This window comes from Arthrobacter sp. SAFR-044 (assembly GCF_059414985.1).
In genome coordinates this window covers 1-57,671 of record NZ_JBPFDN010000009.1, presented here as the reverse complement: position 1 = coordinate 57,671, position 57,671 = coordinate 1, and the positions used below count along the sequence as shown (strand labels likewise).

General features: G+C 62.2%; 50 protein-coding genes (1 of these 50 running past the window's edge). 16 read left to right on the top strand and 34 right to left on the bottom strand.

The window, feature by feature from the left end; genetic code table 11:
* On the top strand, positions 1–258 hold the 3' end of the coding sequence (locus tag ACR65J_RS14615; protein ID WP_440170255.1) for a cytochrome P450. Its footprint begins 933 nt before the window's first position; 258 of the gene's 1,191 nt are visible here — the last part of the coding sequence; the start codon falls outside the window, past its left edge; it ends in the stop codon at positions 256–258.
* A gap of 62 nt (positions 259–320) precedes the next feature.
* On the opposite strand, the gene ACR65J_RS14610 is transcribed toward ACR65J_RS14615, so the two are convergent.
* Genes ACR65J_RS14610 through ACR65J_RS14600 form a run of 3 tightly spaced genes read right to left on the bottom strand, consistent with a single transcriptional unit; the run spans position 321 to position 3,839 of the window.
* Complete coding sequence (locus ACR65J_RS14610) at positions 321–1,739, bottom strand: MmgE/PrpD family protein (protein WP_440170252.1); 1,419 nt, start codon at positions 1,737–1,739, stop codon at positions 321–323.
* Positions 1,739–2,896 carry a CapA family protein gene (locus ACR65J_RS14605; RefSeq protein WP_440170250.1) on the bottom strand — a complete coding sequence of 386 codons (1,158 nt, stop codon included), beginning with the start codon at positions 2,894–2,896 and terminating at the stop codon, positions 1,739–1,741. The genes ACR65J_RS14610 and ACR65J_RS14605 overlap by 1 nt, the downstream gene beginning before the upstream one ends.
* Before the next feature lie 28 nt (positions 2,897–2,924).
* Positions 2,925–3,839 (bottom strand): PaaX family transcriptional regulator, encoded by a 915-nt coding sequence (locus tag ACR65J_RS14600; protein WP_440170248.1) that lies wholly within the window; start codon positions 3,837–3,839, stop codon positions 2,925–2,927.
* 292 nt (positions 3,840–4,131) lie between these two features.
* On the opposite strand from ACR65J_RS14600, the gene ACR65J_RS14595 reads away from it, so the two are divergent.
* The 5 genes from ACR65J_RS14595 (at position 4,132) to ACR65J_RS14575 (ending at position 10,808) form a co-directional block, all read left to right on the top strand.
* The gene (locus tag ACR65J_RS14595) at positions 4,132–5,211 is read left to right on the top strand and encodes an ABC transporter substrate-binding protein (protein WP_440170246.1); all 1,080 of its coding nucleotides are present in this window, start codon (positions 4,132–4,134) and stop codon (positions 5,209–5,211) included.
* Between the two features lie 25 nt (positions 5,212–5,236).
* A complete protein-coding gene (locus tag ACR65J_RS14590; protein ID WP_440170243.1) occupies positions 5,237–6,085 on the top strand; it encodes an ABC transporter ATP-binding protein in 849 nt (282 codons plus the stop codon).
* Positions 6,082–6,897 (top strand): ABC transporter permease, encoded by an 816-nt coding sequence (locus ACR65J_RS14585; RefSeq protein WP_440170240.1) that lies wholly within the window; start codon positions 6,082–6,084, stop codon positions 6,895–6,897. Before ACR65J_RS14590 ends, ACR65J_RS14585 begins: the two co-directional genes overlap by 4 nt.
* Complete coding sequence (locus tag ACR65J_RS14580; RefSeq protein WP_440170238.1) at positions 6,882–7,670, top strand: ABC transporter permease; 789 nt, start codon at positions 6,882–6,884, stop codon at positions 7,668–7,670. The genes ACR65J_RS14585 and ACR65J_RS14580 overlap by 16 nt, the downstream gene beginning before the upstream one ends.
* A 276-nt stretch (positions 7,671–7,946) precedes the next feature.
* Positions 7,947–10,808 carry a beta-glucosidase family protein gene (locus ACR65J_RS14575; RefSeq protein WP_440170236.1) on the top strand — a complete coding sequence of 954 codons (2,862 nt, stop codon included), beginning with the start codon at positions 7,947–7,949 and terminating at the stop codon, positions 10,806–10,808.
* A 71-nt stretch (positions 10,809–10,879) separates the two neighbouring features.
* Here ACR65J_RS14575 and ACR65J_RS14570 read toward each other — a convergent pair whose 3' ends face one another.
* The 15 genes from ACR65J_RS14570 to ACR65J_RS14500 all read right to left on the bottom strand — a co-directional run bounded on the left by ACR65J_RS14570 (position 10,880) and on the right by ACR65J_RS14500 (position 28,220).
* Positions 10,880–12,109: a TetR/AcrR family transcriptional regulator gene (locus tag ACR65J_RS14570; protein WP_440170234.1), complete on the bottom strand. Its 1,230-nt coding sequence runs from the start codon at positions 12,107–12,109 to the stop codon at positions 10,880–10,882.
* A gap of 135 nt (positions 12,110–12,244) precedes the next feature.
* Entirely contained in the window at positions 12,245–13,072 is an 828-nt protein-coding gene (locus tag ACR65J_RS14565; protein WP_440170232.1) for a fumarylacetoacetate hydrolase family protein, read from the bottom strand.
* A 137-nt stretch (positions 13,073–13,209) separates the two neighbouring features.
* Positions 13,210–14,712 (bottom strand): NAD-dependent succinate-semialdehyde dehydrogenase, encoded by a 1,503-nt coding sequence (locus ACR65J_RS14560; RefSeq protein ID WP_440170229.1) that lies wholly within the window; start codon positions 14,710–14,712, stop codon positions 13,210–13,212.
* 55 nt (positions 14,713–14,767) lie between these two features.
* Positions 14,768–16,456 carry a thiamine pyrophosphate-dependent enzyme gene (locus ACR65J_RS14555; RefSeq protein WP_440170226.1) on the bottom strand — a complete coding sequence of 563 codons (1,689 nt, stop codon included), beginning with the start codon at positions 16,454–16,456 and terminating at the stop codon, positions 14,768–14,770.
* A 160-nt stretch (positions 16,457–16,616) separates the two neighbouring features.
* Entirely contained in the window at positions 16,617–17,657 is a 1,041-nt protein-coding gene (gene dmpG, locus ACR65J_RS14550; protein WP_440170224.1) for a 4-hydroxy-2-oxovalerate aldolase, read from the bottom strand.
* Positions 17,654–18,598, bottom strand: a complete 945-nt coding sequence (locus tag ACR65J_RS14545) for an acetaldehyde dehydrogenase (acetylating) (RefSeq protein ID WP_284980071.1) — start codon at positions 18,596–18,598, stop codon at positions 17,654–17,656. The genes dmpG and ACR65J_RS14545 overlap by 4 nt, the downstream gene beginning before the upstream one ends.
* Complete coding sequence (locus tag ACR65J_RS14540) at positions 18,595–19,386, bottom strand: 2-keto-4-pentenoate hydratase (protein ID WP_440170221.1); 792 nt, start codon at positions 19,384–19,386, stop codon at positions 18,595–18,597. The genes ACR65J_RS14545 and ACR65J_RS14540 overlap by 4 nt, the downstream gene beginning before the upstream one ends.
* A gap of 30 nt (positions 19,387–19,416) precedes the next feature.
* Entirely contained in the window at positions 19,417–20,364 is a 948-nt protein-coding gene (locus ACR65J_RS14535) for a 3-carboxyethylcatechol 2,3-dioxygenase (protein WP_440170218.1), read from the bottom strand.
* A gap of 26 nt (positions 20,365–20,390) precedes the next feature.
* Positions 20,391–21,254, bottom strand: coding sequence for an alpha/beta fold hydrolase (locus tag ACR65J_RS14530; protein WP_440170215.1), 864 nt, complete (start codon positions 21,252–21,254; stop codon positions 20,391–20,393).
* Positions 21,255–21,286: 32 nt separating this feature from the next.
* Positions 21,287–23,122 carry an FAD-dependent monooxygenase gene (locus ACR65J_RS14525; RefSeq protein ID WP_440170213.1) on the bottom strand — a complete coding sequence of 612 codons (1,836 nt, stop codon included), beginning with the start codon at positions 23,120–23,122 and terminating at the stop codon, positions 21,287–21,289.
* A 153-nt stretch (positions 23,123–23,275) separates the two neighbouring features.
* Positions 23,276–23,899: a cysteine hydrolase family protein gene (locus tag ACR65J_RS14520; RefSeq protein ID WP_440170211.1), complete on the bottom strand. Its 624-nt coding sequence runs from the start codon at positions 23,897–23,899 to the stop codon at positions 23,276–23,278.
* Positions 23,900–23,914: 15 nt separating this feature from the next.
* On the bottom strand, positions 23,915–25,030 hold the full coding sequence (locus ACR65J_RS14515; protein WP_440170208.1) for an alcohol dehydrogenase catalytic domain-containing protein: 1,116 nt from the start codon (positions 25,028–25,030) through the stop codon (positions 23,915–23,917).
* A 130-nt stretch (positions 25,031–25,160) separates the two neighbouring features.
* Positions 25,161–25,934, bottom strand: a complete 774-nt coding sequence (locus ACR65J_RS14510) for an IclR family transcriptional regulator (RefSeq protein ID WP_440170206.1) — start codon at positions 25,932–25,934, stop codon at positions 25,161–25,163.
* 162 nt (positions 25,935–26,096) lie between these two features.
* Positions 26,097–26,738, bottom strand: coding sequence for a GntR family transcriptional regulator (locus ACR65J_RS14505; RefSeq protein ID WP_440170612.1), 642 nt, complete (start codon positions 26,736–26,738; stop codon positions 26,097–26,099).
* Between the two features lie 126 nt (positions 26,739–26,864).
* Entirely contained in the window at positions 26,865–28,220 is a 1,356-nt protein-coding gene (locus ACR65J_RS14500; RefSeq protein WP_440170205.1) for an MFS transporter, read from the bottom strand.
* 194 nt (positions 28,221–28,414) lie between these two features.
* On the opposite strand from ACR65J_RS14500, the gene ACR65J_RS14495 reads away from it, so the two are divergent.
* From ACR65J_RS14495 to ACR65J_RS14485, 3 genes are all read left to right on the top strand, one after another.
* On the top strand, positions 28,415–29,527 hold the full coding sequence (locus ACR65J_RS14495) for an alcohol dehydrogenase catalytic domain-containing protein (protein ID WP_440170204.1): 1,113 nt from the start codon (positions 28,415–28,417) through the stop codon (positions 29,525–29,527).
* 11 nt (positions 29,528–29,538) lie between these two features.
* Positions 29,539–30,147, top strand: a complete 609-nt coding sequence (locus ACR65J_RS14490) for a cysteine hydrolase family protein (RefSeq protein ID WP_440170203.1) — start codon at positions 29,539–29,541, stop codon at positions 30,145–30,147.
* 418 nt (positions 30,148–30,565) lie between these two features.
* Positions 30,566–31,009: a PaaI family thioesterase gene (locus ACR65J_RS14485; RefSeq protein WP_440170201.1), complete on the top strand. Its 444-nt coding sequence runs from the start codon at positions 30,566–30,568 to the stop codon at positions 31,007–31,009.
* 220 nt (positions 31,010–31,229) lie between these two features.
* Here ACR65J_RS14485 and ACR65J_RS14480 read toward each other — a convergent pair whose 3' ends face one another.
* The gene (locus tag ACR65J_RS14480; protein ID WP_440170199.1) at positions 31,230–31,796 is read right to left on the bottom strand and encodes a recombinase family protein; all 567 of its coding nucleotides are present in this window, start codon (positions 31,794–31,796) and stop codon (positions 31,230–31,232) included.
* 193 nt (positions 31,797–31,989) lie between these two features.
* A complete protein-coding gene (locus tag ACR65J_RS14475; protein ID WP_440170196.1) occupies positions 31,990–33,018 on the bottom strand; it encodes a LacI family DNA-binding transcriptional regulator in 1,029 nt (342 codons plus the stop codon).
* 167 nt (positions 33,019–33,185) lie between these two features.
* Between ACR65J_RS14475 and ACR65J_RS14470 the strand changes: the two genes are divergently transcribed.
* Positions 33,186–34,121, top strand: a complete 936-nt coding sequence (locus tag ACR65J_RS14470; RefSeq protein WP_440170193.1) for a dihydrodipicolinate synthase family protein — start codon at positions 33,186–33,188, stop codon at positions 34,119–34,121.
* Positions 34,122–34,240: 119 nt separating this feature from the next.
* Positions 34,241–35,638, top strand: a complete 1,398-nt coding sequence (locus tag ACR65J_RS14465) for an MFS transporter (RefSeq protein WP_440170191.1) — start codon at positions 34,241–34,243, stop codon at positions 35,636–35,638.
* Positions 35,639–35,878: 240 nt separating this feature from the next.
* Here ACR65J_RS14465 and ACR65J_RS14460 read toward each other — a convergent pair whose 3' ends face one another.
* The 7 genes from ACR65J_RS14460 to ACR65J_RS14430 form a co-directional block, all read right to left on the bottom strand.
* Positions 35,879–36,169, bottom strand: coding sequence for a hypothetical protein (locus ACR65J_RS14460; protein WP_440170188.1), 291 nt, complete (start codon positions 36,167–36,169; stop codon positions 35,879–35,881).
* Between the two features lie 224 nt (positions 36,170–36,393).
* Positions 36,394–37,776, bottom strand: a complete 1,383-nt coding sequence (locus ACR65J_RS14455) for an MFS transporter (RefSeq protein WP_440170185.1) — start codon at positions 37,774–37,776, stop codon at positions 36,394–36,396.
* Between the two features lie 163 nt (positions 37,777–37,939).
* Positions 37,940–38,074: a hypothetical protein gene (locus tag ACR65J_RS14450; RefSeq protein WP_440170183.1), complete on the bottom strand. Its 135-nt coding sequence runs from the start codon at positions 38,072–38,074 to the stop codon at positions 37,940–37,942.
* Positions 38,075–38,463: 389 nt separating this feature from the next.
* Positions 38,464–39,417 carry a TAXI family TRAP transporter solute-binding subunit gene (locus ACR65J_RS14445; protein WP_440170180.1) on the bottom strand — a complete coding sequence of 318 codons (954 nt, stop codon included), beginning with the start codon at positions 39,415–39,417 and terminating at the stop codon, positions 38,464–38,466.
* Positions 39,414–40,883, bottom strand: coding sequence for a sensor histidine kinase (locus ACR65J_RS14440; protein ID WP_440170178.1), 1,470 nt, complete (start codon positions 40,881–40,883; stop codon positions 39,414–39,416). Before ACR65J_RS14440 ends, ACR65J_RS14445 begins: the two co-directional genes overlap by 4 nt.
* Before the next feature lie 3 nt (positions 40,884–40,886).
* Entirely contained in the window at positions 40,887–41,546 is a 660-nt protein-coding gene (locus ACR65J_RS14435) for a response regulator transcription factor (RefSeq protein WP_440170175.1), read from the bottom strand.
* An 83-nt stretch (positions 41,547–41,629) separates the two neighbouring features.
* Positions 41,630–44,890, bottom strand: a complete 3,261-nt coding sequence (locus ACR65J_RS14430) for a 2-oxoglutarate dehydrogenase E1 component (protein WP_440170173.1) — start codon at positions 44,888–44,890, stop codon at positions 41,630–41,632.
* 217 nt (positions 44,891–45,107) lie between these two features.
* On the opposite strand from ACR65J_RS14430, the gene ACR65J_RS14425 reads away from it, so the two are divergent.
* Positions 45,108–46,031 (top strand): LysR family transcriptional regulator, encoded by a 924-nt coding sequence (locus tag ACR65J_RS14425; protein ID WP_440170171.1) that lies wholly within the window; start codon positions 45,108–45,110, stop codon positions 46,029–46,031.
* 53 nt (positions 46,032–46,084) lie between these two features.
* On the opposite strand, the gene ACR65J_RS14420 is transcribed toward ACR65J_RS14425, so the two are convergent.
* The 4 genes from ACR65J_RS14420 to ACR65J_RS14405 form a co-directional block, all read right to left on the bottom strand.
* Positions 46,085–46,783: a GntR family transcriptional regulator gene (locus ACR65J_RS14420; protein WP_440170169.1), complete on the bottom strand. Its 699-nt coding sequence runs from the start codon at positions 46,781–46,783 to the stop codon at positions 46,085–46,087.
* 141 nt (positions 46,784–46,924) lie between these two features.
* A complete protein-coding gene (locus tag ACR65J_RS14415) occupies positions 46,925–48,061 on the bottom strand; it encodes a CaiB/BaiF CoA transferase family protein (protein WP_440170167.1) in 1,137 nt (378 codons plus the stop codon).
* On the bottom strand, positions 48,062–48,937 hold the full coding sequence (locus ACR65J_RS14410) for an HpcH/HpaI aldolase/citrate lyase family protein (RefSeq protein WP_440170165.1): 876 nt from the start codon (positions 48,935–48,937) through the stop codon (positions 48,062–48,064).
* Positions 48,934–49,500: a MaoC family dehydratase gene (locus ACR65J_RS14405; protein WP_440170163.1), complete on the bottom strand. Its 567-nt coding sequence runs from the start codon at positions 49,498–49,500 to the stop codon at positions 48,934–48,936. The genes ACR65J_RS14410 and ACR65J_RS14405 overlap by 4 nt, the downstream gene beginning before the upstream one ends.
* Positions 49,501–49,685: 185 nt before the next feature.
* Between ACR65J_RS14405 and ACR65J_RS14400 the strand changes: the two genes are divergently transcribed.
* On the top strand, positions 49,686–50,861 hold the full coding sequence (locus ACR65J_RS14400; protein ID WP_440170160.1) for an acyl-CoA dehydrogenase family protein: 1,176 nt from the start codon (positions 49,686–49,688) through the stop codon (positions 50,859–50,861).
* Between the two features lie 473 nt (positions 50,862–51,334).
* On the opposite strand, the gene ACR65J_RS14395 is transcribed toward ACR65J_RS14400, so the two are convergent.
* Positions 51,335–51,850: an Lrp/AsnC family transcriptional regulator gene (locus tag ACR65J_RS14395; RefSeq protein WP_440170158.1), complete on the bottom strand. Its 516-nt coding sequence runs from the start codon at positions 51,848–51,850 to the stop codon at positions 51,335–51,337.
* A gap of 30 nt (positions 51,851–51,880) precedes the next feature.
* Between ACR65J_RS14395 and ACR65J_RS14390 the strand changes: the two genes are divergently transcribed.
* The 3 genes from ACR65J_RS14390 to ACR65J_RS14380 all read left to right on the top strand — a co-directional run bounded on the left by ACR65J_RS14390 (position 51,881) and on the right by ACR65J_RS14380 (position 55,002).
* Entirely contained in the window at positions 51,881–52,219 is a 339-nt protein-coding gene (locus ACR65J_RS14390; RefSeq protein ID WP_440170155.1) for an EamA family transporter, read from the top strand.
* On the top strand, positions 52,216–53,145 hold the full coding sequence (locus ACR65J_RS14385) for a DMT family transporter (protein WP_440170153.1): 930 nt from the start codon (positions 52,216–52,218) through the stop codon (positions 53,143–53,145). Before ACR65J_RS14390 ends, ACR65J_RS14385 begins: the two co-directional genes overlap by 4 nt.
* A 1,209-nt stretch (positions 53,146–54,354) precedes the next feature.
* Positions 54,355–55,002, top strand: coding sequence for a hypothetical protein (locus ACR65J_RS14380; RefSeq protein WP_440170150.1), 648 nt, complete (start codon positions 54,355–54,357; stop codon positions 55,000–55,002).
* Between the two features lie 1,413 nt (positions 55,003–56,415).
* Here ACR65J_RS14380 and ACR65J_RS14375 read toward each other — a convergent pair.
* Positions 56,416–56,886, bottom strand: a complete 471-nt coding sequence (locus ACR65J_RS14375) for an IS3 family transposase (RefSeq protein WP_440170609.1) — start codon at positions 56,884–56,886, stop codon at positions 56,416–56,418.
* Between the two features lie 50 nt (positions 56,887–56,936).
* Entirely contained in the window at positions 56,937–57,257 is a 321-nt protein-coding gene (locus tag ACR65J_RS14370; RefSeq protein WP_440170607.1) for a helix-turn-helix domain-containing protein, read from the bottom strand.
* Positions 57,258–57,671 lie beyond the last annotated feature (414 nt).

The window sequence follows — 57,671 nt, the reverse complement described above, 5'->3', positions numbered from 1 at the left end:
CCCTCGGCGAACCGGGATGAAGATGTCTTTGAGAACCCCCACGAGTTCAGCATGGACCGCAAGCCCAACAAGCACATTGCCTTCGGCAGGGGTCCCCACCGCTGCCCCGCTTCATCGCTGGCGAGACTCGAACTGTGCGTTGCGACTGAGGCACTGTTATCGAAGACTGCCTCTTTCGAGTTGGATGGGGAGATTAAGATGACGGATTGGCTGGAGTTCGGCCCTTCATCGACGCCGTTGAAGGTCGTCGCCGCCTGACCGTTCCTGCGCTCGGACCTGTCCGTGCCCCGCTGTCTTTGGGCGGGGCACGGACACATCTTTTAGGCGTGGGTTGAGGCGTTGCCCGTGGTGCGGGAAGTGCCCTGGTCCAGCAGGCCTGTGACGGGAATATCGTCGTGGAGCCAGGACCGGATTTGGCGGCCAACGCTGTCCACTTCTTCGGGTCCGACAGTTGCATCCGCGCATGCATGGACCTTCTGCTGCAGGTCATGCCACGTGAAGGGCTGTGACGGCCCTCCGGGCGCAATGGCGTGTGCCTCCATGTACTGGCCCTGTTTCCTTTGGACAACGACCCTGGCTGACGGAGCAATGGTGAAGGATCTCTCTTCTTCTTCCCCGACAGCTATCTTTATGAGCGAGGCGAGTCGAACCACCTCGGGAATGGCAAAATTTGCCGCTTCGAGTGCTGCATAATGGCTGGGATCGTTGCCCCCCAGGACAAGTCGCATGGCAAGGCTGATGTGGAGACTGAATTGCGCTCCGGTCATGTCTGTGACGTGGGCTCCCAGCTGGCCGCAGTGGTCAGCTGTGGTTTTGTCCGTATAGACGGTGATGCTGGCTACGTCGTCGGGTTCAAGTCCCTGTCGGCGGAGTTTTTCGAGTGCCGCAATAGGTGCGTGGTTACCCGTGCAGGTGCTCCATGATTTCACTCCGAGTCCGTCAAGATGCCAGTCGTCCCCAAGCCTGCGGCTCACCCTGTCCAAGGACACCCTCCTGCCGCCGAAGGCTTGAGCGAATCCCCTTCGTCCTTCAAGCGATTCAAGGGGGGCCGTGAGACCAAGCTGTGCCAGGTTGGCCGCCCTGATTCCATTTGAGGCGGCGAGTCCTGCATGTATGCGTTTGATTTCACCACCTGTGCGCGTGAACTCAGTGGTGCCTCCTGCTTGGGCGGCGGCAATGCCAAGTGCGTGCTGGGCTGCACGTTCCTCCAAGCCAAGGAGGCTAATGGCCGCAGCCGCCGCTCCGATGACCCCGAACACACTTGTGACGTGAAAGCCCCGGTCCTGTGTCATTTCCGGAGACATCGCGAGGCCCAGCCGGATTATCGTCTCTGTTCCAGCAGAGATGGCAGTCAGCGCTGCACGACTTCCGACGTTCAGTTCATCTCCCAGGGCAAGGACGGTGGGAACGACGGCACACCCAGCGTGGACGGCCGCGGATACATGGTAGTCATCGAGCTCAAGTCCATGCATGGCTGTTGCGTTGACAAACGCAGCCTGGGCAGCCCGGAGCCTGTGCCTTATGCCGATGACAGAGCTCCGGCCGGGAACTCCTTCTTTGAGGGCGTAGTCCCGTGCGGCTTTGGTCCAGGACCGGTCGCTGCCTGCATGCATTGCCCCGTAACCGTCCAACACCTGACGGGCTGCCTGCTCGCATACCTCGCCGGGAACGTCTTCCCAGCGAAGGCCGGCAGCAAAGGCTGCAAGTTCTTCAGTCAAGCCTCTGTGTGTGCCCTCCATCAGAGGTTGACCTGTGACAGGTCCACCGGGCGTACCTCATCACCTTCGCGTCTGTAGTCCGTTTCGAGTCCAGCCTCTTTGCTGATGGTGCGCATGTAGTCCACAACCTGCTCGAACCGCTCGTCCTTGCCGCTCAGAAGCTCCGTCTGCGAGTTGTCATTGATCCATCCAGGTAAGAAACCAAACCCCGCAAGCTTTCCGTCCTCGACCACGAGTTTGGCAACGATCGTCTTCCGGGAGTCAGGGGGGAAGTTGAAGGTGGAATGGAAGTTGGGAATCCAGCCAGGGTTAAGTGCCAGAATCTCCTGGAAGGCCGGTGTGGCAACTTGTTCCGGCGTCACCCGGGTGTCCATCGCAAAATTGGCGAGACTGTAGAAGATGGGCACACCGCGGAATATCTCAATCCCTTTGAGGATGTGGGCGTGGTGCCCGATGATCGCATCGGCACCGGCCTCGATGGCCGCGTGCGCTACGTCCCGCTGGTAGTCGGCGATCTGTGCCGGGATGAAATGAATTCCCCAATGAACCGACACGACGACAAAGCGTCCCAGCAGCTTTTCGCGCTTGATGTCCTGCACCAGGTTGGCCAGGTCTTCCCGATGCGGAAACGTGTGAATACGCGCTGGCGTACCTGGCTGATCGTGCTCCACCTGTTCATAGACGGTAAAAGCCCGCATTGGGGCGCATCCGGGCCGATTATCAGTTGCCCAGAAGCTGTGGGGCAACACCGAGCTGTAGGAAAGAAAAGAAATTTCGGTTGTTCCGTGTTGCACTACTGCGGGACGCCGTGCTGCTCTGATGTCCGCGCCGACGCCCACTACTTTGGCTCCGGCTGCGGCAAGGTGGCGTGCAGTGTCGAGCATGGCCTCAGCCCCGAAGTCCATGCAGTGGTTTCCTGCGAAGGAAATGACATCGAGGCCTGCCTCCACCAATGCTTTCGCGTCACTGGGTTTTGCCTTTACCGTATGCCGCACCTGCGGCAGCCTCGAACCTTGGTCCGAGAGGACGAACTCGAGTTGGCCGAAGGTCACGTCTGCTGACTGTAGAACCTCCCGGTTCAGTTCAAAGAGTTCTGACGCGTCCTCCCGGTCCGGGCCTATGTCCCCCACCGCCAAAACAGTCAGCGGTTCATTTTCGGTGTGGGTAGTGGTTGTCATGTGTCCCTTTCTTGATCAAAGACGTACATCAGGTCCTGCCGGTCAAAGGGCCCAGGCCCCGAGCCGGCAGGTGCAAATCGAGCAGTTCAACGCTCGTCATGGAGCGAACCTCTCCGGCCAGATCCGCGGAGAACTCCGTAAGGAGGGTGCGAAACCGGTGATCAGCGAGTTCGGAAAGGCCGTCATATATTTCTAGGAAAGCCTCGCGCGCTCTCTGTACCGGCCAGTCGTGGGGGAGCAGCCCGGCTGGGAGCAATGGATCGTGGTCGGGGAAGAAACGCCACTGATGCATCACGCGCGCCCGCTGCCGGAGCGCCTCGGCGGAACCGACCCTGCCAGCACGGATGTCCGCCCTCAGGGTCCGCGAGGCCTCGATGAATTGGTCATACTTGTCTCGAAGGGCCTCCAAGGAGAAGACGCTCACGGGATCAATGCCACCGAACGCCGCGTCCACTACTGCCCCGGAGAGCAGTGTGAGCTTCGGGACGTCGAAATCTCCGAGAGCTTTGCGTGCCTGTTCACGCAGCGTGCCTGGTCGCACCCACACGCCGTCATAAAGTACGGCGAACCTCATGGCCGATAAGCGGGAACGTACAACGTGGCGATGTGCCCGAAGATTCTCCGGCACAGAGAACAAGACAACTGTCCAGGTACCGTCCCACGGTTCAGGGTTGTCCCCGAAATTGACGATCTCACTGAGGCGCTCCGCATGGTGGACGTGAGCCTCAGGGCTCAGGTGATAGTAGGTGTTCCTTCCTGGCCTATGCACTTCCAAAAAGCCCCGTCCGGCCAGACGGCTCAGTCCGTTTCTGGCACCCACCGCTGTTACATCGAACTCCTGCAGCAGCTTCACCAGGAAGCCGGACGGTATGGGCCGCTTTTGACCAAGGAAATAGGTTCCAATGAGGGTCAGCAGCAGGTCCTGGGAGCCCCGAGCAGCCATTTAGATGCTGCTCACGTAAGTCACCCCAGCGAACACAGCAAGGTCGTCGGGGAGCAATCGGACCGGTCTTAGCGCATACATACTTCACACTCCTCACTTAGAACAGCTAAAAGGCTCGCACTCCTTGTTACGAACGTCAACCAGTCTGATGAATATTGCTACATTCGGTATGTCCGGAACGTGTCGGGTGGAAGCGTAATTCTCGTCAGAGTTGTTGACGATCGTTATGAGGTTTGCGATAGTTACTGGACACTCATGGTGTCGTGCACATCACATTGATCTAGGAGTAGTTGTGAAAAAACGGTCAACGTTGCCCGCTTTCCTCGGAGCAATCGCCGCGTCAGCCCTTGTCCTTACTGGGTGTGCTGGTGGATCCGCGAGCGAAAAAAGCGCAGATCCGCAGCAGTTGAAAGTGGGATTGTTCTCACCGGACGTGACCTTCGGGGCCTTCTACGCGGCTATCGGCCCCGACGGTGAACTCACCAAGGTCCTCAAGGATCGGAACGTTGAATTGAAAATCGAAACGATTCCTTCAGGTTCAAATCTCGTCGCTGCTCTTGCCAGCGGGTCAGTTGATGCCGCTATCGTTCCTGGCACCTCTGTCCTGGGCGTTGCTTCGCAGGGCGGACAGATGGTCCCGCTGATGAACATGTTCGATGGTCCTTCCCAGCAGATCATCGGCAATTCTTCGTCCAAGCTTGGCGGCCCTGGCGACATCAAGGTTTTCGACAAGAAACGCTGGGCCTTCACCCGCGTCGGTTCGATCTCTGAGATAAGTGCCAAACTTACGGCAGAAAGTGCCGGCCTAAGCTGGACGAACCAGGAGCGCCTGCCCTTGGGCAGCGGATCGGAAACCCAGGCAGTGCTTGAATCAGGCAGGGCTGACGTCCTGTCTACCTCTCCAAACAATGCCGCGACCGCCGTCGAGTCGGGCGCCGCTTATCTCGTGGCCAATCCCCAGGAAGATGAAACACTTCCCATCGCGAAACAGCTGAACGCAGTCTTTGCCTCATCTCCCACTTTCACTAAGGCGCATCCAGAGCTGACCCAGGACATCGTCACCGCCCTGGTCAAGGAACTCAACGTGCTCGCAGCGGCAAAGTCGCCGGCCGATTCCCTGGCTCCAATGAGCGGCGACTTCAAGAACGCCGTCGGTAAGTCCTGGGACCTTCAGTGGCAGTACTCGAAGTCGGGCTTCAGCAGGGCAACCGGCGGATTCTCACAGAAGGAAGTCGACCAGACGTTGGCGGGTGCCAAACTCGTAAATGTCGTCAAGGAAGATTTCAATCCGGCTCCCGGGCTCTTTGACAACTCCTACGTTCGCACGGCCTATGACAAGTTATCCCTTAAGACGCCGTCGGACCTCTCCTAACCCGCAGCGAAACGAAAGCAGTCCCATGGCATGGAATCAGGCAATGCACGCTCCGGCGCAAACCGCCGCAACCAAGTCCCCAGCAATCGACATTGCAGGTCTTACACAGACGTACGCGTCCAAGATGGGCACCCACACCGCCATCCGGGGCGTCAACCTCTCAATAGGCGAGGGTGAGTTTGTCTCAATCGTCGGCCCTTCGGGATGTGGAAAGTCCACCATCCTGTACCTGGTCGCAGGGCTAAGGGAACCCTCCGAGGGCCGCATCAACGTCCTGGGGCGTGCGGTCGATGCGCGAAAAGGACCCCACCCGGATGTTGGCTTTGTCTTCCAACGCGACGCGCTCCTGCCGTGGAAGACGTCGCTCCAGAATGTCGCCCTCGGGCTGCGCTACCGCGGGATGGCAAAAAAGGAAGCCAACGTGCAAGCCCGCGAGTGGCTGGAGCGGGTTGGTCTCCACGGGCGTGGAGACTCCTATCCGCACCAACTTTCCGGAGGCATGCGGAAGAGGGTCTCGATCGCAGCCAGTCTGGCACTGAAGCCCAAAATCCTGCTCATGGACGAGCCTTTCAGTGCCCTAGACGCCCAAACTCGCAACCTGATGGAGAACGACCTCCTGAAACTGTGGGAGGAAGACCGGCAGACCGTTGTGTTCGTAACCCATGACCTGGAGGAAGCGGTGGGTCTGTCCGATCGCGTGGTTACCATGACGCGGGGACCGGGCTCCGTACTCACCGACCGGAAGGTGGCCATATCCCGCCCCCGGAACCTCCTGGAGCTGCGCTTCGATCCCGAGTTCACGCACATGCACGAGGAACTCTGGAGCGACCTGCGGGAACAGGTCATGGGGTCCGGACTGAGGAGCGGCGCATGACTGCCGCCCCCCTCGATGGCCAGAGGACTGCGGCAGCGAGGATCAAAAGGCGCGCTAACCCGGCGGTGCAAGTCGTAACCGCCCAGGTTCTCATTTGGGGTGCGCTTATCCTGGTTTGGCATTTGACCGCCGTCACCGTCCCCGGCATGGCGTCCCTGATCGGATCGCCCCAACTGGTCGTCGAAAGACTCGGCAAATGGGCTGCAGACCCTGCATTTTGGTCCAATGCAGGAACAACAGTCACCAGTGCCCTGACGGGCTTTGTGGCAGGCGCTGCAGCCGCGTGCCTTTTGGTGGCGATTACCTGGCCATTCCCCCTGATGCGCCGGTTTCTGGCTCCGTTCCTCATCATCGCGAACGCAGTGCCCCGTGTAGCGCTGGCACCTTTGTTCATCTTGTGGTTCGGCATTGGAACAACGTCAGCGGCAATGTTCGTGACGTCCATCATCTTTCTTATCGTCTACCTCAACGTCTTCAACGGTTTGTCCTCAATCGACACGATCTATGACCAGAATGCCCGCGTCCTTGGTGCCGGCAGGATGTGGCGCGCAACCTCCGTGTATGTCCCCGCCGTCATGGGATGGCTGATGAGCAGCCTCCGCCTCGCCCTCATATGGGCCATCCTCGGAGCCGCTCTGGCCGAGTACCTGGCCGGCTCAAGAGGCCTTGGCTCCTATCTCGCGCGCGGCAACATCCTTGGTCAGCCGGACCTCCTGCTTGGCGCCGCAATTGTTATAGCCATGTTGTCGCTGTTAGCAGACCGCGCCTTGGCAATCATCGAAAGGAGATTTACCCAGTGGCGGCTATTTTAGGTGCGCGCAGGAGTTCGAAGGCACTCATGGTCCTGGCCCAACTCCTCTTCGTTGTCGGCTTGCTGGCAGGCTGGCAGGTTCTCGCAACCAATGGAGCCCTCAATGCCTTCGTAGTGGGAACGCCGATGAAGATTGGCGCCAACATATGGCAATGGCTGCAGGACGGAAGCCTCGTCGCTCAAACAGCAGCAACAGTGATAGTCACCCTGGTGGGCTACGGTGCGGCGCTGGTTGCGGGAGTAGCCGTCGGCACCGTCGCGGGAACCTTTCCCAGCGTGGGCAGGATCATCTCACCCTTTATCACTTTTTGGCAGGGATTTCCCAGGCTCGTCTTCTACCCCTTTTTCGCGGTCGCACTGGGCTACACCATCGCTTCGCGGATGATTCACGTCGCCTTCGTCGTCATTTTCATCATCATTGTCAGCACCGCTGCCGGAGTAGCAGACGTCGACCCGGACATCCGGCACAACGCCCGTATTCTGGGGGCCAACCGGTGGCAGGTAATCAGGGACACCAGACTCCCTGCGGCCGTACTGTGGGTGGGAACCTCCGCCCGCATCACCTTCGGTTTCGCCATTCAGGCCGCCATCGTAGCCGAATTCACCGGCGCCGGCTCCGGTCTCGGGTACCTCATGGTGGTTGGGCAGAACAGCTTCGACGTCAACGTCGTTTGGGCTGCAACAGTCGCCGCGATCGTGGTTGCTGCAGTTGTGGATCGCAGCCTCCTGCTCGTCCAGAATTACTTTTCCCGCTGGCAATCCGACCAGCGCTAACCGCCGGGCCGGGCCTCCCGAGCAGGAACTGAAGGCATGCCCGGCTAGCGGCGACAAGGGCGTTACGCTCCATGACGACACCGCTGCCCTAAAAACCGACCGATTGTTAGCAAACTCGTCCTGGTATGTGCGGTAATGGACATGCCAGCCCATACCGACTTCCCCTCACGGTGGCCTTGAGCCGCAGCTGGCAAATCTCGTAACCCCACAGTCAAGGAGGACTCAGTGCAGAAATTCCTATTCTCAGCTCCGGCTGAGCGGCGCAGGTACAGACGAGTGGTCACATCTGTCGTTGGGAGTATCATCGTCGCCACCACCCTCGCCCCGGCCGCTGCAGTGGCCGCGCCCACGACACCTGAACCGACATCCCCGCCCATGGCCGCCGACGCTCCGTGGACCAAAACCGTCAAGTGGATCGCCGGTAATGCAACCCCCAGCGAGGAAATCGATCTGATCGAGGGGAGCTTCGCAAACAAGTTCGGCATCGACGCCACCACCGATCCCGATCCTCACGGTCAAGCAGGATATGTCAAGGGCATTCCCCGCCTGGGCGTCCCCGAGGCGCGCCACGTAGATGCCCAGGGAATCGAAGTATTTGCTGAAGCAACTGCATTCCCTACCCGCCTGGGACTTGCCGCCTCCTTCGACCCGGAGGCAATCGCTGCTTTCGGCAAAACCTCAGCGCGGGAGGGTCTGGCTCTGGGCCAGGACCTGATTTATGCACCGCAGACTGACATCGCCAGAACTCCTTCGTGGCGCCGAAACATGACCGCGTACAGCGAAGACGCATACCTTGCCAAAAGGTTCACCGCGGACGAGATCAATGCTATCCAAGGGACCGGGCTAATGGCCCAGGTCAAGCACGTCGGCATGTACAACGGACAGGAACAATCAACACCGTCGCTGGTAGGAGAACAGGCGGCCAGGGAGATGTACCTCGCCCCTGCCGAGGCTGCGGTTAAGGACGGCAAGGTGTCATCCCTGATGTGCTCCTACGCCACGTTCCAGATCCTCGACTATCAGGGCAGCCCGCACTATGCCTGCTCCAACGAAGGAATGCTCCAGGGCATCATCAAGGGGGAGTGGAACTTCAAGGGCTGGGTCACCACCGATTACAACGCCGCCAAGAGCACCTCGGACCTCGTGGCCGGGACTGACCAGGAATTTCTCACCAGCTTCCTGAGCGGGAAGAACCTTATCCCGCTCATCGACCCGGCCTCCCCGTCGTACGACAAGGCCTATGCCGACGCCGCGAAAGAAGCCGTCGCACGGATCGTTTACCAGTATGAACGGTTCGGGCTTCTTGACAACACAAAGATTCCAGCGGCACAGCGCTCGAACGTGAAGCAGCACGGAAACTCTGAAAAATCCGACCTGAACGCGAACGTTGATAAAGCCGAAGGCATCAAGCAAGCGCTGAAGCTGTCTGAAGACGCAGCCGTCCTGCTCAAAAACAACAACGCAACCCTCCCTCTCGGAACCGGCAGCAAAGTCGCAGTCACGGGAGTAGCGGCAAATCTGCTGCCTGCAAGCCCCGGAGGTGAGCGGTCAACCGGGTTCAGTGACCGGGTCGCCATCAGCCCCTTCGACGCGATGACTTCCCTGGCCGGCAGCAACGTCACCCACACACCCGGTGACGACATTTGGGGCGAGCCGGTGCCGGCGTCTGCACTGAGCCAGGACCCCACGGGTGACAAGCCGGGCCTGACCCGTACCCGTACGAGTGCTGACGGTACCGTCACTACCGCCACGGACCCCGCCCTTGACGGAAACGTCAAGGGCCTGGTCAAGGGCGATACCTACACGTGGACCGGTTACGTGAACGTCCCGGAGGGCGGCAGTTACCGGCTCCTCGTCCAGCGGCCCTACGGCTACGACACAGGGGACCGAAACGCCTTCAACCATGGAATTCGGAACGTGGAACCAACAGCAGTTCCCCAGGGGTTCGGCTTACCTCCCGCCACGACTGCACCTCCTAAGGCAGTCACCCTCACCGTCGACGGCGCCGCACTTAAACTGTCCGATCCTGACAGCAAGATGACGCCCAACGACTACCCTGCAGTCTCAACGGACAAAACCATCAAGACTGTCGCAGCCAATGGCCAGTACCTCGGCGTTGCCAACCAGGCCGGCACGACGAACCTGACTCCCGGCAGGCACAAGGTGGAAATCAGCTATACCCCCCATGATGGCCTGGCGTCCGACCCTGCCATCCGGTTCGCATGGTCCAACACGGATACGGCGCTTGCCGCCGCGGCTGAGGTGGCTAAGTCCAACGACACGACAGTGGTCTTCGTCGATGATGCGAACACAACAACCGGCGATGGCGGAAGCTCCCCCCTCACTGACGTGGCACAGCTTGCAGCCTCACAGAACCGTCTGGTCTCCACCGTCGCTGCAGCCGCGCACGTCGCCGGCCACAAGGTCGTCGTCGTGCTCAACACTGGCTCCGCCGTGCAGATGCCGTGGATCAACGACGTTGATGCTGCTCTGGAAATGTGGTACCCCGGCCAGGAAGGCGGAACAGCAACAGCCAACGTCCTGTACGGCAAGGTAAACCCCTCCGGCAAGCTCACAATGTCCTTCCCTGTCGACAGCAAGCAGACCCTGTTTGCAGGACACCCGGAACGGTCCGCTGGAACTCAGGACGCGGGCGAAGCCCAGAAAACCATCAAGTGGTCTGAAGGCCTCAATATGGGCTATCGGTGGTTCACTGACCCGGCAGCCAACGCCGCCGCGGTTAAACCACTGTTCGCATTCGGCCACGGCCTGAGTTATACCGATTTCTCCTATTCGGGTCTGGGAGTAACCCCGGCCGCGGACGGCGGCCTGGACGTCTCCTTCACGGTGACAAACCAGGGAACCAAGGATGGCGCTGACTCCGCCCAGGTCTATCTGGGGAAGTCCCCTGATCTCCGCAGCAGTGTCGCCCAGACAGCGATGAAGATGGTCCAGTTCGGCAAGGTTTATCTCCCCGCAGGTACCAGTCAGAAGCTCTCGCTGCACGTCGACCCCAAGGACCTTTCGTCTTGGGATGCATCGAAGGGGGAGTGGGTACGGGGGACCGGCACCCGCAGCGTGGCCGTCGGGGCAGCCTCCGATGACCTCCTCCTGCAAACCACCACGGCGGTGAAGTAAACCCAGGCCAAGGGGCGAGGGCCCGGAGCTGCGGAAGCAGGTTCGGGCCCTCGCCTGGTCTCAGGGCTACTTCAGGAACCTGAATCGCGAAGGGCGGTCTTCGCCAGGCTGCCGAGGTGCGCCTCCATGTCGGAGGCCACGTCGACGGACATGGGGTCGTACAGCCAGCCAATCCGCAACCCATCCAGCAGCGCGGCCAACCAAACCCCCTCGGTGGCCGGATCGGACAATCCCAGACCCCCAGCAGCCAGTGCAAAGTCAGACCTGGACCGTTGCAGCCGCTCGTCGACGTAGTCGTGAGCGGGATGATCTGCCGGGCGCGCTTCGCTTGCCAGAACGACGGACAGCCTGAGCATGCTGGCGGAACTCAATTCGTAGGTTGCGGTTTTGACGAGATGGTCCCAAAAGCTGTCAGTCTCAAGCTCGCTGTCCCGGGCGTCGTCCAAAGAGCGGCGCCAGCGGTTTATGACCGCGATGAGCAGATGCTCCTTGGTGGCAAAGTGATGGAAGACGGTGGATTTTGCGATCCCGGCGCGGCGGCTGATGTCGGCCAGGCTGGTGTTGTGATAGCCCTCGCCCGAAAAGAGGTCAACGGCTGCGCGCAAGAGGCAATCGCGGGTTTGTCTGCCGGCCGAATACCCGTCCTTGTCCAGCTCGCGGACCCGGGGCGGGGCAGCAGGTGCGATATTTGGAAGTGAGCTGCCGAATCCGCGTGGAATCCTTCCTGCCATCTGTTCCAGACGTCGGCGAAGCATCGCCGGGACGTTGACGTCAGGCGAATATAGGGAATGCAGTTGCAGGCCATCCCACGCAGCCTGAAAACGCCTGGCTTCTCCAACCACGTCTATGTCCTGGGGCAACTCCCCGCGCTCGACAGCACTGAGGAAATGGTTTGTGATCACGTCCTGCACGCGTCTGGCCCGTTCAACGAAGCGAAGATGCGCCGGATGATCGGGGTTGCTCGCCTCACCCAGAAGGACACTGTAGACCTCCGAGTAGCCTTCCAATTGCTGGTTGCGCTCCGCGAGCTCGGCGAATACGTCGAGGCTCACCATGGTGTCCGCCATGACCGGGCCGCCCTCGGCTCGTCGTTCCCGGAGCCCGTCCAGCACGGCTGTGAGCAGATCTTCCTTTGAAGGGAAATAACGCAACAACCCCTGCATCGAGATCCCGGCTTCCCGTGCGACCTGGCGCAAGGAAATGCTCCAGTAACCCTTTTGTGCAAAAAGTTGACCGGCAGCCCTGACGATCGCGTCATGGCGGGCTGCCCCGTTCCGGGTACGGCGCACTGGGCTGTTCACCCATACACCATCTCACGTCTCATTTTCACGGGCGGTTTCCGGGCCCGTGAAAGAACCGTGGGCGTTACGCGGCGGACGAAAGATGGCTCAGGGTGCGTTGCAAAGGCCAGCCCCCGGACCCTGCTAACTCGCCGATCAAGCTTCCTTGACCACCCGGTTTCGCAGCTGGCCCAGGCCTTCGACGGTGGTGACCAGGACCTGGCCCTCCTGCAGGTAGCGCTTGGGGTCCTGGGCGTGGCCCACGCCGCCAGGGGTGCCCGTGGAAATCACGTCGCCCGGATTCAGCGTAATGATCCTGGAGATGTAGGAGACCAGGAACTCCGGGGTGAACACCAGGTCCGAGGTAGGGGTGCTCTGTTGGACTTCGCCGTCCACGGCTGAGGTCATCAGGGGGCCCGGCAGGAACTCGTCCTGAGTGAGCATAGCCGGCCCGAATGGCGTGGACTTTTCCCAAGTCTTGCCCTGCAGCCACTGCACGGTGCGGAACTGGTAGTCACGCATGCTGACGTCGTTCAGCACTGAATACCCGGCGATGTGATCCCCCGCCTGGGCTTCGGGAATCCGCCGCCCGGCCCTACCGATCACGACGGCGAGCTCGGCCTCCCAGTCCACGGTGTCCGATTCCTCCGGCAGGATCAGGTCGTCGTTCGGACCGATCAGGGACTCGGCGTATTTGGCGAACAGTGTGGGGTACGCCGGAACATCATGCCCCATCTCTTCGATGTGGTTCCGATAGTTTTGGCCCACGCAGATGATCTTGCCCGGGGACGGCACGACGGCGGCGAGATCGGCGCCGTCATAGGGGTGCGTTGTGCCCTCAGCTGTCTTCGCAGTGCTCTCCCAGTTGGGGTCTTTCAGCAGGGCGCCGACATCGGAAAAGCCGGGAATCTCGGTGAGGGTGTCGCCGTCCTGCCGGACCGCTGTGGTGACGCCATTGCCAAGGCGGAGCGTGAGGAGTTTCATTGCTTGCTGTGTCCTTGAAAGTAGGTGCGGTGGGAAAGCGCCTGGTCCTTGGGAGTGCCCCCTGGCTGGATGGTTCTCAGTCGCCCAGCCGAGGTAGCCGCATTCGGGGGCCAAGCGGTTGCAGCTCCCATGCCTGTTCACGCGGTGTAGGGGTCGCTGATACCGATGTATTGGGTAGTGGTGTATTCGGCGATGCCTTCGGAGCCGCCTTCACGGCCGAGACCTGATTGCTTGACGCCGCCGAAGGGTGCTGCGGCGTTGGAGATGACGCCGGCGTTGAAGCCGACCATGCCGAACTCGATCTGTTCCGCCACTCGGAGGAGCCGGTTGAAGTCGCGGCTGTAGAGGTAGGACGCGAGCCCGTACTCGGTGTTGTTGGCGAGCCGGATGGCGTCTTCTTCGGTGGTGAAGGTGGTGACGGGTGCGACGGGGCCGAAGATTTCCTGGCCCAGGATCGCGGCATCGTTCGGGACGTCGGCAAGGACGGTGGGCTGGTAGAAGTAGCCTGGCCCGTCGAGCGGTGCACCGCCGGTCACGGCGACGGCTCCGGCATCGACGGCGGCCGTGACCAGGGCGTGTACGTCATCCCGGGCGCCGGCGTCGATCAGGGGCCCGACTTTCGTTTCCGGGTCGGTGCCGCGGCCCGTGGCCAGGGCCCCCATGGCGGCGGCGAACTTGCGGGTGAATTCCTGGGCTACGGATGCGTGGACGAGGAACCGGTTGGCGGCGGTGCAGGCTTCACCCATGTTCCTCATCTTCGCCGCCATGGCACCCTCGACGGCAGCGTCGAGGTCGGCGTCCTCGAACACAATGAACGGCGCGTTCCCGCCGAGTTCCATGGAGGTGCGCAGCACATTCTGCGCAGCGTCTGCCATCAGCTGCTTACCGACAGGTGTGGAGCCGGTGAAGGAGACCTTGCGCAGGCGGGAATCCTTCAGCAGGGGACCCGATATGCCCGACGCTGAGGCGGAGGCGACGACGTTCAGGACCCCGGCGGGCAGGCCGGCATCGAGCATGGTCTGCGCGAAGTACTGCGCTGTGAGCGGGGTGAGTTTGGCCGGTTTGAGGACCATGGTGCAACCGGCGGCGACGGCGGGGGCGACTTTGCGGGTGGCCATGGCGAGCGGGAAGTTCCAAGGGGTGATGAGCAGGCAGGGTCCGACGGGTTTGTGCTGGACCAGGATCTTGTTCTTGCCTTCCGGGGTGGTGAGGTAGCGGCCGTAGTCTCGGACGGTTTCCTCGGAGAACCAGCGCAGGAACTCCGCACCATAAGTGACTTCGCCGCGTGCCTCGGCAAGGGGCTTGCCCATTTCCAGGGTCATCAGCAGCGCGAAGTCCTCGGCACGTTCGGTGACCAGGTCGAAGGCGCGGCGCAGGATCTCGGCCCGCACGCGGGGCGCGGTGCGCGCCCACTCGGCCTGTGCCCTGTCAGCAGCGTCCAGGGCAGCGATGGCGTCCTCGCTGGTAGCGGAGGCGAGGGTGGCGAGCACCTGGCCGGTGGCGGGATCCTGCACATCGAAAGTGCCGTCGTCGGATGCCTCCCGCCATTCACCATCGATCAGCAACCCGGTGGGCACGGCTGCCAGCAGGGAAGTCTCCCGCTCACGCGGGTCAGCAGGGGACAGCTCAGAAACAGTCATAAGGAAATCCTTTAAAGGTAGGGTTTTCGAGAGGCGGAAACACCGGAGGGCGTCTTTAGTAGTAGGCCTTGACTCGTTGCTCAACCAGGAGGTGGATGAGTGCGAACACCTTGTCCTCGTCTATCGCCTTGAGGGCGGTGGTGATGGCATCGGGAACATCGGCGTCGCGTTCGACTTTGATGCCGAAGCCGCCGAAGGCCCGTGCCATGAGAGCGAAGTCGGGATTTTTGAGCTGCGTTCCCGAGACCCGGTATGGGTAGTGGCGTTCCTGGTGTGTGCGGATGGTTCCGTATTCCTGGTTGTCCATCACGATCACCAAGGGGGTTGCGCCGTACTGGGCTGCAGTGGCCAGTTCCTGACCGTTCATCAGGAATTCGCCGTCGCCGGCGATGGTGACCACACGCCTGCCCGGGTACTCCAGTGACGCGGCGATTGCGGAAGGAACGGAGTACCCCATGGAGCCATTGCGCGCGCTGATCATCGATGCATACCGCTGGGTGGGGAAGTAGCGGTGGGCCCAGTTGGTGTGCTCGCCGGCACCTAGGGTAACCATGGCGTCCACCGGCAGCGTGGGGACAAGATTGGCCATCAGGGTGTCCATGCGGGCCTGGCCTTCGCTGGGAGTTGCTGGCGGGAGGGCGGCGAAAGCTTCCTGCTCCCCGCGCATCCTCGCTGTCCAGGTCTGCCACTCGCTTTTGACCGGGAGTTCGATCTTGGCCAGGTCGCGCACGAAAACATCGGGCTTGGCCACGATCTGGTAGGAGACAGGGCCGGAACGGCCCCGGAGTGACGGGTCGATGGTGACCAGGAAGTTCTTCTTGTTCCAGTCCTGCCGGCACAGGAACCCGTCGGTGATGACATCGCCCGGCACTGTTCCCACAAAGACAAGCAGGTCGGTTTCCTCCAGCAGGTCATATGTCGGGCGGGGCCGTCCGTAGCCGATGGGTCCAACGTAGGAGGGGGAGTCGAAGGGGACGGTGCCTTGGGTACGCCATTCGGCTGCTGCGGGGATGTGGTGCTTTTCCAGCCAGCGGGTGAGCTGGTCTGCGCCTTCCTGTGTCCAGTCATTGCCGCCGGTGACAAAAAGGGGCTTGCTGGACGCGGCCAAGGCCTTCGCAAGGGCCTCAGAATCGACTGTTGTCATACCGCCAGTGGCCACCGGAATCGGGGGATGCAGCTCGGCGCTGATCTGCTGCCGGATCACATCCTCCGGCAAGCCCACCACGACTGGGCCGGGCCTGCCGCTCATGGCCGCGAAAAGCGCTTCCGCGACGATCTCCGATGCCCTTTGGGCGTGATCGAGGACCATGACGCGCTTGGCTCCGGTATCGAACCAGGCCTTGATATCGAACTCCTGGAACGCCTCGCGATCCCGATGCGCGAAGGGAATCAGCCCGACGAACAGCACCATCGGGGTCGAGTCCTGCCACGCCGTGTGCAGACCAACGTGCGCATTAGCCGCACCGGGGCCCCGGGTTACCATCGCTATACCCGGCAGCTGGTTCATTTTGCCGTCAGCTTCGGCCATGTACGTTGCCCCGCCCTCGTGACGGCAGACAATCGTCTCAATTGGCGAGTCGTGGAGGCCGTCCAAGACGTCCAAGAAGCTCTCACCGGGCACGACGTGGGTCCGTCTGATGCCGTGGGCGACCAGGGTATCGACAATGACGTGTCCGGCCGACTTCTGGCCAGTTTCCGGGGCAACCTGAATGTTCAGAGCGTTTTGCAGCAGTGCTTCAGTCATCGTGCTGCCTTCCTGTTGGTCGCTGTGCGGGCGGCAGAGGGAAGCTGGGCGGGGCGCGGGGGAGAGGGGAGCGTCATTGCTTTCCTGTCGAGGAAGGGGGGGGTATGGGGGGTGCGGCGAGCCCGCAGGCACCGGAGTGCCTGCGGGCTCATGTGCGTGGTTAGGCGTGTGCTGCGGTCTTGATCAGGTCGAGGGCGACGTCGGCGATCATGTCTTCCTGGCCCCCGATCAGCTTTCGGCGGCCTACTTCGACGAGGATGTCTCTGGCGTCCAGGCCGTAAGTGTCGGCTGCCCGCTCCGCGTGGCGAAGGAAGCTGGAGTAGACACCGGCGTAGCCCAGCGTGAGTGTTTGCCGGTCGACCTGCACGGGTCGGTCGTGCAGCGGGCGGACCAGTTCGTCGGCTGCGTCCTGAAGGGCAAACAGGTCGGCCCCATGATGCCAGCCTTGCAGAGTGGCAACCGCGGCGAAGGGTTCGATCGGGGTGTTGCCGGCTCCGGCGCCGTGCCCTGCCAAGGAGGCGTCCACCCGGTAGGCGCCCTCCTCGACGGCGACCACTGAGTTCGCCACGGCCAGGGACAGGTTCTGGTGGGCGTGGATGCCGATCTCGGTTTCGGGCCTGAGGGCTTGCCGGTATGCCTTGACCCGTGATCGGACCCCATCCATGGTGAGGCCTCCACCGGAGTCGGTGACGTAAACGCAGTTAGCGCCGTAGGACTCCATCAATAGGGCCTGCTTGATGAGTTCCTCAGCGGGGATCATGTGGGACATCATCAGGAACCCGGAGACATCCATGCCGATTTCCCGCGCCGTGCTGATGTGCTGGGCGGAGACGTCTGCTTCGGTGCAGTGAGTGGCGACGCGAACTGATCGGACGCCCAGGTCGTAGGCGTGCTTGAGTTCCTTGACCGTGCCGATTCCCGGCAGGATCAGGGTCGTCAGGCGTGCGTTCTTTACGACGTCTGCTGCTGCCTCGATCCATTCCCAGTCGGTGTGGCTCCCGGGGCCGTACGTGAGGCTGCTGCCCGCGAGGCCGTCGCCGTGGGAGACCTCGATCGCGTCAACGCCCGCGGCGTCCAGGGCAGCGGCAATTTTGCGGGTGTTTTCGATGGAGATCCGGTGCCGGACGGCGTGCATGCCGTCCCTGAGGGTCACGTCCTGAAGGAAGACCTTGGCGGGATTCGTGTCGTTGTGGCTGCTCATCGGGTTGCTCCCTCTCGTGCGGTGACCAGGCGTTCGGCGACGCGCAGCGCGGCCGAGGTCATGATGTCCAGGTTGCCGGCGTAGGACGGCAGGTAATGGGCCGCCCCTTCTACTTCCAGGAACACGCTGACGCGTGTGTAGCTTCCTGTGCGGCGCTCCTCGGGGATGAGGGCCTCGACGTCGGTCCCTTCGTCCTGGAACTGGACGCTTTGCTTGAGCCGGTATCCCGGCACGTATTCGGCCACTGATCCGACCATCTGGGCGACGGATTCCTCGACCGCGGCCCGTCCGGCCTCATCCAGCCGGTCCACGAGGCAGAGGACAGTGTCGCGCATGATGACGGGCGGGTCGGCGGGGTTTAGGACGATGATTGCTTTGCCCGCGGCGGCGCCGCCGACGTTCACGATCGCTTCGGATGTCGTTTCGGTGAACTCGTCGATGTTGGCCCGGGTTCCGGGGCCGGCTGATTTCGACGAGATGGAGGCGACGATCTCGGCGTAGTGGACAGGGGCTGCCTTGCCGACTGCCGCGACCACCGGGATGGTGGCCTGGCCGCCGCAGGTAACCATGTTGACGTCGGGGGCGTCCAGGTGTTCGTCCAGGTTTACGGGTGGAACGACGAAGGGTCCGATGGCTGCCGGAGTGAGGTCGATCAGCCTTTTGCCGTAGGGTTCGAGTTTCTCGGCGTTGTAGCGGTGGGCGCCGGCTGAGGTGGCGTCAAAGATGACCTCGATGTCCTGGAATTCGGGCATAGCGATCAGGCCTTCGACGCCGTCGGCCGTGGTGGCCACACCGATCCGGCGGGCGCGGGCAAGGCCGTCGGAGGCGGGGTCAATGCCGACGAAGACCCCCATTTCAAGGTGCTGCGAGAGCCTCTTGATTTTGAACATGAGGTCGGTTCCGATATTTCCGGATCCGATGATCGCGACTTTTGCGGTCATGGCTTCTCCTGGTTGAGTACGGCCCGGACGGTCCCGAGACCGGTGATGGTCGCTTCGATTGGTTCGTTGGGGAGGAAGGGGATCATGGGCCCCAGGGCGCCGGAGAGAATGATCTCCCCGGCGCGGAGCGGCCTGCCCAAGTCAGCAGCCGTTTGGGCCACCCAGACCAGCGCGTTCAGAGGGTCTCCGAGGCAGGCTGCCCCGTTCCCTCGCGATGCTTCCTCCCCGTTGCGGGTCATGGCCATGGTTACGTCGGCGGGGACGAATTCATTGAGCTTTGCCCGCTGCTCGCCGATGACGAACAGGCCGCTGGAGGCGTTGTCAGCGACGGTGTCGACGATGCCGATATCCCAGTTACTGATCCGGCTGTCAACGATTTCCAGGGCCGGTGCCGCGTAGTCCACTGCGCGCCGCACCTTTTCGGGGTCCGGATCGTCGATATCTTCAGCGAGGATGAACGCGATCTCAGCCTCGATCCGCGGGGCGATTAGCCGGTGCCCGGTGACGATTCCGTCAGCGGGCACCTGCATTTCGTCCAGCAGGACACCGAAATCCGGTTGATCCACCCCGAGCTGCGCCTGAACGGCCGGCGAGGTGAGCCCGACCTTCCTGCCCACGCGCATGGCGCCACGTTCGGTGCGGCGCTGGATGCCCAGCTCCTGAACTGTATAGGCCGATGCCAGGTCATCACCGAGGACATCCCGAACAGGGGGACAAGGCGTACCGGAAAGGAGGGCCTCCGTCAGCTGCTCATCAGCTGTGACCACGGGGGATTGGGTGAGCGTCATTTTGTTGCCTCGCAGGGGTGAAGGTATTGTTCAGGCATTTTTGAGCACCGCCGTGGTGATGCCGAAGCCGGCGATGTACTCCTTGATGGGCTTGTAGAACTCGTAGCTCACCTCATACTCACCGCACGCCCTTAGCGCTGAGTAGGCTGCCACCCAGGTCCGTACTTCGTGGGAAGAATGCCCGGCGACCCTGTTCATTTCTTCAGGATCATAGGCGTCGAAGCCTTCCACCTGGCCGGAGCGGCATACGTCCAGGAAGGCACGGTCCCACTCCGGGTTGAGGTCCATGATGTCGGCCTCGCCACGGGCAAAGGCCTCCGCCGTGGCGATAGTCCTGGCTTGTCGGGCTGCACGCGCCTCGGGGGTGGGGTTGCGTCCGTTGGTCAGCATGGCGCGCTGTTCGGGGGTCGCCGTGGCGATTTGCGGGACTGGCGGGTCGTGCGAGAGTCCGCCGGAGCCGATGAACAGTACCTTCTTGTCGGAGTTTTTGAAGTAGTCACCGATTGCCTCGCCGAACTTGCGCACACGCTGAACCTTGGAGAAGGGTGGTGCGACGGAGTTGATGAAAATCGGGATGACGGGCTTGGCGGTGACGTTGCCCCGGTAGAGGATCTCCATGGGCTGGACTGCTCCGTGGTCCACTTCCATGCGGCGGGAGATTGCCGTGTCGAGGTCCCGGTCAATCACGTGCTGGGCCAGTTTCTCGGCGATCTCGGTGGGGACGTCCAGCTTGCCGGCGAACGAGTCATAGTCTCCGCTTCCGTAGGCTTCGTAGCCGATACAGAACGGCGGCATGAGATCGTAAAAAAAGCCGTTGTAGTGGTCAGGTCCGAAGTTGATGACCAGGTCGGGGTCGAAATCGGTGACGAACTGGCGGGCCTGGTCGAAGGCTGCCTCGACCTGTGCCTTTACTTCTGGTTCAGGGTTGCCGTGCTCAAGCAGAGGGCTGTGTGACATGCACACGAGTGCCTGGTTCATTGTGTGTCCTCTCTTTCCGGCTTCTGTCAGCGTCCGACACCGCGGGCGTTGAAATACTGCTTTAGGACGGAGTTGAATTCTTCGGCCCGCTCTACCTGGGACCAGTGGCCGCATTGGCTGAAGATGTGGGCGTCGGCGTTCGGAATGATGTTGAGCAGTTCCCATGTGCGGGAGACCGGAATGACGACATCCTGAACTCCATGGATGAGCAGGACCGGAACGTCGAGTTTCGAGAGAACGTCAAAGTCCAGTGGCAGCTCGGTGCGGTCGCGGTCGCGGGCCGCGACGACTTCCCCTAGTCGGTCCGCAGCCGTATCGTTCAGGGCTGCCTGGTAGCGCAGGGCCACGAGCTCGTCAGTGACGAGGGACTTATCCACGACGAACATTTCCAGCGTCTTCCGGATACCAGCCTCGGAGAGGTCCGGTTTGGAGTGCCCGGCCAGGGCGCCGGTGAGCTTTGCCCCGCCGGTTCCCATGGAGACGATGCCGAGCAGCCGTTCGGGGTAGTCGATGGCGAACTGGAACGCGAGCCATCCACCAAGGGAGTTTCCAACAATCCATGTCTTTTCGATGCCCAAGGCATCGAGGACACGGACGGCGTGGCGTACCCATTCGCGGATTCCGTACTGCGTCCCCGGGGCAACGACGCTTTGCCCGTAGCCGATGGAGTCGATAGCGATGCACCGGCCGAGCTCAGAAAGCTCGGGAAGGTTGAGCCACCAGTTTGCCGCTGCGGTGACGCCGGTGCCGGATCCGTGAAGGAACAGAATCGGGGTCCCCTCGCCCAGTTCGTGGTAGTGGGTCAGCTCGCCGGGCGCGGTTTCGAGCCATTTGTCTTCCAGCCCGAAAAATTTGTCTGTGGTGTATGCGGGGATTTGTGCCGTGGGCATGGTGAGTCCTTCCGAAAAGTTTGGTAATGGGGTTAGCGGGCCGGTACGGGGTGACGAAGGGGAGTGGCGAGGATGGTTTCGAGGGCCTCTCGTAGCTGTGCCTCAGCCTCATCTGCCTCCCACACCGATGAGAGCTGGCGCCAGGCGACATAGCCGTCGGGGCGCACAAGCAGTGCACCGGCTTCTTCGGTTTCCCGCGCCTTTGCCCAGTAGGCGTAAGGGTCCTCGTAGCCGGGCTCGCCGACCACGACGGTGCGCAGGTATGGCAGGTCCAGCCGTTCTGCAGCTTGTTTCCAGGCCTGCCCGGAGAGCCCGGTGACCAGGGAGAACTTGCCATGACCGGTGACGTCCAATGTCGATACGCGGCGGCCTGATGCATCCACCAGCCAGGCGTGGGGGAGTTTGGCACCGGGACGCGTCGTGGGCTGAACGTGCAGCTGGGGATCGCGTTCGAACTTTTCCTCCGGCGTTCCGTCGGGGACGACAGCTGCACTGGCATAACGCTGGTTCAGTTCCACTCCATGAGCGTTGAACTCGTAGTTCTTCAGCTCGAGAGCTTGGCCGAGGCGTTGCCGCAGTTCGGCGCCTTCGGCTGTGGTGGCGCGCAGCCGGGCAAGGCCCGCTTCGACGGTGCGCGTTCCGTTTCCGGCGTCGGTGTTGAAGCAGTCACGCAGGGGGGCGTAATCCAAGCGGGACTGGTTTGCGCGGGCGACGATTTGTGCGCCAACGGGAACCCGCTCTGTCGAATAGGTTTCCAGCAGTGCCGGCCCTGCGTAGCCCTTGATCGCGAAGGCCAGTTTCCAGGCCAGATTGAAGGCGTCCTGCATGCAGGTGTTGGAGCCCAGCCCGCTGCTTGGCGGGTGCCGGTGAGTAGCATCCCCGCCGCAGAAGACCCTGCCCTTCGACATCGACAGCGCATGCTGCTGGTTGACGTACCAGGTCGAAACCCCCTCAACTTCCAGTTCCAGAGAAGGGTCGCCAACCAGGGTTCGGATTTGCGCGGTGACGGCCTCAATGCTCAGATCCGGCTCTCCGGCTTCCTTGTCAAAGCCCCAGCCGGCGATCCATTCATTCCACGGCCGGACGCAACGCAGCAGCCCCATGCCGATTTCACCGAAGGCGGCCGCAGGGTTCATGATCCAATGCAGGATGCTGGGACGGTGCTGGACGTATCGGCTCAGGTCGGCGTGGAAGCGTACGTAGGCTGTGCCCGCCCTTGCCGTGTGGCCAACAATTTCCAGCCCGATCTCTTCCGCGATCTGGCTCTTGGCCCCGTCAGCCCCGATCAGGTACCGGGCACGCACCGAGTACTCCTGGCCGGAGTTCCGGTTCAGCAGGCGAACTGTTACACCGTGCTCATCCTGAGCGTGGCCCAGGTACTTGGTGGAGAAGGAAACCTTCGCCCCCCGTTCTGCCGCGTTCTTGACCAGCAGCGGTTCCATATAGGTCTGCGGAATGTCCAGCATCGTGCACGGACTGGCCTGGACGTACTCGCCGGACCTGGCGTCGCCGGTACCCCACGTCTGCAGTCGGGCGATCTCCGGGCCGGCCAGTGAAGTCGTGAACAGGGTGTCGCCCATTTCTTTCCATGGCACGGCGTAGCGCCGGGCTTCCTCTTCCACGCCAAGGTCGCGAAGAACCTCAACAGCCCGTTGGTTGGTGATGTGCGCGCGCGGCGTGTTGGCCAGCCAGGACCACTGGGAGACCATCATGGTCCTGATTCCATAGGAAGCCAAAGCGAGGGCGGCAGTCCCTCCGGTAGGTCCGGTTCCAACGATGACAACATCCGTGTCGTAGGCCGAGGCGGGATCCGCCTCCCTGTCCCGGAGATCCGCAGCACCGACGATGTCGGTGAAATTTGAAGACATTGCTGTTCCTTCACGTCTTTGTGTGATGTATGGCACCTCTGTAGAAATGCTAGCATGCAAGCAGGTGTTTGCGATAGCCCGGCGGCTCCACGGTTTTGCCGTGACAGGACGTCGGGCCGTCGCCGGCCTTCCCGGACTTGCTGAGCGGGAGACTTATTGGGAGTGCTTGCCGGGTGCGGCCGGCAATGAGGCTTTCAGCTTCGGGAGCGTGATGACGCGGGCAAACAGCGCCATGGAAGCGACGGACGCCTGATGGGCTGTTTCGTCTACTGCGGAGGCGGCGTCCGAGAGGATGTACGTCTTGTAACCAAGGTCGGAAGCTTGGCGTACTGCGCTTTCGACTGAGGCGTTGGTAGCGACCCCGCATACGACGACATTTTCGATGCCCCGGGACTTGAGCAGCTCGTTCAGTAGCGAGCGGCTGAAAGGGCCGGGCAATTGGTGGGTGACCACGACGTCCTGGTCGAGGATCGTTATTTCCGGAACGATGGCAGAGCCTTCGGTGCCTTCTTTTAGGCAGTCGGCCTCTTGAGCCAATTGCAGTAGAGGGACGGACGGGTCAAGGTTTGAGTAGTCGGGGGCGAAGGCGATCCGTAGTGGAACCACAAGCCCACCTGCTTCTCGGACAGCGCTCATGGCGCTGTGGCAGTTAGCGAGGATGTTCCGTGACTGCACTTCCTGGCTGAAGAGCGCTCCGAAGGCTGTGCCGGGGGAGACGGTGTCATGTTGCAGGTGGACGACCAAGAGTGCCGTTGCAGCAGGGTTGAGGGTGTTCATTGGCGTGCTCCCGGTCTATTCGTTTGGCTTGAGGATGATGGATGTGAAGCCGCCAGCGCGGTCAGTTGCCGCATCGATGGCCTGGTTTGCCTCTTCGAGGCTGTAGTGCCATGCCTCGAAGTGGCTTAGGTCCAGAGTGCCGGCGGCAGCCATTCTGGCCATTTCCTCGCCTTCGGCCACGCTGAACCATAGTGAGGTGAGCAGATCGATTTGCATGGTCATGAGCCGGTACATCGGTACTGGGAGATTCTCGGGCATGGCGCCAATGCTGACCATGCGCCCTCCTCGGCGCAGGGCCCAGATACCGGCCATGCTCACGTCCGCGGTGGCCTTGTCACCAAGTGCGTCAAGGTAAACGTCAGCGCCAAGGCCGTCTGTGTTCTCGCGGACCCAGTCTCCGACGTTACCGTCGTCGTAGGCCATGGTGTGGATGCGGTCAGGGGCGATGTGGCGGATCCGCTCGAGCAGCTCCCGGTTCCGGGCCACCCCGAAAATCTTGGTAGCACCCATGGCCAGTGCCAGCAGCACGGCGCTCAGGCCGAGCGTGCCCGTCACCCCGTGGATAAGGAGGTTGCTACCAGCGCGCACATCGCCCTTCCGGAGGCCGGAGTAGGCGGTGCCCAGATACCCGAACCGTGATGCATGGTCCATGGGGACGTTTGCAGGTATGCGAATGATTCCAGATGCCGGTGCCTTCACATACTGGCACATTCCCCCGTGGGGGTAGTCCTTGTGAATCTCGGTTGAGCCCGGTCCGAAGCCGAAGTAGCCCTGGAATGTGTAGGCAGTGTCGCTAAGAGGATCTCCGGTGCGTGACGCCCAGGAGTCGCCTGAGTCACGGCCAGGATTCAAGTAGACCCGATCGCCCGGCTTCAGATTCCTTACCCGCGGCCCCACCTCGCTAATCGTGCCGGCGGTGTCCATGCCGAAGATGGCGGGGAGTTCCGGCAGGGGCAAAAACGGCTTCTGCGATGGGTAGGTGGAGATCACGTTCCTGAGGTTCTGAACCAGGTTGGCGGATTCGACTTTGATGACCACGTCATAGTCACCAGGGGTGGGTACGGGCACTTCGTCGATCTGGAACTTTCCGCCTACTTCATGCAGCCGTGCCGCCCGCATTGTGTTTGTCATTCTGCTTCTCTTCACTAGGGAACCGCCACTGCGTTGTGACGTGGGTCCCATCCTCAGAGAAGACGAAGCGGACTGCAAACTTCTGTGCCACTCAGCGGTTCATAGGCAACCCGATTTGCAGAACGATGTTTCAGTCGCTGGTTAGAGCGCTGTTACGGGGGAGCTGGCGACCCAGGGCCAAGGCGGCAGTACGGACCGCAGGAGCGACGCGTTCAGTGTCCAGTAAGCCTGCTAAGCCCGAAGCGGACAAGGCAGCCACGAGAGCTCCTCCGGAGTCCAGGACAGGGCTGGCTACGCATGCGCTACCGGGTGCGGATTCGTTTTCCTCAAAGGCCAAGCCCTTGGCGCTGATTTCTATGAGCTGGGCCCGCAGCACCTGTTCGTCACTGATCGTGCTGCGGGACAGTTGCTGCAGCCCGGATGCGAGAACGCGATCGAGGACGGGCGTTGGGGAAAAAGCAAGCATGGCTTTTCCCACTGCTGTCGCGTGGGCAGGTACCCTTCCACCAACGCGGGAGGGTAGCGCAGGGGTGCCACGGCCGCGCAGTATCTCGATGTACACCACGTCAGGAGGGTCCAGGACCGCAAGATGAACGGTTTGGCCCGTGGCGTTTCGGAGGTCAACCATGACTCCCATGGCGCGCCTGCGAAGTTCCTTGGGTGTGACCACCATCTGGCCCAGTTCGAACAAGGCAAGGCCGAGACGGAAGCCCGGTCCATGGCGCTCCAAAAACTGCAATCGCAGAAGTTCGCCGCAAAGGCGGGAAACAGTCGATTTGGGCAGTCCCGTTCTTCGGGCGAGCTCAGAGATACCCAGCTGTTGGTCCTCCATCCGAAAAGCACCGAGGATAAGGCCGGCGCGCTCCAGTACTGAAGACGAGTTGTTCCATTCAGCGGTACGCATCTAGGTATTATCGCCTTTTCCGCTGCCCAAGATCAACGGCCGGCAATCGGTGACTCTGACGCGGGGGAGCAGGTGGGCGGTGCTACGGGCTCGTAGGGGACAGCCTAGTCAGAAACGAAAAGGCACCCTCCCTGCTTCGGGATGGGTGCCTTTCCGTTTTCCTTAGGCCGCTGATACCGGCTGTTGTTCGAAGAGTGACGTGGTATCCAGGATATGCAGCTCCATCTCGGCTTTGGCGGTGTCAGCGTCACCGGCCGCAAGCGCGTCGCGGATCTTGTCATGATCCTCCTGGCGTTCCGGGATGTGGTTGGCCAGGGGCCGTGGAAGTCCGTGGGTATTGATCAGGAAATCGCTTAAGTCCCACATGCGTCTGCTGGTGGTGCTGATGATTCTGGACCCTGCCATCTTGTGAATCTGTTCATGGAACTCCCGATTGAGCTCCCGGTATCCGCGTGAGCGGACTTGTTCATCGGGATGCGAACCAAGGTCCTTGATTCGTTGGGAAATTTCGTCGAGTTCCCTGATTCCTGCCGGAGTGGTCCGGGTTGCTGCTACCGCGGCGATGGCACCTTCGAAGCCTGAGAACATCTTGAAGAAGTCGCGGACCTCATGCTGGGGGTATGACATGACGACTGAACCAATTTGGGGCAGTATTTCGATGAGTCCATCGCCGGCCAGGAGCCGCAGTGCCTCCATGACAGGTTGCTTGCTGACGCCGAATTCGGAGCGAAGTGCCTCCACTGAGAGACGCGATCCGGCGGGGATGTCTCCATCCAGAAGGCGCTTCTTGACCATTTGATACATCTGTCCGGACAAGCGACCGCCGGCCCCCGATGTTCTTCCTGTCGCGCTTTGCTGATTCTCTGTCGCCATAATGCTAGTATGCCAGCCTTTCAATGCGGTTACCGGCCTTCCGGCTTTCGGTGCGGTTTAGGCGCCTGCAGCGGCACCCCGCAGGGCATCCTCCTCGTCGGTGGCGTGCTGGATCTGGCGCTGCGCTTCGCGCTTGCCCCAACCGCCTGGAAGAAGTGCCACAGAGATGACGGAGATAACAGAGGCAGCAACCATATAAAGCACGATGGAGTTGCTGGTACCGGTGGCGGCCAGCAGCGCGGTGGCGATCAAGGGAGCGAAGGCAGAGCCAAAGATTTGCGAGATGGTGTATCCCACGGATGCGCCGGTATACCGGACTTCCCTGGAAAAAACCAGCGCAAAAAGTGAACCGGTGACGCCGGCGGCGGGAGCCATCGCTATGCCGAAGACCAGAACCACGGCGATCAGGAAGTTGAAGGCGCTGCCCGTGTTGATCAGGAGGAATGCCGGCCAGATGGTCACACCCATGGCTGCTGCACCAATGAAGTAGACGGACTTGCGTCCGATGCGATCCGAGAGGGAGCCGAAGATCGGGTAGAGGATGACGGCGACGATGCCGGCGGCGAAAACGCTCAACAGCACCGAGGACCGATCAATCTTCACGACAGTAGTCGCGTAGTTCACCAGGTAGGACATGGTGATGTAGGCGAAGACGCCTTGACTCAGGTAGGTGCCGGCAACGAGGAATATCTCCTTCGGGTGGCGGCGGAAGGCTTCTTTGATGGGTAGCTTGACGAGTTCCTTCTTCTCGCGGGCGGCCGCAAACGCAGGGCTCTCGGCGATGGTCAGCCGGATGACAAGTCCCACCACAACGAGCAGGGAGCTAATGAGGAAGGGAATCCTCCAGCCCCAGGCAAGGAACTGTGTATCGGGGAGCTGCGCCGTGATGAGGAAGGCCACCGTGGCGAGACTGGTTCCGGCGGGGGCGCCCATCTGCGGGAAGGCGCCGAAGAATCCCCTGCGGCCTAAAGGTGCATGCTCGACAGCCATCAGTGTCGCACCACCCCACTCACCGCCGACCATGAAGCCCTGGAAAAGGCGGAGCACAGTCAGCAGGATGGGAGCAGCGATCCCTATCTGTGCATAGCCGGGAAGAATTCCCATAAGGAATGTGGCCGCACCCATGCCCACCAGGGAGATCACCAGCATCTTCTTGCGGCCTACGCGGTCACCGAAGTGGCCGAAAACGACGCCGCCAAGGGGGCGGGCCAGAAATCCAACACCGAAGGTAGCGAAGGCCAGCAAAGAACCCATCAGGGGAGAAGCTTCCGGAAAGAAGAGTTTGGGGAATACGAGGGCGGCTGCTGTGCCGTAGATGAAAAAGTCGTAGTACTCAATCGTTGTGCCGATAAGGCTTGCGGTTGCAACCTTAGCCGGGGAGCCGGCTGAGCGGCTGGATGTCTTCGTCGACATGATGTGCTCCTGGTGGAGGATCGGGAAAGTGAGAGGTAGCGAGCTGCTAGCATGCTAGCCCGCTACATACGGTACGCGAAGCGTTGACGTGATTCAAGTCATAGGAATGCTTGCATGCTAGCCCGCTACTGTTGTAGCGTGGGTCACACCGGCGCCGTCAGTGGCGCTCTCCAATTTGCTGCAAGGGAGCAGAAATGAGTTTGATGCAGGCCGCCCGACTTCACGAAGTCGGCAAGCCGTTTCAGGTCGACCAGATTGAGAAGCCAACGCCAGGACCACACGATGTGATCGTCGAGGTCAAGGCCTGCAATGTGGTCCCGAACCTGCGCAACGTCATCACGACCTACCCGGAGTGGTTTCCGTTCCTGCCATTGCCTAAGCTGCCGGCCATCTACGGGCTGGACGCAGCGGGAATCGTCTCAGAGGTGGGATCACATGTTCGGAACGTGAAGCCGGGCGACAGGGTCTACGTCAACCCCGGCCGTGACACCGGCGATTCGTACGCCTCCCGCCGGGGCGAGAGGATCAACGATCCCGCCTACACTTTCCAAGGCTACTTTGGCTTCGGTGCGGGTTCACAGCAGGTGTTCGAGGACTACCCGCACGGAGGCTTCTGCGAGTTCATGAAGGCGCCGGCTGATGGGTTGGTTATCCTTCCCGAGAGCATCTCTTTTGAGCAGGCCTGCCGGTTCGGCTATTTGGGCACGTCCTACTCCGCACTGAAGAAGGCAGGTGCGGCCGCTGGCACCTCCGTACTGATCCATGGAGGCACCGGAACCCTGGGCCTCGGCGCCGTGCTTAATGCTCTTGGCATGGGGGCAACCAAGGTTTTCGCCGTCGCCCGGGACCGCGAGCTTCTGGAGCAGGTCCGTCAATTGGATCCGCGCCGGGTCCACGTGCTGTCCTATGGCGATGAGCCGATAGGGGACTGGGTTCGAAAGCACACGGATGGGCTCGGTGCAGACATATTCATTGACGCGATTGGTCCTGGAGCCCCCAAGGAGACCACTCTGGCAGGAATTGAGTCGCTGCGCCGGGGCGGACGTATGGCAAGCATCGGCGGCATGTCCGAAGAGCTGCCCGTGGAAATGTTCCGGCTCATGTGCTTCCAGATCAGCATCATCGGCTCGCTCTGGTTCACCGTAGGGGATGGCCAGGACATGGCGGAGATGGCAGCCGCCGGCACCCTGGACCTCTCGGTGTTCGAGCAGGAGATTTTCCCATTATCTGAAGTCAATGAGGCACTTGACGCCGTGGAGAAACGCCGCGGCGGTTTCACAAACGTCGTAGTGGTGCCAGGGAAATAGGAGAACGAGTCGTGGAACTCAACCGAGAACGCACCGCCGTCATTGCAATTCACTGCCAAGGTGACGTCGTCTCTCAAGAGGGAGCCTTCGCGCCCTTCTTCTTCAAGGAAGTCAAGCGCCGCGGAGTCATCGAGAAGGTCTCAGGCCTGCTCGGAGCCGCCCGCCACGTCGGAATTCGTGTGGTGTACACGAGGGTTGCCTTCAGCCCCGACTACAGCAACCTCGTACCCAATTCCCCGCTGCTGCAGGGCGTTCAACAGGGCGGGTCATTGAAGGACGGCAGCGCCCTGGCCGAGATCATCTCGCCTCTTGCCCCAAAGGCAGGTGACACGGTAATCACCCACACCACGGTAGGCGGAATGACACCTGAACTGCATTCCATGCTCACTGAGCGCAACATCGACACGTTGCTTTTCGCTGGTGTTGCAACGAACGTCAGCGTCGAAGGAACAGCCCGTACCGCAGTGGACCTGGGATACAAGGTGTTCCTGGTGGAGGATGCATGCTCGGCGGCCACGCAGGAAGCTCATCAAGCATCCATCGATTCCCTTTCAATGCTTGCGGGAATCACCACGGTGCGGGACGTTGAGAGCACTATTCTGGCCAAGCAGCCGATCTAGAAACCATGGATCCTGGCGGCGTGCATCTATACGTCGCCAGGATTCGTTGCGGCCGTGGCATTACGTTAGGAAGGGGCGAGCGGCTTGTCTCTACAGCTACAGGAAGATTGGGTTCCCTTGCTGGGGCAGGAAATCTGTATAGTCCGCCGTGGACAAGAGGTCCGCAACGGCGTAGTCGATGCAGTGATGCCCGACGGATCCATCCTATGGATCGCTGCCGAAGCAACCACTCCGCGCTCAATGTTTGAGCGGGCGGCCGGGTACGAGGCCTGGATTCGCTACCAATGGGCATAGCTGAAAGAAAAGCTCGACAAATCGCTAAGCAACTGAGGGCGCCGGTGGCAGGCAGTATTGCTGATGGCCGGAACGTCCGGCGTTGGCTCCCCATCGAGAGCCGTCCGTAAAAGGGGAGGCCAAAATGCCAATGCCCACCTCAATCCAACAGTTCCAAGAAAGCTGGGACGCCTTTCGGGCCAGCATCGGCTTCGAAGAGATCAGCGATACCCTCGGCCTTATCCCCCACAGCTGCGGGGAGAACACCATGTCCATGAGCATGGAACTTGCACCTCATCTCCGCCAGGCAGACGGCATGTTTTCCGCTACCGCTCTTTTCGGTGCCGCTGACCTGACAGGGACATTCTTAGCAATGCAAATGACTCGCCTTGGATCATTCCCATTAGCTGTGCAGTCGAACCTGAACTTCCTCAGCAATTCGCTTGTAGGGCCCGTGGTTGCCACCGCCCGACTACTACGCGTTGGCCGGTCAACGATCGTGGCATCGGTAGACGTTGCAGATGCGCAAGGCAAACTCTTGGTTGCCTCAACGTTTACCTACCTAAGCAAAGCAAGAAACGTCACCTGACTTGCCTATCTGCGTCACCTTGGCGAGATCCTTCGCGAACAAACCAAGATACGCCGCAAACTTCAGCCGGTAGATCCTGGACGCGTAGCAAACCACTATTGACCTCTTGGCGAGCACACCACAAACGCCGATAACAGCGATTCTGTCAGCCTGGCGAGGCAGGGAACTTGCGGTCTTGGCGTTGCGATAAGAGCTTGTGCGAGACTGTCTGCCAGGCGTTCTAGATCGCTCTGGCCTGGCGCAGGTACTGGTAAACCGTTTCGCGGCTGATGCCGTAGTCGTGGGCGAGGACGACTTTTGGAACACCGTTCTCAGCACGATGCACGAGCTCGGCGGCCCGTTCGGCGGTCAAGGTCTTCTTCCGCCCCTTGTAGGCCCCGCGCTGCTTCGCCAGGGCAATTCCCTCGCGCTGCCGTTCCCTGATCACGGAACGCTCGAACTCGGCGAAAGCACCCATAACGGACAGCATCAAGTTGGCCATGGGGGAGTCCTCGCCGGTGAACACCAGGCTTTCCTTCACGAACTCCACGCGTACCCCTTTGCGGGTGAGGCCTTGGACGAGAGCACGGAGGTCATCAAGGTTTCGGGCCAGCCGGTCCATGCTGTGCACCACTACGGTGTCACCGTCACGGGCGAAGCGCAGCAGCTCGGCGAGCTGTGGTCTGGCGGTGTCCCTGCCGGAGGCCTTGTCCGTGAAGACCTGGTCAAGAACCTGGCCGTCGAGCTGGCGCTTTTCATTCTGCTCCAGCGTGCTTACCCGTACGTATCCGATCCGCTGTCCGCCCACCGTAACCTCCAACCGAGTGCCTGTGAGGTTGAGTTCTAGGCTTGTCCTACAAGCAAGTCAAGACCTGACTGCAGTGTTGTCAGGTTGGGATTTGACTCAACCGGACAATGTCCACGTGGGGTGTCGACCATTTTTGGCAGGTGCGGAATCCCTCCTTGGCGTTGTCGAGGGCCGGGCAGGGCCGTGTATGCCTCTACGCAGGGCTTTGCCGCTTGGGTGTTCCGCTGGATTGGCGCGGGATGAGGGTCGGCATGGACCGCCGGATGAGGGGCTCTGTACCTGGATTGACGATGAGATCGATGGCGGTGGCAGCGATCTGTTCCAGCGGAACGTGAACAGAGCTTAGTGGTGTGGGCAGTCTTGCTGAAAGCGGGGTGTCGTTGTACCCGACCAGTGCCAGATCATTGGGAATGCGGATGCCTTTGCGGTGGGCGGCCGCCATCACGCCCATCGCGATGTTGTCGTTGGCTGCGAAGATCGCTGTCGGACGGGACTGCGGGGTTCCGGCGAGGAGAGTTTCACCGGCGGTGTAGCCGTTTTCGATGCCGTAGCCGGCAGCGATCAACCATTCATCCCGTGGCGGTATGCCTGCTTCATCTAGGGCTTTGCGGGCCCCTGCCAGCCTGGCGGTCCCTGTTGATGTGAAGGCGGGTCCGGTGACGACGGCGATGTCGCGGTGGCCGAGGTCGATGAGGTGGCGCACGGCGAGGTAGCCGCCGACTTCGTCATCGCCCAGCGCGGATGGGCTGACGCCGTCGGTGCGGAGCACCAGCGCGTGCGCGACGCGGCGTTCCCGCAGGAGGCGGGGGAGTTCGTCATCGAGACGGGCTGTGGCGAGAATCAGCCCGTCGACGTTTCTGTCCAGGAGTGTTTCGGCTGCGCTTCGTTCGTCGTCGGGGTCATCCCCGCTGGTAGCGACCATGGCGAAGTAGCCGCGGGCAGACGCCGCCTTCTCGAGCTCTTCAAACATCAAGGCCATGACCGTGTCGCTCAGGCGGGGGACAAGGACGCCCAGCGTCCGGGTCTCGCCGCGGCGCAGGCTTGAGGCAAAGGAGTTCCGCCGGTACCCGAGCTCCTCGGCGATCTTACGGACGTGTGCCGCGGCCGCGGATCGGGTCGTCGTACGTTCATCCAAGGCACGGCTGGCCGTCGAGATGCTCACGCCACTGGCAGCGGCGACATCCTTCAACGTGACGACACTGCCGACGGCGACCGGTTCCATGGAGATTCTCCTCTTCAGCAAGGGTGTAACAGACACTCTAATTCCTCCCGACTTGCAAACGTTCTCTTGACAGTGAGCTGCGACACGTGCAAACTTGAAAACGTTCCCGCAAACGTTCCCATATTAGCGGGATTACCGATCATTAAAGAAGACAAGAGGTAGCTGTAATGACACTCGATCTCCGCGGACTCAGCCCCGCACCTGTCACCCCGTTCACCGAAGATGGCGCTGTCGACTTCGCTGCGATCCAGCGTCTGGGTTCCTGGCTCGGATCGATTGAGGGCGTGAAGAGCCTTGTCGTTCTGGGGCACGCCGGCGAAGGCACGTTCCTTACCGAAGAGGAGCAGCTGGACGTCATCCGCGCGTTCGTGGCATCGACCGACGGCCGCGTGCCGGTCGTGGCCGGCATCACGAAGGAAGGCAACAAGACCGCAGCCCTCGAGGCTAAAAAGGCCGTCGAAGCCGGCGCGTCAGCCGGTCTCGTTTACCCCTCGCACGGGTGGCTGCGCTTCGGCTACCAGAAGGGCGCGCCGCAGTCGCGCTACCGGGAGATCTACGAAGAGTCCGGACTGCCGCTGATCCTGTTCCAGTACCCTGACAACACCAAGGCGACCTACGACCTCGACACTCAACTGGAGATCGCGGGCCAGGAGGGCGTCTTTGCCACGAAGAACGGTGTCCGGAACATGCGCCGGTGGTACACCGAGATCCCCGCGCTGCGCGCCGCGTACCCCGAACTGCAGGTGCTGTCCTGCCATGACGAGTACCTGCTGCCGACGATGTTCGATGTCGACGGTCTGCTCGTCGGTTACGGCAACATCGCGCCCGAACTGCTCGTCGAACTGATCGAAGCCGGCAAGGCGCAGGACTACCCGCGCGCCCACGCCATTCACGAGCGGCTGCTCCCGGTGACCAAGAGCGTCTACCACCGCGGGTCCCACATGGAGGGCACTGTCGCCTTGAAGTGGGGTCTGGTGAACCGCGGCATTCTTGACCACGCCACAGTGCGCACCCCGCTCCTGCCCCTGCCTGAGGGAGCCGATACAGAGATTGCGGAAGCCTTCGCCGCAGCAAACCTCGGCAAGGTCACCGTCAGCGCCTGATCCCACGGGACCCGGAGGATGGCGGGAGCAATTCCCGCCATCCTCCCCTAGGCTTTTAGCCATCTCCACACTTGGTCAATGAGGACCCCAGCATCGCCGCTGGAGAAGGAGGACTCGCTATGCGCGAGCCGAACAACACCGCAACCATGGCTGGCGGCCCGAATGCCGCCAGGATGAATGCCGAGCTCGTAGCCCGACTTGAACGGCTCCCGCTCACCCGACGCCTGACCCTGATCCGCGTGGTCATCGGATCGGCCACGTTCTTTGACGCTTACACCGTCCTGGCCATCGCCTTCGCGATGCCCCAACTGTCGTCGGAATGGCACCTGAACGCCGGGGAGATCGGCATGATCCTCTCCGCCGGCTACGTCGGCCAGATCTTTGGTTCCCTGTTCTTCGGGCACCTGGCCGAACGAATCGGCCGCCTGCCGGTTCTGCTCTTTACGATCCTTCTCTTCGTCTCCATGGACATCGCTTGCCTGTTCGCCTGGGGCGCCACGTCCATGATTATCTTCCGCTTCATTCAGGGCATCGGCACCGGCGGCGAAGTACCGGTCGCCAGCGCCTACATCAACGAATTCGTCGGCGCGAAAAAGCGCGGCAGGTTCTTCCTGCTCTACGAAGTCATCTTCCCTGTCGGGCTCATGTTCGCCGGCATCGCCGGCTACTTCCTCGTCCCCGTGGTCGGCTGGAAGGCCATGTTCATTGTTGGCATCGTCCCCGCCCTGCTCACCATCCCGATGCGGTGGATCATGCCCGAGTCGCCGCGCTGGCTCGCGTCCACGGGCCGAGTCCAAAAAGCCGACGCCGTCGTCAGCATGCTGGAAAATGAAGCCCTTAAAGCAGGCCACGCCCTTCCCGAGCCCGTCGTGCGCCCCGTGGACCCGAAAGCCACCGCCCGCACCAATTGGCGCGAACTGTTCTCCGGGATCTACAAGAAGCGCACGTTCATGATCTGGATGCTCTGGATCTGCGTCTACATGGTCAACAACGGGCTGATCACCTGGCTCCCGACGCTCTACAAGCAGACGTTCAACCTGCCCCTGCAAACCAGCCTCGCCTACGGATGGGTTACCTCCGCAGTCGGCGTCGTTGCGTCCATCCTCTGCGCACTGCTTATCGACCGCGTCGGCCGCAAACGCTGGTACACATATGCCTTCCTCGCCGCCACCATCCCGCTTATCATCCTCACCGCCCTGGGCGCCGTCTCAGCAACGCAGGTGGTCGTGTTCGCCAGCATCGCCTACGCAATCCTGCAAACCATCTCGTTCTCCCTGTACCTCTACTCCGCAGAGCTTTACCCCACCCGGCTTCGCGCCATCGGCACCGGCTTCGGCAGCGCCTGGCTCCGCGCGGGCTCCGCGATCGGACCCATTCTGGTCGGCTGGATCGTCGACAGCTACGGCATCAGCGTAGTCTTCACCGTCTTCGCAGCCGTCGCCCTCATCGGCGGGCTCATCACCATCTTCTTCGCAATTGAAACCAAAGGCCGGGTCCTCGAAGAACTCTCACCCTAGCCACATAGAACAACCAGAGGGCAGTTGCACGGACTTGAAAAAGTACGTGCAACTGCCCTTTCGCACAGCGACCCTGGCCATCAACGCAGGCTGCGTCAGGCTTGGGTGTACTTCCAGTTGACGCACGTCCGCCCCTTCATGGAAGTGGGACGGAGGCATTGCCGGAGGACGGTTGGGGGATGTTTTACGTCAACCGTTGCCCAGCCGGACGGGTGACGGGCGGCGGGCGTCAAAGGTTTTTTACACACGCTTCGGAGTGCCTGCTCCCAGAATCTCTTTGGTTGTCATCCGGTAGCTAAGTTCGCCGCATAGTTTTTGGGGCGTAACCCAGACTTGATGGCCTTGGCAGGCTTCGAACATCTGCCGTGGTCCGTTATGGTCGGCGGCGATCCAGAGGGCAGAGGAGTCGGGCATGGCATTTTCGACAAACCCGGTTCTGACCACCTGACCGTGGAGTCGGATTTCCACCAAGGCGTTGATCAGGAGGCTCCACTTGACGTGCTTGTGGGGTGTGGCTCGGTTGAGGGTCATGTTCCCTGGCTTTCGCGGTTTTGGGCAGGATCCCGGCGACCCGTTCCGGCCGTGTCGTTCCTGACGGTCATACTGAGTGCCGCTCTCGCCCTGGTGTTGCGTTTCAGCGTCAGAGGGTGGGGGCGGGGTAGGAGGTGCGGAGTTGGCCTTCCATCAGGGCAGCGTACGACGGCGGGAATATTCCCGCCGTCGTACGCTGTCGCTGCTTCTTGAATGGGTGGCGGCTACGACACGGAGTTTCGGGTTGAGGCGGGGGCTGTGGCTTTGTCGGCCTCCCCAGCATGCAGGTCTGCTTCAAGGGTTGAGTTCTTGGCGGGATCTTTGACCATGACGGCAGCGACAAGGGTGAGGGCGATGCAGACTGTGACGTACCAGAAAAAGGCTGACTCGTTTCCGGCCTGCTTTAGGGCCAGGGCGATGGGTTCTGCGGTGCCGCCGAAGGTTGCGGCGACTAGCGCATGGGGAATACCGACGCCCAGGGCGCGGACGCGAGTGGGGAACATCTCGGCCTTGACGACGGCAGCCAACGCGGTGTAACCGGAAACGAAGACTAGACCGGTCATCATGAGGGCGAATGCGCCGAACACGTTGGTCGTGTGCGAAAGAATCGTCATCAGTGGGACGGTCATGATGGTGCCGCCAATGGAAAAGAAGAGCATGACTTTACGTCGTCCGATTCGGTCCGAGAGCGCACCGGCTGCTGGCTGGAGGAACATGAAGACGAAGAGGGCGCAAAAGCTGATCACGGAGGCGTCTTCCTTGCTGATCCCCGAGGTGTTGACCATGTATTTCTGCATATAGGTGGTGAAGACGTAGAACGCCACTGTGCCTCCGAGGGCCAGCGCAAAGACGGCCAGGAGTTGTCGAGGGTACTGCATCAGGGTGCGCAGCGAACCAGCCGGCTTGGTGCTGCTGGAGGACAGTGCGTTCTGCCTGGCCTTTTCGATCTTGTAGTGCTCGGATTCGTCCATGCTTCGGCGGAGGATCATGACGACGAGACCGGCTACTGCTCCGACAATGAATGGGATGCGCCATCCCCACGCTGCCATCTGTTCGCCGTTCAGTACGCTTTGAAGCAGGATCATGACCAGCAGGGCGGAGAGCTGGCCTAGGATGATGCCCACGTATTGGAAGCTTGAGTAGAAGCCGCGCCGCCCCGGAGTGGCAATCTCTGACAGGTATGTTGCGCTGGATCCGTATTCGCCGCCGACGCTGAGGCCCTGTGCGAGCCGCGCGATGACGAGCAGAATCGGGGCAAACATGCCGATGGAAGCGAAGGAAGGCGTGAGGGCAATGGTAAGGGACCCGGCGCTCATTAGCAGGACCGAGGCGGCCAGCGCGTTTCGGCGGCCGAACCTGTCTGCATAAATTCCCAAGATCCATCCGCCCAGCGGCCTCATGAGGAAGCCGACGGCAAAGACGGTAGCCGTTGAGAGCAGTTGTGCCGTTTGGTTTCCGCTGGGAAAGAAAGAGGCCGCGAAGTAGATGCTGAAGGATGCGTAGACAAACCAGTCGTACCATTCGATCAGGTTGCCAAGGCATCCCTTGACCACATTGCTGACGACGCGCGGCTTCGCCGCCGGCGCCGAGGCTTGTTGCATGTTCATTTGAACTCCCTTGTTCTTGGACGATGCCATCGGCGTCTGCTGCCATTGGCATCGTGTTCGGGTCTTGTGCCCCTGGAACTAGTTCAAATGTGTCTCCCATCACCGGTTCAAGAAATGGAAACAGCGAATTCTTAGGACTCCCTTAGGGTTGTTGTGATCCCGCCTACACCCGGGTGAGCCCATGGGCCCGGTCGGGGGCCTCGTCCGACGTTTCGAAAGAAGCCATGCGCTTGTCGAAGTAGGCGGCGAGCAGCTGTCCGGAGTGCATGATGTGCCCTTCCATTTCCTGTCTGGCCATGGCGGCGTCCTTGGATCGGATGGGACTTCTTCTGCTTGAGGAGCAGCTCGCCGTGCCGGGACGCGGCGGCAATTAGTTCGTGGTGGAGGGCCTCAAGTTCGGCGATGTCGCCCTCGGACGCGTTCAGTGTTGCCCATGCGGCCAAGTCACGACCAACGAGTGCCTGGACCCGGAGAATATCGCGGATGTCCTTCCCGCTGTCAGGGGCGCCACCTGGAATCCCTTGGTGGGAACAAGTTCCAGGAACCCTTCCAAGCTGCCGGATATGATGACGGCGCGGATGTAGGAGGATGCCTCATCACTCAGCTGAGGACGAACTCACTTCCGCGCGGTCATGGTTCTGTCTTTCTCTGGTGCGATATATCCAAATTACGTCATCCACGCCGGTGTCATCGGTGATGGCGTCGGTAGGCCGCGGCGGCCCCGGGGTGGAGGCGTACGCCGGATGTGTAGATCAGGGACCTGGTGTCGAGATATTGGACGCCCACCGCGCCCGGCGGCACCAGCTCGGAGGATCTTTCGATCAGGACATCGACTATTCGGCCTACAACATCGTCCAGGAGATCGGCCCGGGCCAGGAGGAGGCTGGCGATGCCGATGGAACCGATCTCCTGCTCGGAACCGTAGAGTCCAACGGGCAGCCTTACCTCCTGGTAGACGGGACCGTATTCGGCTTGCAGGACCTGCAAATAGCCGGACAGATCAATCAGGCGTATGCCTTGGGCGGGTCCCCGCCCACCGCTGGGGTCCACGGCGGGGTGGGGGACGCCGCCGGCAAACAGGGCTGCCTCCACTTCCCCGCCTGCGAGGGCGTCCAGGACTGCCGTCACGGGAACGGCCCGGACTTGTACATCGGCTTCGGTGAGACCGGCGGCCTTCAGCAGCAGCCCGCCTGCCCTGGTGGTCGCGGAGCTTGCGCCTAGGCTGATGGTGCGGCCGCGCAGGTCAGCAAGTGTCCGGACCGGGGAATCGGCCGGGACCGCGAACTGGAGATAGTTCAGGTAGACGCGGCCGACCGCCCGCAGGTTGTCCCGTTCTGTGGCGGCGACGTCTGCTAAAGCAAGGGCCAGGTCCAGCCGCCCTGCCATGATGTCCGGGACATTCTCGACGGAGCCCCCGGTTATGAGCGGGTTCAGGGTGAATCCCGTATTGGCCCGGGCTACGGCGGCGGTCAGTGATTGCCCGAAGTCGAAGAAAAAGCCGCGGTTTTCGGCGGTGCCAAGGCTGTATGCCCGAAAATCCGGCCTGCAGCCGCCGAGCGTGATGCCTGCGGTGACCGCCGCGGCACCGGCGAGTAGTCGCCGTCGGGACAGCGGGGCAGTTCCGTCTGGTCGAGGTGTCATGTCCCCGCCTCCTTGGGCCCGGGGGCTGGGAAAAGCATAACGAATGTCAGGCCGCCACCGGGCGTTTCCCGGATGACCAGCTCGCCGCCGTTGCTCTCCACCAGTGCTTCCACGATGGACAGGCCCAGGCCGGTGCCCGTGGGCCGGTCATCGCCTGTGGGCGTGCCACCCAGTGAAGTGCCGCGGTAGAACCTCCGGGTGATCAGTTGCATTTCGTCGGAAGCTACCCCGGCGCCGTCGTCGGACACCGTGACTACGGTCCGTGGGCTGGATTCAGGGCTGCGGCCTGGACCCATGCCCACCGAGATCCGCACCGTGGTGCCTGGGCCGGCGTACTTGCAGGCGTTGTCGAACAGCACGTCGAGGATCTGTTCCATGTCGCCGGCATCGATCTGGGCTTCCAGCCCGTCGGGGTCGTCGTCCACATGGAAGCCGGTGCCGGATTCCGCGGCCGTGTCGTGCCAGTAGTCCGCCCGTTCGACGGCGACGAGGTACGGCACGCACGTGTTGTCGCCGGCGCCGCCTTTGATCCGCGGAACTTCGGCTACCGACAGAGCCAGCAGGTCATCGAGGATTTCCTCGAGCCGGATGGCCTCGCCCACGGCGCGTTCGTGGCTCTTTTTGCCGTCCTCCATCACGCGGGGACCGAGGGTGTCCAGCCTCAGCTGCAGGGCGGCCAGCGGATTGCGGAGTTGGTGGGCGGTGTCTGCCACGAGCCTGCGCTGGGCGTCCGCGGACGTATGGACCGCGCTGTCCATGGTCTCGAAGGCGGATGAGAGAGCCCGCAACTCAGGCGGCCCGGTCCTGCGTGCCGCTGAGGGGGCATCCGTGGTTCCGCTCCCAAGTGCAACAAAGGGGAGGCTTCGCGTCAGCCGTTGCATCCGTGTGCTGACTTCTTCGAGTGGGCGCAGTACCCATCTGCTCACCGACAGCGCGAGGACGCCGAATCCGACGATGGCGGCGAGTGAGCCTGTTGTGATGATGACCCAGGCCAGCAGGATGTCTTCACGGGCGGATGCGGTGGATGCAGCGATCACCACAGCTCCATTAACCTGCGCACCTGTGCCGATGGGTTTGGCAAAGACTATGGTGCCCGGGCTCCACGGGGTCAGCAGCTCCACCGCGGATGATCGTTCGTTCCGCAGGGCACGGCCGATGGCGGCCGAGACCGCGGGGTCGTCGATGGTTGTTCCCAACGCGCGCGGCGCCGCACCCCTGGTGGAGACCACAGCCAGGGATTCCCCGTACAGGCTGTGGTAGGCGTCGGCTTCTTCAAAGAGGAGCCCGGGATTTCCGTTTCTGGCATAGCCGTCTGCGAGGTCCGCGAAGCGTTGCAGGTCAGCGTCCCTGCTGAGGACGAGTTCGCGGGTCCGCGCGTCTGCCGTGGACAAGGCGAGCGGGAAGGCAAAGCCCGCGACGACGACGGCGCCTAGGATCGCCAGGACCAGGAGGAGACGGCTGCGCAAAAGTTATCCAATCCAGCGGTAGCCGAAGCCCCGGATGGTCTCGATCCGGGCGGGGCGGCCGAGCTTCGCCCTTAGCGCCGTCATGTGGACATCCAGGGACTTTGAAACTGCTACAAAGGCATCGCCCCAGACCTGGTCCATCAACTGCTGCCTGCTGACCGCGGTGCCGGGGTTGTCCACCAGTGCGGCGAGGAGGTCGAATTCCTTGGTGGTCAACGGGACGGGTTTGCCCGCCACGGTAAGTTCGCGGCCCGCAAGGTCAACCGCCAGGTCACCGAACAGGCGGACGGTCGCTGTCGACTCCCGCGCCCTGCTGGCTCGCCGGCGGATTGCCTCGATCCGGGCCAGCAGCTCGGTCATCCGCGCCGGCTTGACCAGGTAGTCGTCGGCTCCGTTCCGCAGGCCCCTGACCACCGACCGTTCGTCGTCGCGGGCGGTGAGGATGATGACCGGGACGGCCGAGACCTGGCGGAGGCTTCGGAGGACCTCGATGCCGTCCATGTCCGGCAGGCCGAGGTCCAGGAGGATCAGGTCGAATTCCAGGTGGCGCGTGAGAACGTCCCCGCCCCGGGACATCCGGTCCGCGGCGATGCGGTGGGACGCCAGGGCATCAAGCAGTGCCCCGGCCACGCCGTCATCATCCTCGACGACTCCTATCCGCATTCCCTTGACTCCTCTCACTGCGCGAAGGCGGTGCAGGCAAGCCTGCACCGCCTTCGCGCCTGTCCGATACTCTAGGCCCCGCGTCAGCTGATGCGGTAGTCGACTTCGCCGGCCCGGGCCGCCGTGGCGAGAAGCCGCTCCTGCCCGGCTTTGTGTGCAGCGGAGTAGCCGTCGGCGGGGGAAGCCGCTTCGGGCCTGCCCACGTAGCCGAGGTTGAACTTGCCCAGGCCCAGCTTCAGGAGTTTGGGAAGGACGTAGGTCCAGGCGCCCATGTTCTCCGGTTCTTCCTGCAGCCAGACGATTTCCTCGAGGCTGGCCGCGGCGGCGACTTCTTGCAGGATTTCCTCCTGCGGAAATGGGTAGAGGCTTTCGAGCCGCAGGAGCCGCACACCGTCGCCGAGGCGGTCCTTGACTTCGACGCCGACCTTCCCGGAGCAGAGCAGCAGCCTGCGGGTGTGCTCGCTGGAGGCCCCGCTGGAGAGGACGGGGTTGAACCGGACCGGTGCGAAGTCGGCCACAGGTGACTTGGCCGACTCTGCCCGGAGGAGGGACTTGGGGGTGAAGATCACGTGCGGCCGCGGGTCATCGGCCGCCGCTGCTCCTACCAGGGCCGCGAAGTACTGGGCCGCTGTTGTGGGGATCATGATGCGGGAGTTGTTCCGTGCGGCAAGCTGGAGGAACCTCTCCAGCCGTGCCGAGGAGTGCTCGGGTCCGGCGCTTTCCCAGCCGTGGGGGAGGAGGATAACCAGCCTGCTGTCGCGGCCCCATTTGTCGCGTCCGGCCATGATGAACTGATCGAACATGACCTGGGCCACGTTGACGAAGTCGCCGAACTGCGCCTCCCAGATCTGCAGTGAATTCGTGTTTGTCCGGCCGTAGCCGTACTCGAATCCAACGGTTGCGACCTCGGTCAGGGGCGTGTTTGCCACGAGGAACGGGGCTTTGTCGAAGGCCAGGCGCTCGGCCTTGTCGCCGGTGGTGGCATCGTGGACAACGATGTGCCGGTGGCTGAAGGTCCCGCGCTCAACGTCCTCGCCCGTCAACCTGATGGGCACGCCCGCCTCGTTGATCAGTTTCAGTGCAAGCAGTTCCGCCTGGCCCCAGTCAACCATGGCGTCCTGGGCCCGGGTGTTCAGCCGCTTGGAGAACTGGCGCATGAGCTTCGGGTGGATCGCGAAGTCATCCCGGTCCTGCTCCGCCAGGTCGAGGACCTGGACGGCCCAGTCGGCCGGTGCGGTTTCCAGGGCAGCCAGCACGGCCGGCCGGGAAGGCAACTCCTGGTTGACGACGGTATTCAGATCGAACGTCCGGGCTTTCTCCAAGGACTCCACCAGCGCAGCGCGCGACGCGGTCTTGGTGGTTTCCACGTAGTCAGACGGGACCAGTCCGGAGGCCTCAAGACGGGAAGCGTAGATTTCGTGCACGGGAGGGTGTTCGTCGATGTCGGCGTAATAGACAGGCTGCGTGTAGCGCGGCTCGTCCGTCTCGTTGTGGCCGTGCCGGCGATAGCCGAGCACGTGGACGATGATGTCCTTGCCGAAGCGTTCGCGGTAGTCGAAGGCGATCTTGGCGGCGACCAGGTTGGCGTCGATGTCGTCGGCGTCGGTGTGGATGACCGGCACATCGAACCCCTTGACGACGTCGGAAGGCCACAATGTGGAGCGGAGCTGGAAGGGGGTGGCCGTGAAGCCGAGGCGGTTGTCCTGGACAATATGGATGCTTCCGCCCACATCGTAAGGCGCCAGGTTCTGCAGGTTCAGGGTCTCGTACACCACGCCTTGGCCGGTGAAGGCGGCGTCGCCGTGGAGGAGGACGGGAAGAACGCGGCGACGGGCCTGCTCCCGGCTTTCCCCATCCGCCACGAGCTGGTCCTGCTTGGCGCGGACCGCGCCGAGGGCGACGGGGGAGACAAATTCCAGGTGGCTGGGGTTCTGCTCGAGCGTGACATTGATGGAGGCGCCGTCGACGTCGTCAAACCTGCCCTTACCGCCAAGGTGCTGCCGTACATCGCCTACCGGCGCATTTTCCGAGGCACGCGCAGTGGGCAGAAACTCCGCCAGGATACGTTCCGCCGGCCACTTCAGGACATGGGCCATGATGCTCAGCCGGCCGCGGTGTGCCATGCCCAGGACGGCGTCCGAATAACCTGCTTCCGCAGCATGGCCGGCCATTTCGGCAAGGGCGAGGACTGTCGCTTCCAGACCCTGGACGGACAGGGTCTTCTGCCCCAGGAACTGGGTCTGCAGATAGGCCTCGAAGACGTCGAGTTCGGTGGCCAGCCGCAGTGCCTGAAGGCGGCGGGAGGAAGCGGGCGACGGTGTCCCGTTCCGCAGGAGCTCGGCGAGCCACTGACGGGATTCCGGGTCCGAGAGGTGGCTGAATTCCACTTCGACACCGTCGGGAAGCCAGGATCCTTCGTCGCGGGCACGCACCGGTTCAAGCCGGGCGACGGCGGTGCTGGCGGAGCTTTCGTACTCGGCCAGCCTGATGTCGTCGTGCTCGGACCCCGGTTGGGCGGGAAGATCCAGCAGGACATCGCCGGCTGGTGTGCCGCGCAGTTCGCCTTCGAGATCAGCGAGGAATTCCGGGGAGCGCAGGAGCTTCTCTACGGTCCCCAGGAAGAGTCCAGAATCCGCGCCCTGGATGGCCCGGTGGTCGTAGGTTGAGGACAGAGTGAGCACGGGATCCACGTGCTGGGTGCGGGCGAGTGTCTCAAGTCCGGCGGGGATGCCGATGGCTCCCGCCGCGACGATGATTCCCGGGCCCGGCGGGAGCAGCGGGACGCCGGTGGTGGACCCGAAGCGGCCGGTGCTTGTCAGGATCAGGGTGGCGCCGCGAAGGTCGGTAACGGCGACCGTCCCGGCCCGGCACGCCTGGGACAGTTCGCCGAGGCGGCTGACAAAGGAAGGGAAGGAAAGGCTGGCGGCGTCACGGATCACTGGGACCATGATTGAGTGGCCGGCGGCTGTCTCAACATCCACGGCCACGCCGAGGTTCACGGTTGCTTCTTCGACCAGGACCAGGTCCTTCTCCGCCGCTTCGATGCGGCGCCGTACGGCGGGAACTGTGCCTTGGGCGGCCCGCGCCATCGCCGTGGCAAGTACGGCGGCGATGGGGACGTTGAAGCCCTCGCCACGCAGCTTTTCCCGCCACTGCATCAGGGCCGACACCTCGAACGTGCGGATGGTTGAGGCCGTGGGGATCGCCAGGCTCGCCTCCATGTTCCGGGCCATCGCGGCGGACCGGCCACGCAGCGGGCGCCGGACGTCGGCGTCTGGCGTGCTGCTGGGTTCTGGCCCGGATTCGGCCGGCTTTCGATCAGGGGTGGTTATGTTGGGCAGCATCTCTATCCTTTGCGCAGTGCAGGTGTGTCAGGTGCCATCAGGATGTTGTCGGGGGGGGCACCAACGGGATTCATTCCATCGTCCGCGTTATGGATCAGAGTCACAAATACCTCTTTGTGATGGAAGGATGTCGTAGGGTGATCGTGAGTCGAGCAGGTCCGTGCCCTAGGAACGGCAGGTAAGCACTGCCCAGGCTCCGGACGGAGGAACCATGGAAATGAGGCAGCTTCAGGCACTGCTGGCGGTGGCAGACACGGGAAGCGTGACACGGGCCGCTGAGCTGCTGCATGTGGTGCAGCCCGCGGTCACCCGCCAAATTCACAACTTGGAGGCCGAACTCGGGGCAGTACTCTTCGATCGGAGCCGCGCAGGGATGAGGGCAACGGACATCGGCGTCCAGGTCATCGAACGTGCACGGCGGGCACTTAGCGAGCTGGACCGCGCCCGGGAGGAGGCGCGCTCCTCCGGTGCGGGCCTCTACGGAATCGTGACCGTGGGCCTTCTGGCCAGCACCGCTGCATTACTCGCTGTTCCCGTGGTTTCCGCCGTTACGGAGCGGCATCCAGGGGTCCGGCTGCGGATAGTGACCGGGTATGGCGGCCACCTCAGCCGCTGGCTTGAGGCCGGGGACGTGGACGTTGCCCTCACCTACAACCAGCCGCCGGCGGCCGCACTTGACGTTAGAACGCTCTTGGATGAGGACCTATGGGCAGTGGCACCCCCAATGGAAGGCCTTCTCGCGGCTGAGGGTGAGGACCTTCGCGACCTGTTGCAGCGGTCCCTTGTGATGCCGAGCCCGCCGCATGGCATCCGCTCGCTCGTGGAAAGCTCCGCGGCGCGAATCGGGCTGGCGCTGGACATAGCAGTGGAAACCAATGATGCAGTGGTTCAGAGACAGCTGGTGCAGGGCGGGCTCGGATGGACGGTCCTGCCGGGCATCATGGTGGCGGCCGAAGCGGCGGGCGGCACCCTCAACGCAGCCCCCATCGTCAACCCGGGGATCCCCCGGAGGATCGTCCTCGCCAGGCCCACGGGATCGAGGTCCACGAGTGCCGTCCGGGTGGTCGCTGACGTCCTGGAAGAAACGGTTCTTAGCCTGATTAGTGCCGGAAAGTGGCCGTCCGCCCGCCGGGTCCAGTAGTCCGGGGGCGGACGTCTGGGAGAAGAGAACGTCACCCGCCAGCTGAACCGTGCCTAGGAAAGAGGCTGGACCTCACGCTGGGCTGCGGCGATGCGGTCGTCGAAGTGGGCGGCCAGCAGCTCACCCGAGTGGACGATGTGCTGGTGCATCGCGGCCCGTGCCGCCTCCGGGTCTTTTGCTTTGATGCTTTGGAGCAGTTCGGCGTGGTCGTCCATCGTGGCTTGGGGCCAGCCGGGGATGGTTGAGTAGAACTGCCGGGGAACGTAGCGGGTAACCAACCCCAGGACCCAGACGGTTTTTCGGGAATCGGCCATCAGGTTGATCTCGCGGTGGAAGGCGTGGTTCTTCTCTTCCAGGAGTTCGTGGTTGTTCCGGGCGGCGGCCGCGCTGAGTTCGTGGTGCAGTGCTTCGAGTTCGGCGACATCCTGTTCGGTGGCGTTGGCGGCGGCCCGGGCGGCCAGTTCCCCGCCGATAAGGGCCTGGACCTGGAAGAGGTCGCGGATGTCCTGCCCGGTCAGTGACGCCACGACGAACCCGTGCCGCGGCACAAGTTCCAGGAAGCCTTCAACCCTGAGGGCCTGGAGCGCCTCGCGTGCCGGCGTGGTGGAAATGCCCAGTTGCTCACCGATCGTCTCGGGGCGGACCAACGTTCCGGGCCGCAGTTCACCGGACATGATGAGGCCCCGGATATGGGCCGTTGCCTTCTCGCTCAGTTGCGGGCGTGCGCTGCTGCGGGGGCTGCGGCTGGTCATGGTCTGCGGACTCTTTCTGATCAATTTCCCCACCTAACATACGGCATCAGCCACGGCAGGCCCGGGGTTACCGGTCTGCCGTGGCTAATGCGTAACCCGGGAAACTCAGATGGTGGTTCCGGGGCGTAGCCAGCCCTGTGCTCAGAGCCCCAGTTCGGCCAGGATCTTGTCCGTGTGTTCGCCGATCTCCGGCACCGGATCCATCCTGACGTCGGTTTCCCGGGACGTAACCGGCGGGAGCAGGCTGCGCAGCGGGCCCACTGGGGAGCCAACATCGCGCCAGCGGTTGCGTTCTGCCAGCTGCGGGTGCGCGGAGAACTCGTGCATGTCCCGCAATTGGGCGTTGGCAACGCCCGCGGCGTCCAGCCGGGACAGGACCTCGGCCACCGGCAGCGTCCCGAGGACTGCGTTTATGGCTTCGTGCAGCGCCGGACGGTTGTCCACACGCAGCGCGTTGCCGGCGAAGCGTGCGTCCTGCGCAAGTTGCGGCTGCTGCAGTACATCAGTGCAAAACTTGGCCCATTCGCGCTCGTTCTGGATGCCGAAGAACACGGTGCCGTCGGCAGCGCCGAACGGTCCGTAGGGGGCAATGCTGGCATGCTGCGCACCGCTGCGGACGGGTGGGGCCCCGCCGTATTCCGCGTAGAAGTAGGGCTGGGCCATCCATTCGCCCAGCGCTTCGAGCATGGAGATCTCCAGGACGTCGCCGCGGCCTGTGGTGGCCCGCTGCAGCAGTGAGGTCAGGATGCCGGAGTAGGCGTACATGCCCGCCGAGACGTCGGCGATGGACACGCCCACCTTGGCGGGGGAGTCCGGGGTGCCGGTGACGCTGAGCAGGCCGGTCTCGCACTGGACCAGCAGGTCGTAGGCCTTTTTCTGTTCATAGGAACCGCCGCGGCCGTAACCGGAGATGGAAGTGTGGATCAGGCGCGGGTTCAGGGCCAGAGCCTCGTCCGGGCCCAGTCCCAGGCGTTCGATGGCACCTGGGGCGAGGTTTTGGACCAGCACGTCAGCGGTGGACACGAGCTTGCGGAGCACCGCCATGCCTTCGTCGGACTTCAGGTCTAGGACGATGCTTTCTTTGGACCGGTTCAGCCAGACAAAGTAGCTGGCCATGCCGTGGACCTTGGTGTCGTAGCCGCGGGCGAAGTCACCGGTGTCCCGTTCCACCTTGATCACCCGGGCACCGAGGTCGGCGAGTTGGCGGGTGGCGAACGGGGCGGCGACGGCCTGTTCCAGGGAGATGACGGTGATGCCTGCCAAGGGGAGGGTGCCCATTTACTGCTCCTTCCCTGCACGCTGCAGGATGCGTTTGGCCCGCTCGGTGACCGGACGGTCAATCATCTGGCCATCCACTTGGGCCGCGCCGCCTTCGGCGCCAATGACGGACAGTGCCCACTCCACGTCTGCTTCCGTGGGTGCGAATGCCCCATGAACGGGAGCCAGCTGGGTTGGGTGGATGCAGAGCTTGCCGCCGAAACCGAAGTTCCGGGCCAGCCGGGCTGACGCCGTCACACGGATGGTGTCCTTGATGTCTGTGGAAGGTGAATCCAGTGGCGCCGCGATGCCGGCGGCCCGCGAGGCGAGGACCAGCTGGGCGCGGGCATGGTCAAGAAAGCGGTCTCCGCCGTCGGCGTCGATGTCCAGGGCGAAGTCGATGGCGCCGAATGCCAGCCGCGTCACGCCCGGCACGCGTGCCAGTTCAACGGCGTTCACCACGCCGAGGGCGGATTCGACCAGCGGGACCAGGGCAAGGTGGTTTGGCATGTCCGAGCGCAGCTGGCGCAGGGCGGCGGGGTCTTCCGCCTTTGGCACCACGATGCCGAGCAGACCCGAGCCCGGCATGCGGGAAGCCGAAAGCAGCAAGGTGATGTCGGCGTCGTAATGGTCGGAACCCTGCGGGTTCACCCGCACTAGCGCACGCACTCCTGCACCCCCGTCCGACGGTGCCACCGCCTCCACCGCCGCAGTCAACGCAGCGGACTTGGCGCCGGGCGCGACCGCGTCCTCCAGATCGATGATTACGACGCCGGCGCCCGCGGCGGCTGCCTTGGCGAACCGTTCGGGGCGGTCACCGGGAACGAACAATGCGGTGACTGCCGAGGCGACGGTTTCGGCGCCGGAAATGGTGAGGCTTCCTGCCGGCGCCGTCACTGGAAGTCCCCGATCGAGGGCAACGTGGACTCATCCGGGCGGGCGGATTCGACGCCCGGAAGGTAACCGTGCCGATACACCATGAACGTCCGACGGTAGCTAATCACGATCTTGCTGTCCTGGTTGAAACCCTCGGTGGCCACGGTAACCAGGCCGAGGTTGGGCCGGGACTTGGATTCCCGGGTGGAGAGGACCTTGGACCGGGAGTAGATGGTGTCGCCTTCATAGACGGGGTTCGGCATGCGGACCTCGTCCCAGCCCATGTTCGCGAAGACGTTCATGGAGAGGTCGATGGTGGACTGGCCGGTGACCAGCGCGAGCGTGAAGGTGGAGTTGACCAGCGGCAGCCCGAATTCGGTGGCCTTGGCGAAATTGCGGTCCACGTGGGTCTTGGCCACGTTCTGCGTCATGAGCGTGAAGGACTGGTTGTCCGCCTCCGTCACGGTCTTACCGAACGGATGGTAGTAGATGTCCCCGGGGGAGAAGTCTTCAAACAGGCGCCCCGTCCAGCCCTCTACTACGCGGCCTTCGGTAGTTGCAGCCTGTGTTGCTTCGTTGGTCATCGTTGATCTCCTTGAGCCAATATATTGTGATCCGTGACCAGTTTCGCGGCTTGTTGCCTGCAATGTCAAGGTTTTATATCCCCCACGGGCACGCAAGGCAAGTCTTGCCAATTCCCAATATATTGGCGTATCGTCATGTCCCAGCAGTGACAGAAGGTCGCCGTCAGCCATTCAAAGGAGAACCGATGCATACCCTCACCGCCGGACTGGACCAGCTGCGCGAGCAGACCCGCCTCCTGTGCGCAGGCTTCCCGGACGAGTACTGGCGCGAAACGGACCGCAACCGCCGTTACCCGCAGGAGTTTGTGGACACGCTCACCGAGGCCGGCCTGCTCTCGGCTCTGATCCCTACCGAGTACGGCGGCCTGGGCCTTGGCCTGACCGAGGCGTCCGTCATCATGGAGGAAATCAACAAGTCCGGCGGCCATTCAGCGGCATGCCACGCGCAGATGTACACCATGGGTGCCCTGCTCAGGCACGGCAACGCGGCTCAGAAGAGCGAGTATCTGCCCCAGATCGCTACCGGCTCGCTGCGGCTGCAGGCCTTCTCCATCACCGAGGACAAGGCTGGCTCGGATACCACCAGCATCGAAACAGCCGCAGTACGCGACGGCGATGACTTCATCATCACCGGCCACAAGAGCTGGACCAGCCGCATCGAGGAATCCGACCTCCTCTTTGTCCTGGCCCGCACCTCCGAAAAGCCCGAAGGCAAGGGCACCGACAAGACCCACGGCCTGACCCTGTTCCTGGTGGACCTGCGCCAGGTCCGGGCCGAACAGCCGGAATCGCTCGAGGTGGTCAAAGTCCGCACCATGTTCAACTACGCCACCAACCAGATCCACTACCACGGCATGCGCGTCCCGGCATCTGCCGTCATCGGTGAGGTGGGCAAGGGCTTCCGCTATGTCATCGACGGCTGGAACGCCGAGCGCATCCTGCTGGCCTCCGAAGCGATCGGCGACGGCTACTGGTTCACGACGCGGGGAGTAGAGTACGCCAACAGCCGCGAGGTGTTCGGTCGTAAGATCGGCAGCAACCAGGGCGTGCAGTTCCCCATCACCGATGCCTACATGAAGGTCCGCGCCGCCGACATGATGCGCTACGAGGCCGCCCGGCTCTTTGACGCTGGCGAACCCTGCGGCGCAGAGGCCAACATGGCCAAACACCTCGCCTCCGAAGCCAGCTGGGCCGCCGCCAACGCCTGCCTTGACACCCACGGCGGCTACGGCTTTGTGGACGAGTACGACGTCGAACGCAAGTTCCGCGAGACCCGCATGTTCCAGGTGGCCCCGGTCAACAACAACCTGATCAAGAGCTTCGTGGCCACCAAGGTCCTGGGCCTGCCCCGCTCCTACTAGCCACGCGGTGTTGCTGCCAGATCCACTGCAACGGCTGCGGTTGAGTGTCAAGGCTCGTTGGGGAAGAACTGTGCGACTGACTACTTGATGAGCGCTCTACTCGTGGCAGAGGCCCTCGATTATGCTGGTCTGGAGTGCTCCCATGCTCCTGCGGCGGCCAATACCCTCAATCTGATAGGCATTGTCTTCTGCTCCGCTGCTGGCTGACGGAGCTCTCATCCGGAGGTAACAGAGGGCCTTTCAGTTCCTCTCCGGGGCTTTTCAAAGAGCTGATATCCAGCCTTCCGTCATCCTGCCCAAGCCTGGATACGTGCCCCTGCTACCCGGACCTACTGTCACATAGAGCGGTCCATGGCTGGGGTCAATTCGGGTTATCCACGGCTGGAAATCGGGAGCCGTTTGGGTAGCTCCCTAGCAGCAGTAGCGGTGGATAACCTGCGGAGAATTGTCCCGGGGTTGTGGGCGGCGGCAACCTACTTCGGCGTTCCGACTCCTGGAGGTCCGTCGCTGGGCCTGTTGTCCTGGCTCCCTGGCTTCCTGGCCCCCGGCTGAACAACCGGAGCCCAGCGCTTGGGCGACGAGAAGATAAAAGATGTCGCAGAGCTGCCCTTATCGTGGAGCGAGTCGATGAAAGGTTCCAAGTCGCGGATGGTCTCCGCGACCACACGCAAGATGTGATCGTCCTGGCCCGCCACCCGATGATCCTCAAGTACATACGGGTCGGCTATAGCTTGGGTTGCAATTCCGTAGGATTGCAGCTTGCCGGTACTTTCAATGTGAATGAAAGCTTCAACCGCGTATCCAGCAGCAAGGGGATCGACACGGGCACTGTAGCCAGTTATCACCCCGTGCCGCTCAAGACGTCGCACTCGGCTAGCAACTGCAGGGGCAGTCAAACCTACGTGCCGCCCGAGCTCTCGGTATCCGAGACGGGCATCTTCCTGCAGCAGCCGCAACAATTCCCAATCAACACCATCCAGAGCCACCATGGATTAAATTTTAGGCTGTCAGCTTTCCAAATGGATACTGTTTTACTCTCGAACTTTACGAGTTGCCTTCCCACGACCTTTGCATTCTTCCTACACTGGATGCCATGTTGGAACAATCTCTCTTGGCGACCGGCCACGTGTAGCGTGAAAGCAAGCGCGTGGTGTCTGTTTGCCCTGGTTTCACTCCTCTGGGGAGTGCCTTATCTCTTCATCGAGATTGCACCGAGGGACGTCGAACCTCTCTGGATCGCTGCCGCACGTGTAGTCATAGCGGCTCTCGTCATGGCGCCATTCCTGCTGCATCGACAGCGTTGGGCTGCCATCCTGCGCGAGTATGTGTGTGGCGAAGCCGAGGGGGTCGCCATATGAACTCCTCGCAGCGCTACGACACGCGCGCGTGGCTGCTATTCGCCGCGATGGCAGTGCTGTGGGGCACCCCCTATCTCTTCATCAGCGTCGCCGTCGAGTCGTACTCTCCAGCTGCGGTGGTGGCAGGCCGCACTCTGCTCGGCGCCGTGCTCCTCTTGCCGTTCGCCATCCGGCAGAAGGCACTGCGACCCGCGTTCGCGAAGATCGGCTGGGTGCTGCTGTTCGGCGCCATCGAGATGGCCGGGCCCTTCCTGCTCCTCGGTCATGCCGAGCAAACACTGCCGTCGGGGCTCACGGGCCTGCTCGTCGCGACGGTCCCGCTGTTTGCGGCGATCATCGCGTTCGGCGGCGGTGACCGGTCGGCCCTCAGCCCGGGGCGCAGCATCGGACTCTTCGTCGGCTTCGTCGGCGTGTTCGTGATGGTCGCCGGGCCGGGCCTCGCAGTCGAAGGGGGGAATGGTCTCATCGCCGTCGGCGAAGTCCTGCTGGTCGCGCTGATGTACGCGATCGCGCCGTTCGTGATCGCGACCAAGCTGCGCGACGTGCCCCCGCTCGGCTCCATCACCCTCGCGCTCCTCGCGGTAGGGATCTTCTACACGCCGATCGCGTTCCTGACGCAGCACCAGGTGCCGACCCTCGAGGGCACGCTAGCGCTCATCGCACTGGCCGTCCTGTGCACGGCGCTGGCGTTTATCACCTTCTTTGCGCTGATCGCGCGGGTGGGCCCGGTGCGGGCGCCGCTGTTCACGTATGTCAACCCCGTCGTTGCCATCGTGCTGGGCACTCTCATTCTTGGCGAGCCGCTGACGGTCGGCCTGCTGATCGGTTTCCCGCTGATGATGGCCGGATGCTGGCTCGCCGCCACGCGCGGCACCCTACGAGCCCGCAAGGTCACGGCCGACCTACCGCCGATTGTCCGGAGCTGAACCAGCCGTGCCTACGCCCGTTCCCGCATATTTTCAAGAGCCGATAATTGTGGTTCCGTCAATTAGCCACTGAGACCTGGTCTCATGGCGTGACACCGTGAACGGCCGTGTTTGGCGTTCCGGCCTTGCAATCCTGATATCGCTCTGGTCGTTGAGGTAGTTCGTCGTTCTGGTAGGGGAGCAGTAGCTGGTGGAGGGGCGGGAGTGCAACTTGGGGGACCCGCGTCAGAGTTCGGAAACTTTGTCCGGCTGAAGGAGCAGTCACGTCGCGGGGAAGTTTCCCGTTCCCGGGGCCGGCGCGAAAGCGCCCTGGTTGCACTGAGGACCCGCCCAGCTATCATCGCGCCGTCCAGAATGACTACACTGCCGTCCGAGTTGAATCGTTGGTCGGCTACCGTTTTCGAAGCTACGGGGCGGTGGTGATCGGCGGGCATGAGTTCGCCCAGAAGACGCCCAGCCGAGTTCGAGAAATTGGGCCCCAGCGGAGGGGTGTGGACAATGTCCGCACTTTTCGTAGCGGAGTGCCTCGTACCGCCGGAGAACTGCTTCGGATTCCGTATGTTTTCGCGGGTTCTCAGTGTTTGCAACGGCTGGAAGACGGTTCGAGTCCCACCTCGGGCACAGTGTTTCCGCAGGTCAGAGGCTTTTTCAGTTTTTAGTGTTGACAAAGCTTGACATTTTCGACGTGCTGGTATCGCGCGAAGCGTCGATGAGCAACCTTTAACCGTGAAGAACTCAATGTGGACTGAACTCTGGACGCCCTCCAGGGCCTGGAAGTCCCGCTGCGCATCCCGGGGCGGGGGGCTTTCGAGCGTTCCGTAAACACCTTTAGATAGTAGAGGCGTCAACCAAAGGCGTGGCGACAAATCGGAGCGCCGTTCAAAGTGCGGGGTCTTTTATGGCTTCAACAATTCCGTCCAAAGCCCGCTTTTCTCTGCGGGGCGACCAGCAGGTGCCGCTCGATGGTGTCATCCAGCCGCTCCCACGGCACCGCCTGAGTCGGCGCCTCGTTCCAGTTAGGCGGGGCGGGGTGCAACTCCTTGGCCTCAAATCGCTCAGAAGGTCTTCGGCGACCTTGGACATCACGCATGTGGCGCACATGCGCCCATTCTGCCCGATTCGCCGTGGAAAAAATTAGGGGTACCCAATCTCTCCGGCATAGGGTGCGTGTCGTTGACCGCCCGGAAGGCTCAGCGGATACTCCCGGCTATGGACGTCCAGCAAAACGTGCCGGCCGAGAATGACAGCAGCCACAAAGTTACCTGGTCAAACTTCTGGAAGCGGCCGGAGGTAGTTGTCCCGATCCTGGTGGGAGGGGCCCTCTCAGTTTGGGGCGTTACGGCCGCGCAGGTTCCCAAGGACCCGGTCGCCGAGTGCCATAGACAGTATCCTGATGCGAAGGGGATACCGGTCCGGAAGGGAGAGAACCGGAACCCCTCGACATATGTGGTGGAGGGCTGCAGACAACCCGGACTTGCAGGCGTAGGTGACGACGCGCTGTGGAGAGCCGACCTTACCATCTATGGGATTCCTGATACCGCTCTGGCGGACGCGTTTACACGGGTGGAGGTGTATGACAGCAAGTGTCCCGCTCTTGGCATTAACTACAAGTACGACCATATGGGGACGGTCTCGCAGTATCGGATCGTTGTCCAGAACCAGCAAACAGTGTCAGGAAACCTGGAGGACCCGAAGAGCATCTACAGCGTAGGAACCATCCCTCCCGCGAACGTTCCGCAGGAAGTAAGGGACATGGCTGGCAGCAGGTTGCTGGTGCTGAACAACGACAGGAACGAGCTGGAGTCTGTAAGCTGCGAGGATTTCACGGCGGCAGCCAAGCGGCCGCCGCTGGGCTAACCTGCCTGCGGGCCCTTCAGGCTGTTTCGCCCAAGCTCTATGTCCGGTTGTAGTCAGCCGCTCAGGTCTGCTGCTTCAACGTTTGGAGGAATTTCCCTTTGGCGCTTGGGCACTAAGCTTCGACCCGCTGTGGGCAGCCATTCCTCAGCTTCACCGATGGCCCACTTTGCCTTCAGCGGGGCAACAGGTACGCGCACAATTGGTATGCGCCGTTACGGATGGACCTTCTTCCGAAGTCATGAGGTCGGTGCAGGCCTCGAGCGGGTTCGATACTGGTGAAATAAGGGGTGTTGACAATGTCAACGCTTCTTGCCCATTACTGGGGAGTAGCCGGACCGGACTGCTCCGGACTCCGCATGTTTTCGCGTTCTCGCTTATGGGCGCCCTTGGGAGGCGGTCTTAGGCGTGCCCGCGAGAGTCGCGGCCCCGAGGTTTGTCCTGCCAAAGAGGGGGGTGGACAGTGTCCACACTTACGTCTGCTTTATTGGAGGGCCGTGAGGTGTCAGCGATGGCGGGTTCCACAGCCTTGATTCCGTAGTCCTGCGGCGCCCGCACGTAAGGCGGGGGACTGTCAGCGCTCACTGCTTTCGCGACCGTGTTCCTGGAGATCTCCAACCTCAAAGCTATCGATCTCATCGACTCACCCGCGGTCAGATGCAATGGCCCGACAAGCGCCCAATCTTCCGCTGTGATCACCCACCCAATCGTTCGGAACGGGTGGCTCAGTTTCCAAGCCCTCACAATGGCTCACTGGTCGAGCGTCATTGACATGAGGACTGAGTCCGATGTCGGGTTGGGCCGCAAACCTTTCGATCACGGTGCCTGGAAAGTGGTTCTTGAAGCACAAGGTGTCTGCGACTTGGGTTGATTTGCGGTGATGAATGACGGTGCTTCGGGGACCCTCCATGTCACCTTCAGATGCCCTCCGAGCGGGTGTAAGAGGCAGTCAGGCCAGCTCTCGCCTGCTGCCCGGCTGCCTCGAAACGCTAGGGCTGTGAGACAGGTTGGCAGTCAGTAGTTGTCTTCCTGCCACCCTGTGCTGGTCATGATTTTTGTGGAGATCGAGCGGGGTATTACTGCGTGCTCCGTCCCGAGCCACATCATTATTCGGTCGTGATGCTCACAGGCAATCCCGCTTGCACCGTCCGCTAGTAACGCCCACCAAGGACCGGGACTCCGTCGACGTTCAGGCTGTGAGGGGTGCCTTTCACCAAACCGATCCATCTGATGGTCTGTGCAAGCCCTGAGAGCTGCCGTGTCCTGGCAAACTCGGTCAACTCGTTCGTAAGGACTGTGAGGAGAAATGCGGCGTGGTGGGGGTCGGGGCGATCAGGCTTGAACGTAGCCAAGCATTCGGGTGCGTCGGCGCCGGTGCCCGGTCCTGAAGCGATGGCAAAGCGTGCGATGACCGTTTCACCGCCCGTTGCTCGAGGCACGGGCGTGGATATGCCGCCGGGATCGAGTCCTTTTGTGTCCGTGTGGACTGCAAACGGGCCGAATGCCGCGAGTTCCGCCCAGATACGATCGCGCAGAGAGGAGTGCGACGTCGGTGGCCCACTTGGTGTGTTTGACGGCGGCCTCGAACTTGCGGTTCAACACGTTCTCAGCCGTCTTACCGACCTCGCCGCGGAAGGAGTTGTATCTGCGCCGGCGACGGACCGGGCTTTGCAATCCGAGCCCGCGCATGAGCTTCAGCACGGTCTTCTTCGACACTGTCCATCCCTGTCGTAGGAGCATGGCTAGGACACGTCGATGCCCGTAAGCGCTTCGCGCCTGCGTGAAGACCTCACGAATGGCTTCTTTGAGTTCCGCCTGCCGATCCGGCCGGGTGAGCCGGTTGCGGTGGTCGTAGAAAGTGGACCGGGGAATCTTTGCCAGATGCAACAGCAGCTGCAACCGGTGGTGGGCCTTGAGGTCATTGATCGCTTGAACTTTCAGCGTCGTTCCTGTGCCCTCAAGGCCCGCAATTTTCCCAGGTACGCCACCTCCGCACGCAACCGCTCGTTCTCCCTTCGGAGTTGCTCGACCTCGCTCTCGGGAACTGGATTCTCGCGACTGACCGGTGGCCGGCCCCGTCTCTTCGGGCGTAAGCCGTCTTCACCCTCGCGCCGGTAAATTCTCGTCCAGTTCGTGACGGTGCCGGGAGAGGGAAGGTCGTACTCCTTCGCCAGGACGCGTCCGGACACGCCCTGAAGATGACGTCGAACGATCAAGAGCTTGGTTTCGATGTCGTACTGCCTACGGTCTCTTGTCATCAGCGCACCCGATCCCCTTACCTGCCATCGTTGATACAACATTTGGACAGGGTTAGGTGCTAAATCAAGAGTCAGCGCGACGGACTTCGCAGTCAGCCCTTGCTCGAACAACTCGATAGCCGACACTGCATCGGAGTGACACAACGTGCTTCTCAAGTACATCTGACTACTCCTGGAAGAAGGATCCTAAATTGGGTGTCCAACTTCCGGGGACCACTCCACTAGGCCGTTGAAGTTCTCGTTAGCTCCGCGTTGCCAAGGGCTGGATCGTTCAGCGAAGTAGATCCGTAGTGTCGGTGACGGTCGAAAACTGAGCCATTGTGACGGTTGAAAACGTAGCCACCTGTTCCAAACGATTGGGTGGGTGATCACAGTGGAGGATTGGGCGCTTATTCGGCGGTTGCATCTTGCCGA

Bases quoted from the DNA above. Each gene is read 5' to 3' on its own strand.
- ACR65J_RS14560 (WP_440170229.1), bottom strand. From the start codon at position 14,712: ATGACTGTTTCTGAGCTGTCCCCTGCTGACCCGCGTGAGCGGGAGACT.
- ACR65J_RS14495 (WP_440170204.1), top strand. From the start codon at position 28,415: ATGAGTTTGATGCAGGCCGCCCGACTTCACGAAGTCGGCAAGCCGTTT.
- ACR65J_RS14605 (WP_440170250.1), bottom strand. From the start codon at position 2,896: ATGACAACCACTACCCACACCGAAAATGAACCGCTGACTGTTTTGGCG.
- ACR65J_RS14565 (WP_440170232.1), bottom strand. From the start codon at position 13,072: ATGAAACTCCTCACGCTCCGCCTTGGCAATGGCGTCACCACAGCGGTC.
- ACR65J_RS14520 (WP_440170211.1), bottom strand. From the start codon at position 23,899: ATGAACACCCTCAACCCTGCTGCAACGGCACTCTTGGTCGTCCACCTG.
- ACR65J_RS14435 (WP_440170175.1), bottom strand. From the start codon at position 41,546: ATGCGGATAGGAGTCGTCGAGGATGATGACGGCGTGGCCGGGGCACTG.
- ACR65J_RS14510 (WP_440170206.1), bottom strand. From the start codon at position 25,934: ATGCGTACCGCTGAATGGAACAACTCGTCTTCAGTACTGGAGCGCGCC.
- ACR65J_RS14415 (WP_440170167.1), bottom strand. From the start codon at position 48,061: ATGGGCACCCTCCCCTTGGCAGGCATCACCGTCATCTCCCTGGAACAG.
- ACR65J_RS14505 (WP_440170612.1), bottom strand. From the start codon at position 26,738: ATGTATCAAATGGTCAAGAAGCGCCTTCTGGATGGAGACATCCCCGCC.
- ACR65J_RS14585 (WP_440170240.1), top strand. From the start codon at position 6,082: ATGACTGCCGCCCCCCTCGATGGCCAGAGGACTGCGGCAGCGAGGATC.
- ACR65J_RS14600 (WP_440170248.1), bottom strand. From the start codon at position 3,839: ATGGCTGCTCGGGGCTCCCAGGACCTGCTGCTGACCCTCATTGGAACC.
- ACR65J_RS14590 (WP_440170243.1), top strand. From the start codon at position 5,237: ATGGCATGGAATCAGGCAATGCACGCTCCGGCGCAAACCGCCGCAACC.
- ACR65J_RS14425 (WP_440170171.1), top strand. From the start codon at position 45,108: ATGAGGCAGCTTCAGGCACTGCTGGCGGTGGCAGACACGGGAAGCGTG.
- ACR65J_RS14500 (WP_440170205.1), bottom strand. From the start codon at position 28,220: ATGTCGACGAAGACATCCAGCCGCTCAGCCGGCTCCCCGGCTAAGGTT.
- ACR65J_RS14455 (WP_440170185.1), bottom strand. From the start codon at position 37,776: ATGAACATGCAACAAGCCTCGGCGCCGGCGGCGAAGCCGCGCGTCGTC.
- ACR65J_RS14430 (WP_440170173.1), bottom strand. From the start codon at position 44,890: ATGCTGCCCAACATAACCACCCCTGATCGAAAGCCGGCCGAATCCGGG.
- ACR65J_RS14380 (WP_440170150.1), top strand. From the start codon at position 54,355: ATGGACGTCCAGCAAAACGTGCCGGCCGAGAATGACAGCAGCCACAAA.
- dmpG (WP_440170224.1), bottom strand. From the start codon at position 17,657: ATGAGCAGCCACAACGACACGAATCCCGCCAAGGTCTTCCTTCAGGAC.
- ACR65J_RS14470 (WP_440170193.1), top strand. From the start codon at position 33,186: ATGACACTCGATCTCCGCGGACTCAGCCCCGCACCTGTCACCCCGTTC.
- ACR65J_RS14515 (WP_440170208.1), bottom strand. From the start codon at position 25,030: ATGACAAACACAATGCGGGCGGCACGGCTGCATGAAGTAGGCGGAAAG.
- ACR65J_RS14370 (WP_440170607.1), bottom strand. From the start codon at position 57,257: ATGACAAGAGACCGTAGGCAGTACGACATCGAAACCAAGCTCTTGATC.
- ACR65J_RS14400 (WP_440170160.1), top strand. From the start codon at position 49,686: ATGCATACCCTCACCGCCGGACTGGACCAGCTGCGCGAGCAGACCCGC.
- ACR65J_RS14535 (WP_440170218.1), bottom strand. From the start codon at position 20,364: ATGAACCAGGCACTCGTGTGCATGTCACACAGCCCTCTGCTTGAGCAC.
- ACR65J_RS14445 (WP_440170180.1), bottom strand. From the start codon at position 39,417: ATGACACCTCGACCAGACGGAACTGCCCCGCTGTCCCGACGGCGACTA.
- ACR65J_RS14545 (WP_284980071.1), bottom strand. From the start codon at position 18,598: ATGACCGCAAAAGTCGCGATCATCGGATCCGGAAATATCGGAACCGAC.
- ACR65J_RS14465 (WP_440170191.1), top strand. From the start codon at position 34,241: ATGCGCGAGCCGAACAACACCGCAACCATGGCTGGCGGCCCGAATGCC.
- ACR65J_RS14405 (WP_440170163.1), bottom strand. From the start codon at position 49,500: ATGACCAACGAAGCAACACAGGCTGCAACTACCGAAGGCCGCGTAGTA.
- ACR65J_RS14385 (WP_440170153.1), top strand. From the start codon at position 52,216: ATGAACTCCTCGCAGCGCTACGACACGCGCGCGTGGCTGCTATTCGCC.
- ACR65J_RS14555 (WP_440170226.1), bottom strand. From the start codon at position 16,456: ATGACTGAAGCACTGCTGCAAAACGCTCTGAACATTCAGGTTGCCCCG.
- ACR65J_RS14540 (WP_440170221.1), bottom strand. From the start codon at position 19,386: ATGACGCTCACCCAATCCCCCGTGGTCACAGCTGATGAGCAGCTGACG.
- ACR65J_RS14485 (WP_440170201.1), top strand. From the start codon at position 30,566: ATGCCAATGCCCACCTCAATCCAACAGTTCCAAGAAAGCTGGGACGCC.
- ACR65J_RS14610 (WP_440170252.1), bottom strand. From the start codon at position 1,739: ATGGAGGGCACACACAGAGGCTTGACTGAAGAACTTGCAGCCTTTGCT.
- ACR65J_RS14475 (WP_440170196.1), bottom strand. From the start codon at position 33,018: ATGGAACCGGTCGCCGTCGGCAGTGTCGTCACGTTGAAGGATGTCGCC.
- ACR65J_RS14530 (WP_440170215.1), bottom strand. From the start codon at position 21,254: ATGCCCACGGCACAAATCCCCGCATACACCACAGACAAATTTTTCGGG.
- ACR65J_RS14450 (WP_440170183.1), bottom strand. From the start codon at position 38,074: ATGGCCAGACAGGAAATGGAAGGGCACATCATGCACTCCGGACAGCTG.
- ACR65J_RS14460 (WP_440170188.1), bottom strand. From the start codon at position 36,169: ATGACCCTCAACCGAGCCACACCCCACAAGCACGTCAAGTGGAGCCTC.
- ACR65J_RS14395 (WP_440170158.1), bottom strand. From the start codon at position 51,850: ATGGTGGCTCTGGATGGTGTTGATTGGGAATTGTTGCGGCTGCTGCAG.
- ACR65J_RS14525 (WP_440170213.1), bottom strand. From the start codon at position 23,122: ATGTCTTCAAATTTCACCGACATCGTCGGTGCTGCGGATCTCCGGGAC.
- ACR65J_RS14390 (WP_440170155.1), top strand. From the start codon at position 51,881: ATGGATACTGTTTTACTCTCGAACTTTACGAGTTGCCTTCCCACGACC.
- ACR65J_RS14420 (WP_440170169.1), bottom strand. From the start codon at position 46,783: ATGACCAGCCGCAGCCCCCGCAGCAGCGCACGCCCGCAACTGAGCGAG.